The following is a 57,671-nucleotide window of genomic DNA, read 5'->3' as shown; positions in this document are numbered from 1 at the left end:
GGGATATGGCGTTCCCACATCACCGAAATCGTCTTCGCGTGTCATGATTGGACAGATAGCGACAACCTTCCGATGGAAAGTGGAAGTCCCTTGATCATAATACGCACTTTCCTTCAGATAATAGCCCTTCACCTCTCGCGATGGTATGTCGCTGTTGTCGATACGTATTCCCCGTCCATTCACACGCTCATAATAAATATGATAGTTGTCGAGGAAATTCAGCGGTTTAATGCGCGCAGAGTCCGTAAAGACTTCATTCCCGTCCATGCGATACTCATAGGCATCGATACCTCCATTGCGGCTACCTCTCATCACTTGCTTGAAGATGTAGGTGAAAAGGTTCATCTGTGAACCTAACGGCTCAACCGGATAATACAAGCCGGCATTGGCATCATCCTCAAGATTGAGATGACGATAGATATCGCGCCTCCACACAACATCTTCAGACATGGGAGCTGCTGTCGGGAAGTCTATCCGTGCACGGGTTGTCATGTTGTCCGCATTCGATCTGGGTTGCTGCTGTTGAGCATTCCTGCGGACTGCCGGCTGAGCTGAAACGCTCTGTGCCAGACATGCTACAAATAATATATACAATATTCGTTTCATCTTCATAGAATTGTTATTTCACTATTATTTCCATTGCTCCCGGAAGCTTGCGAGTGATGCCGTCGGGACCTATTGCCGTTATATTCGTGAGATAGAATCTTCGGTTTCGAGAAAGTTTCCTGTAGGCTTCTTTCTGCTGTTGCGAGAATGATGCTCCTGCCGACGCCATCGGAACGGCATTACCCATATTATCGTAGAACACGGTATGGAAGCTGACCACCTTGAACGGAATGTCCAGCAAGCCGTCGTCGATTGCCGCGCTCAGCGTGTTCACATTCATCAGCGATGCCTTTGCCAAGCCGCCACCTTTGAAGCGGTCATTGCCTATCGCTATGTAGGGAGTCGGATCTGGCAGCTTGCGCACTTTGAAGGTGAACGTTCCCATCGTGCGAACCTTACCCTTATCGTTTGCCGTCACGGTAAAGACAGCGTCTTTTCCTACGGCTGTGGGAACTGCCACATAGCGTCCGCTACCCTTTGAAGTCAAGGTACCGCCGCTCATCGTCATCGACACTGCATTCTGAGGAATGCCCGACACACTAACGGTCATCGGATTGGAATAGCCCGCATAGAGCACATTCATTAGGTCGGCAGCGACAGCAGCGCCTGTAGGAGCTGATATCACTTCATACTTTTGTGTGAAATCGCGACGAAGAATCTCGCCGGAACCATTTCGCATCGTGATATATCCGCTGAATGAGTGCTGCCCGATTCCACCGGCTGTGAACGAATAGGTTCCCGTTGAAGAATTGACTTTCACTCCGTTGACATAGATTTCAGGATGCTGGGTGGTGTCCACCGCTGCCATCACGATATTTGCAGAAAAACGCTCGCCTGGATATAAAGTGGTCTTTTCGGGTATGACGAAAGCATCCACCTGATTGACCCTGATGTCTTTCACATCCACACTCGACACCAATGTGTGGAGCACTTCTCCCTCAGCATAGCGGATATCGCTTTGCAGTTTTGAGAGCAAGGTGACAGCAGCCGCCACAGGCATATCCTCAAAATGATATTCCTGCCAGTTCTTCCCCATCGTCATCGCATTTTTCGGCAATTCCGTGGAAAGGTTGCTTGCTATAATCTGTCGCTGCATGGAGTCGGTTATCATCGAAAGGATTTTCGTTCTGTACGAATTGATTGCATCATACAGCGCCTTTCCTTTTCCCGAGCCTGGTGCCAGCATCACATGGCTTGCGGCTTCCAAATCGTCTTTATTCTTAATATTCTTGATATCTCCCTTTTTGCCATCAGCCTCTTTCACTATCGCTTCTTTCAGCTGCTGTGCGAAGTTGTACAGCGAATCACTCATGTTCTTCACTGCCGTTGCCTTATCGAACCACGCTTTCACTTTCTCCGGATTGTGTTTCATCTGTGTCTCAAGGTCACTGAACACCGCCAGATTTTCCTTTGCAGAGTTCTCCGTCGTCCGGTTAAGGCTTTCTTCCACAATCGAGAAACCGTTGAGCACCTCCGTTGAAATATTCAACGCAAGCATTGCCATCAAGACGACATACATGAGGTTGATCATCTTTTGGCGTGGAGATAACGGTCTTTTCTTAATTGCCATACCTTATATTATATATATGTAGGTGTTATCTGTCTTAATCATTATCGTCGAGCGACTTCGTCACGGGTGCGGCAACTTTCATGTTTACGGTCATCGCCTCAATCATGCGTGCATAAATCTTGTTCAGTTGCTCTATCTGCTGAGCCATCTTCTGCGTCTGCTCGTTTATTTGGTCGATTGTTCCAATCTGCTGACTGGCACCCTTCAACTGCAATTCATATACTTTGCTGATGCCGGTGAGCGTGCGGTTGAGATTTTCCATCTCTTCCGAATCTCTGGTGAGGCGCGCACTCTGCTCATTCACTTTCGTGAGCATTTCCGTGAGTTTCTTGAGTTCCTCCACGTAATTGCCTGTTGCCATTGCCATTTCCGGTGTCATCTGCTGCTGGTCGGCAATCCATGCGCCACCCGATGCCGTCGCACCTGAAGTAACATGTTCCTCGAGCGGCATATCACTGCCGGCTGCAACGTTTTCAGCAAATGCCACCTGCTGTGAGCCGCCACCGATAACGATTGTTCCACCGACAGATGTCTGTTTCATTTCCGGCTTTTCAGTGAGTTCCTCTTCCATCTCTTGCTTGACGCTCGAACTTGTTGCAAGCTCACGCCCGATGGATGTCTTGTCAAACGGACGGTCGAACGCTGAGAGGAAGAACACCACGACTTCCGTGCCCATACCCAGGAACAGCATTAGGTTAGCTCCCGGCAGGTGAGTCAGTTTGAAAAGGGTTCCGAGGATTACGACGGCGGCACCCCAACTGTATGCATAGTTCAAGAATGTCTGTCCAGGAACGCTGTCCATCCATTTCTGCATACGATAGACGAAATTATATTTACTATACTCTGTCATTTTCTACTCCTTTTGCTTTTGATTTTACTTGCCTTTTGTTTTGTGCTGGCTGATGTCGCAAGGCTGCGCACACAGCGGAAGCCTATATACGAACGTGGCTGGTTCTGGTACTCCCATGTACGCCATGCCGAGCGAATATACGACTCCGGGTCTTTCCATGAGCCACCGCGCACGCTCTTTTTCTTCAGGCGGTAAGGGTCTTCCTTTGCCGCATTGTATTTCAGCTGCGGGTTGAGGTCGTTCATTGCATCGACACCAGCCTCCGTATAGATTGTACTGGTCCATTCCGCCACATTGCCAGCCATGTCATACAGTCCGTTTGAGTTGGCGCCATAGATACCCACCTTGCTGGTAATCAGGTTTCCGTCCATCGTGTAGTTTCCACGGTCAGGCTTGAAGTTGGCATAGAAGCAGCCTTCGCCGCTCTTGACCAGTTCATTGTCCCACGGAAACTCGTTGCCTTCCTTACCGCGGGCAGCATACTCCCATTCCGCCTCGGTCGGAAGACGATAACGCTGCACATAGCGTGCCTCCGCTCCCAAGCCTTTCAGCAGATATTCCGTTCGCCATGCACAGAAAGCATTTGCCTGCTCCCACGTCACGCCCACGACAGGATAATTGTTGTAAGCCGGATTGCTGAAATAGTTGCGGAGATACATTTCATTGTCTGAATTGCGGAAATCGTTCACCCAGCAGGTCGTATCGGGATATACATTCACGATATACGTATGCAGGAAGTCCCAGGGACCGCTCAACGGGCGGTTGATGGTCTCGCGCACGATGCGTCCCTCGTCATCCACATACGCCGTATCTTTCGATATCATAACCACTTCCTCGGCATCCACCACGATGTCTGTATTCAGCGTGCGCTCTTCCGGATTCAGGCGGTTGCGCCGCAGTGCTGCTGCCGTATAGTCGTAAATCTCATAGCGGTAGTTCAGTTGGCGCCAATCAAGCAGTTTCTCTCCCGTCACGGGATTCGTCACATACAAACTTTCAAATGCACGCTGCTCGTCCTCGTTGGGCTTGCGGGGCAGTGGCTTCTTCCAGTTCAGATATGGCTTGATAGGGTCACCGTTCTTGTCTTCCGTAATCTTATAGGTTTCGTCACCGCCATAAGCCGGGTCAGCCAAACGCTCGCGGAGGATAGAGTCGCGCACCCAATAGACAAATTGCTTGTACTTCGAATTGGTCACCTCCGTATCATCCATCCAGAATCCATCTACGGAGATTTCTTTCACCGGCGTCTGCTTGCCCCAAAGGGTATCCTGCTTCTCGACACCCATCTTCAAGCTGCCTCTCTTCACCATGATCATACCATAGGGAGAGGGTTCGGAAAAGGCTTTTCCGCCGCCGACACCGACCACCTCGCCGCCACGACCTGACGACGATGCAGCCCTGCCGCCGAAGCAGCCTGTCAACACAATGACTGAAACAAGACTTAGAGCCATTAAAATCGTTCTCTTTTTCATATCTTTATTCTTCAATCTTTAATTTTCAAAGTATTCGTACACTTTTGTGAAGGTTCCTGCCCTTTTTCACCAGGTTGATGTCAACCTTATAGCTGACGACCAGCTCGTGTGAACCGTGTCCGAGACTGATTCCACCCGTGTACATCTCATAGCTGTAACCGAGATTCACTCCATACAGCGAACCGCCAATCATCGCTGTCACCGAATTGGTCGGACTGTAACTCACGCCGGCATACATGAAACGCTTCTCGTGGGTATAGACCAAGCGGGCGGTCACATCTGCCCGGAAATTCGAACCGTCGGTGCGCAACAAAGCGGACGGATGTATTGTAAGAAACGGATTTCTCAGCTTAATATTGTATCCACCCGTCAAATAATATGTCCTGTCCACCTGCAACTCATTCCGCTCACCCAACTGAATCAGCGGGGCTGTGATATGCAATACCGACGCACCGACATACCATCTGCCGCGCATATAATAGAGACCGGCGCCGAGGTCAACTGCATTGCCGTCAAGCTTGCCGGACGTGAACACCGGGTCATCCGTATCTACCACGTCAATCTTACTGCCGTCGAACGTCTCCAACAGGAGCCCTGCCTGAATACCGATGCCCAACGTCCCGCCAAAAAGGCGCTGCTTATTGGCATATTGCACCGTCAGTCGCTGATGCTTGAACGCGCCAATCTGGTCGTTCATGAACTGACCACCCACGCCGTGATACGACTTCATCGCATAGAACGGGATGTCGGCTCCGAAATACATCGTGCGGGGATTGTTCTCAAAACCCGCAAAATTCAACGCATAGGCAGCCGTCACGTTGATTTTCGCCTCCTTGCCTACCGAAGCGGGGTTATACGAAGGCTCCATGTCAAAATAGTGACTGAAGTTCGGGTCGTATTGCGCAAAAGCACTTTGCACAAACAACATCATCAACGACAATATGATAACAAATCTGTATCGTAGCACGCAATAATAACGAACAATCCGCGATATTATTGCATCAACATAGGGAAGAAAAAAAAGAGCAGCCTGACGCCACTCTCCTATTACCTTGTTGCGGAAGGTGAGGGATTCAAACCCCCGATACCCTAAAAGAGTATACCGGATTTCGAGTCCAGCGCGATCGATCACTCTGCCAACCTTCCTTCGTCTGTGCAGCCTTTCTTGTTCTGCGGCTGCAAAGGTAGGAATTTATTCCTGAACAAACAAACTATTTTCCGTTTTTTACAATCGGGCGGTGGTTTTCGCCACCTTTTTTTATTGATTCCATGACCGCTTACTCCAAACCAACAGATTTGTTTGATTACAGATTTGAAAGATTTGCCTTTTCCCATAGGTGGCGATTTACAATTCTCGCCACAGGCGACTAATATTGATTATCTCGCATGCCGACGGAACTAAAATTAATAACCAAATGGAGGCACCTTCGGGATGAAGTGCCTCCATTTTTATATTCGATTTCAAGCGACTGGGTTATTTCACCACGACTCGTTTTCCGTTAACGATGTAGATGCCCGGGATTGTCGGTTTGCCGTTGAGCCGCACGCCGTTGAGTGTGTACCAAACGTCATTATCAATTGTCGATTGTGAATTATCAATTGAAACAATGCCCGTCGGCAAGTCTTCAACGATATTCAGGAAACTCTTCCAAACATCCGCTGCTTGGTATTTCACCTTGCTTCCGATAGGCACATGAAGCGTGCAGGTGTGTGTAGGAACATGATAAAAAGAAGACCAATCTATCCATAACGGTTCTTCTATATGGCAATAAATATCCGTCAGACCGCTGCATTTATAGAATGCAACCTCTCCAATGCTCGTCACGGAGTTGGGGATGGTGACGGAGGTCAGACCTGTGCATTCTTGGAACGCACCAAGACCAATGCTCGTCACGGAGTTGGGAATAGTGACGGAGGTCAGACCGGTGCATTGCCAGAACGCACCAAGACCAATGCTCGTCACGGAGTTGGGAATAGTGACGGAGGTCAGACCGGTGCAACCCGAGAACGCAACCTCTCCAATGCTCGTTACAGAGTTACCAATGATGACGGAGGTCAGACCGCGGCAACCAGAGAACGCACGCCACCCAATGCTCGTCACAGAGTTACCAATGATGACGGAGGTCAGACCGGTGCAATTAGAGAACGCAGAAACTCCAATGCTCGTCACGGAGTTGGGGATGGTGACGGAGGTCAGACTGCTGCAACCAGAGAACGCACCATCTCCAATGCTCGTCACGGAGTTGGGAATGGTATATGTTCCTTGTTTCCTCCTTGGATATAGAATTAGTTCTGTTTGCGATTTATTAAACAAAACGCCATCAATAGAAGAATAGGCTGTATTATTCTCATCTACATTGATTTCTGCCAGGCTGCTGCAACCAGAGAACGCAGACTGTCCAATGCTCGTCACGGAGTTGGGGATGGTGACGGAGGTCAGACTGCTGCAACCAGAGAACGCGGACTGTCCAATGCTCGTCACGGAGTTGGGGATGGTATATGTTCCTTGTTTCCTCCTTGGATATAGAATTAGTTCTGTTTGCGATTTATTAAACAAAACGCCATCAATAGAAGAATAGGCTGTATTATTCTCATCTACATTGATTTCTGCCAGGCTGCTGCAACCAGAGAACGCAGACTGTCCAATGCTCGTCACGGAGTTGGGTATGGTCACGGAGGTCAGACTGCTGCAACCAGAGAACGCGGACTGTCCAATGCTCGTCACGGAGTTGGGGATGGTGATGGAGGTCAGACCGCTGCAATACGAGAACGCTGACTCTTCAATGCTCGTCACGGAGTTGGGGATGGTGATGGAGGTCAGACCGCTGCAACCCGAGAACGCATTCTCTCCAATGCTCGTCACGGAGTTGGGGATGGTGATGGAGGTCAGACCGCTGCAACTAGAGAACGCATAGTTTCCAATGCTTGTCACGGAATTGGGAATAGTGACGGAAGATAGACCTTCGCAAAACCAGAACGCTTGGTTTCCAATGCTCGTCACAGAGTTGGGAATAGTAACGGAAGTCAGACTTTTGCAACTTTGGAACGCAGAACTTCCAATGCTCGTCACAGAATATTGTGTTCCTTCATGTTCCACGCTCTCAGGAATAACCAAATCACCTGTAGGAGTTCCATTTTTACCTACACTTACCGTTGAGTCTGTCGTCGTAGTATATTTTAAATTCCCAATAGTAAATGTTGTTTGAGCTGAAACAGCCAGATTACACAATACCGCAAAAACTAAAAAGATAAAACCTTTTCTTACTTCATGATTTTTTTTGAATTTGATTGTTTTCATTGTTATAAATTTTAATATTAAAGATTATTCGAGTTTGGTTTGTTTTGTTCTTTTTTTTCTTGCTCATCCTCTCCTAGATACTTCTTTCCCTCCCAAACTAACTCGTGTATTTTCATCTGAGTTTGATACCAAAGGTATGGGATGATAAAAACAGTTATCAATATCACTAAATATAACTTATCACAATTAAATTGTATAGATTTATATATACAGAATAATAAAGGTGTCAAAACAATGGATAAGAGAATCGGGATCAGGAACAAAAAAGCTTTAGCGTACTTTAGACATTTCAATAATTTGTTTTTAATTTTATGCCAAAAATGTTTACAACCATTAATTACATTCTCAAAACATTTCCAAAATTTCCGACCTATAGCATTCCTAACTTTTTTGATTATTTTACCCGCAAATCGCATTATCATTATTATTATATAAGTCACAAAAAACATTGCAAAAAACACCATTGTGTCTTTTTTTCCTGATATTAGAGACAATTTATCGTAATGACAACAACAATAATAATAAAAAGGTATCGGCAAAAGGTTTCTCAGAAATGCTGCTTGTGCCTCTAATATGGGAATATTTCCAAGCAGTCCTTTTTTTATGAGGAAATAATATGCTATGTAGTAGTTTTCTTTTGAAGAATCCTTTTCGTTTTCTTTACCATTTACAGATTCATAAGCTTTTAAAATCATACAGTCTTTATTTCTCATGCATATTCCCAAAGTATTCTCCATCAGTTTATGATAGATTAATCCCACAATGAAACACGAAACAAAGAAATGAAATTCATTTGGGGAGGATATTATAGGGAACAATATAATAAATCCCATAACGACCATATTAAGAAAGTCGTAAAGTCCGATTGTTGTTGAAGCATTCATACTTTATATACTAAAAAAGTGAATATTCGCTTTGGTGCAAACGGATAAATACACAAAGAAAGGCGCAGCCACTCTTATGCACTTAACCTGAGGGGCAGACCTAGGAATTGGAACCCCTGACAACATATAAGAATGCGCTACGCCTAAACGTAAGCATTGCTACATTCGTTGTCAAGAAAACCGTTTCCAGTCTTCCCTTGCTTCTTAAATCGAACTATTCCAAATAGATTTCCTAGGTCTTTTCGGTTAAGTGCGAAATAATAAGCAATTGCAATGTGCTACGGCTTTTACTCCGTAACCATGTGCAAATATATAAAACTTTCGCCATTTCTCCAAATCTTTGAGCATAAAATATGCGTACATGTTGGATGGAAGTTCCCTGTTCATGACCCTCCCACGCAACTCCCGTTAACTGAAAATGACACTTTCATTAACCAAACTCGTACGAAATTGCACACCAAACTCGTACGAAATTGCATACCAAACTCGTACGAAGTTGCATACCAAACTCGTACGAGATTGGTTGACGATGGTTCAACTCTCTGATAACTAAACGAGAATTCTGACGTGACGTTCGCTGAACGATGACGTGACGAACGCTTCTTCGTTCGGGTGGATTTGCAATCCGCCCGCATATAAACAGTGGATTTACAATCCACAAAAGATTGCGGACTGCAATTATCTCCATCGTAAATAGCGGATTATAAATCCTGATAATTGACAGTTGAGGATTGCAAATCCCCAACAACAGGGAATTCTGACGTGACGTTCGCTGAACGATGACGTGACGAACGCTTCTTCGTTCGGGTGGATTTGCAATCCGCCCGCATATAAACAGTGGATTTACAATCCACAAAAGATTGCGGACTGCAATTATCTCCATCGTAAATAGCGGATTATAAATCCTGATAATTGACAGTTGAGGATTGCAAATCCCCAACAACAGGGAATTCTGACGTGACGTTCGCTGAACGATGACGTGACGAGGGAGGGCTTCGCTGCGCGCCAGGGGTCAATAGACTCTCAGCAGGTCGCCTTGCCTGATGACGTATGTCGCCGGGGCGAGCCGGTTTTTCTTGTAAAGGCTCTTCAACTGTATGCCATATTTCTGGGCGATGGAATACATGCTCTCTCCTGCTGCCACGCGGTGCGGACGGTTCTTGAAGGCTTTGTCTGCCTTCGTGCGCTTTTTCTTCAGGAAGATGACGTCACCCTCTGCCAATGGCTCTTTGTGGTGGCGCTCGTTGTATCTGGCAAGTTTGCGCGCTGAGATGCCCACTTCTTTTGCGATGGACTTGAAGGTGTCGCCACGCCGCGCTTTCAGGAAATAATTGCGGTTGCAGATGTTGATGGTGTGCAGGGTGCCGCCCGTCTCTGCCGGATGATCCTTGGCGTTGTGGGTCATGACGAACTTGTCGTAAGTTGTCGCATAGTCGTAGTCGTGCAGGCGATAGACCTCTATAATCTCTATCAACTTCTTTGCATAGACGGGATTGGTGGCATAGCCTGCCGCCTTGAGCCCGTGCGCCCAGCCTTTGTAGTCGGTTATCTTGAGTTTGAAAAGCGAACTGTAGCGCGGTTTCGTACAGAGAAACTTGCTATGGTCCTCATAGCTCTCATAGACATTGTCGTATGCCCGGAAGCATTCTTGGTTCAGGTCGTCGTCATGATAGGTGGTGCGCCCCTTCCAGTCGTGACACTTGATGCCGAAATGGTTGTTGCCTTTGCGTGCGAGTTCGCTCCGCCCTGCCCCACTCTCTAGCAGTCCCTGCGCCAGGGTAATGCTGGCAGGGATGCGATGTTTCAGCATCTGCTCGATGGCAAGGTCTTTATATTGGTCGATATAGTTCTGAAAAGTCTGGTTCCACTTCACCTGCGCACTTGTTGCCACGGCGATGGCGAACAGGAAAAGCACTGACACGTATTTTTTGACTGACTGTATGCTCATTGGTCTCTGGATTCTTTGATGATGTTGCAAATATAAACAAAATTCTCGAATCCGACATAAGGTTGGGAGAAAGAAACGAAATTTCTTTGCGCAAATATCCACTTCAAACAGCGAAAGACGAAAGCACAGGCGCCTTTCGCTGTATTATTATAAAACCCGAATCGGTCATTAGAACGCCATTAAATATTTTTGTAGTGATGTTCTGCTCTTCGTGTCATAGCATCATTTGCTTCGGCATCTGCCTCCAATCTTCCTCTCGCCGTAGCCCGCTACGCCGTCGAGAAAGGTTGAAGACATCTGCACAAAGCAAACAACACTCTGAACACAAAGTCTAACGACTGATTTGGGTTAAAAAAAGTGAAATATTAGCATATAAAGAAAATTATTACTATTTTTGCAAGTCGAAAGAATAGAACAAGGTATATATAATAAGGAATATTGAAATGAACAAGACGCATGAATTAATTATCTCGATCGGAACAAACGTTGACCACGATCTGAACATGACCCTTGCAAAAAGAGCATTGTTGACGCTACTGCCTGACATGACCTTTACGACAGAGAAATGGACCAACCCCGTGGATGCCGAATCAGACAAATTCCTGAACTGCCTGGCATTGGCAACGACGAGACACGGTGCCAAGCAAATCGTCAGGGCTTTCAAGCAGATTGAGCGCAAATGTGGCGACACGAAAGGCAAGCGCTCAAAGGGTACCATCACGGTTGATATTGACATTCTCAAATACGACGACGAGATTTTCCACAAGGAAGACTGGCAGCGCGGATACATCAGGGCACTGATGAGGGAAATCAACGAAATGAAGCGACAGGAAAAAGAACTGTAAGGTTCATGATTTTTAAGTAAAAAACACACACCACCACCGATGATGAGACAGGTAAGAAAGTTGGTTGGCTGCATGATGTTACTATGCTGGGTAACCACCATCCATGCGCAAGAGTTTGAGCAGTATTTCACCAACCAGACGTTGCGCATAGACTATATTTTCTCCGGTAACGCAGAGCGTCAGGAGATTTCGGTCGATGAACTGAACAAGATTCCCGGCTGGTATGGCAAGCGGCAACGACTTGCTGAAGTCCCCGTAGAGGGAAACGGACAGATTATCGTCCGCTCACATCGCACGAAAGACGTCATCTACCGACAGTCGTTCTCTACCCTCTTCCAGGAATGGCTGTCCTATGACGAAGCGAAAACCATCAGAAAAGCCTTCCAAAATGTCTTCCTGGTGCCCATGCCCATCGATACTGCCGACGTGACCGTCGTACTGAAAAACAACCGGCGCGAAACGATTGCAGAAATGACACACACCGTCGTGCCCGACGATATCCTCATTCACAGCATCGGAGAACAAAACGTCACACCGTATGACGTCATCCAGGAAGCCAAGGACACGACGCGCTGCATACACATAGCCTATATCGCTGAGGGATATACGGAGGCGGAGATGCCCGTGTTTCTTAAAGACGTGAAGACTGCCAACGATGCGCTTTTCGAGCACGAGCCCTTCAAGTCGATGAAAGAACGCTTCCATGTCATTGCCGTAAAAGCCGCTTCGGAAGAAAGCGGAACGAGCATTCCCCGCAGGAATATATGGAAAAACACCGCCCTCAGCTCGCATTTTGACACGTTCTACAGCAGCCGCTATCTGACGACGCTGCACCTGAAAGACCTTCACAACCTGCTGGCTGGCACGCCATACGAGCACATCATCGTGCTGGTCAACACGGAACAGTACGGCGGAGGAGGCATCCTCAATTCATACAACCTCTCCATGACACACCACCCGATGTTCAAACAAGTGGTGGTTCACGAGTTCGGACACAGTTTCGGCGGACTGGGCGATGAGTATGCCTACGAAGAAGAACAGATTCCCATGTATCCCGCCGACATTGAACCGTGGGAGCCCAACCTGACGACACTGAAAGATTTCAACGGGAAATGGGAACATCTCATCGAAAAAGGGACACCCGTTCCCACCCCACTCTCAAAGAATCCAAAGACCATCGTGCAGCGTGTGGGGCTCTTCGAAGGAGCGGGCTACAGCCTGAAAGGGGTCTATCGGGCATGTCAGGACTGCAGAATGAGGTCGAACGAGGTGGAAGACTTCTGCCCGGCATGTCAATTAGGACTCACACGACTGATAGACTTCTATACCCGATAGAGAACGCTGCAAGCACGTTGTAAACACCTGCAATGAAACGTAGTTTCTACATACTGATTATCGTTGCGCTCTGCGTGCTGCCCTTCCATGCGCAAAAGCCTCGTGACAGCGAGAAACTGGGGATGGCGCTTGAATATTTCACCGCTGCCAAATACCATGAGGCACTCCTGCTTTTCGAACAATTAGACAAACAATACGAACTCAATCCGCGCTTCCATGCCTACATGGGGGTATGCTATTATCATGAGTGGCAATACGAAAAGGCGTGCCAATATCTCGAATCAGCCATCCCGCAACTGCACCTTTTCAATCCTCACGAACGCTCTGTATATTATTACACGGCGGGCGAAAGCCATTTCCAGCTCCACCAATACGAGAAAGCCATCCCCTATTATGAACAGGCGCTGGCGCTCTGCTACGACCGCGAAAAGGGAGACATCTTCTACAGGATGGGCTTCTGCCACATGTTCCGGGAAAACTGGGAGGACGCACTTGAGAATTTCCGCAATGCGCTTTCTTCCTACAAAGCCCACCGCGACACGTCAGAACTGCAACCGCGCGTTGCACAGATACAAAACATGATTAAGGGATGCGAAGGCTATATCATGCCGGACAGCACTGACCTGCCCGGCGATTCCATTCAAATGCCTGGCGATTCTATCTTGCATTTGACCGATTCGCTCCAGCAACCGCAAGCAACACCGCACCTTATTGATTCTATTCTGCTGCCAACCGACACGCAGAAATAGAACTTCCTCCAAGCAAATTCAGTGAAATTGAAGACCAAATTCAGTGAATTTGATTAGCAAATCCACTGAATTTGGTTTTTGAAAGGATTACTTTCTTCTTTCAAAAAAACTGCTCTGGATAGAAAGAACGCAACTATCTGACGGCAATCATCTCGATTTCGACCAAAGCGCCTTTGGGTAAATCTTTCACCGCAAATGCCGAACGGCCGGGATAAGGTGCAGAGAAAAACTCGGCATACACCTCGTTCATCGCTGCAAAATTGCTGATGTCGGAAAGGAGAACCGTTGTCTTCACGACATTGCTCAAATCAAGTTCTGCCGAGCGAAGGATGGCTTGAGCGTTGAGGAGTGACTGGCGAGTCTGCTCTTTGATTCCGCCTTCGGGGAATGAACCTGTTGCCGGATCAATGGGCAACTGACCTGAAAGGAATATTGTTCCATTGGCTTCAATCGCCTGACTGTAAGGTCCGATCGCTGCCGGAGCCTTTTCTGTATTCAATTGTTTTTTCATAAGTTGTTAGATTGATTTGTTCGTGTTGCAAATATAAACAAAAAAGCCGGAAGACGCAACATCTTCCGGCTTTTTATATTGATTGAACAGATGTTTAGTACTTATAACGTTGCAGCATAAATCCACTGATAGATGCAGCTGAAGATACCAAACGCTGCGATGCCCAATGTACAAACGGCAAGCGCCAGTTTTGTGTTGCAATCGCTCTTGAATGTCGGCAGCGGATTGTCAGAGCCCTTGATGAACATCGCTTTCACGATGAGCAGATAGTAATAAAGGCTGACTACCGTGTTGAGCAAAGCGATGAAGACCACAACGTATGCGAATGTGGACATCGTCTCGGCTGCTGCCATGAACACAAAGAACTTGCTGAACATGCCGGCAAACGGAGGAATACCTGCCAGGGAGAAGAGTGCAACGGTCATGAGGAATGCCAATTTCGGATTCGTGCGATAGAAACCGTTGTAATCATCCATGTCGGTTGTCCCGTTATTGTTTTGCTCAACTGCACTGATTACGGAGAATACGCTCAGGTTGGCAACCACATAGACAAGTACGTAGAACGACAAAGCCGTCACACCCGTCTGGCTGTTTCCAACCACAGCCAGCATGATGTAGCCGGCTTGTGAGATGGAGCTGAACGCCATGAAGCGCTTCAAGTCTTTCTGGCGCATCGCAAAGAGGTTAGCTATCGTGATGGAAAGGACAATGACAACGTAGAGCATCATCTGCCATTCTGCCACCATATTCACAAAGACCTTCATGAGGATGGTCATCAGTGTGAAGGCTGCAGCTCCTTTCGAAACCACGCTCAGGTATCCTGTCACGATAGTCGGAGCACCTTGATAGGTGTCTGCCGTCCAGAAATGGAATGGTACCAGAGAGATTTTGAAGCCAAGTCCGCTGAAGAAGAACACGAGTCCCATCAAAGCCAACGGGCTAAGTACCAGTTTTCCTGTCATATCAGCAAAATAGAGCGTGCCGCAAATGCCATAAAGGAATGATATACCGAACAGCATCACTCCACTCGAGAAGGTGGCTGTCAGGATGAACTTCGCTGCTCCCTCTGCTGAATTATTGCGGTATTTGTCGAGTGCCACGAGGCATGCCATCGGCACGGATGCCATTTCCAATCCGAGGAAGAACAGCAAGAAGTGTCCTGACGACATCATTACGAACATACCCAGCAAGGTGGATATGACAAGCATGTAGAACTCTCCTTCGCGAGCGCGGCTGTCTGGACGTGAAATCCACTGGCGACTCATGATGAGAACAATTAAGGTTCCTGCTGAGAGGATGGTCTTCATCACGTTGACGGCAGCTGATGTGACGTACATGCCGCCGAATGCCGTAACGGGTTCTTGAGGTATGAAGCTCACCGCAAGCTGTGCTAACATCAACAGACAAACCAACGGATTGAACCATTTACGCTCTTCTTTCTTGGAAGATGCAAAGTCTGCTATGAAGACTATTATCAGAATAGCCACGAGAATGGCTTCTGGAATCATATTAAAAAATTGATTGTAATTCATATTCCTGCCTCCTTTTTAGATATTAGCAAACGCTGGATTAACCAAACTCAATATCGGTCCGACGGCATCGCTGATGACGTTACTTGCCCACAGCGGAGCTACGCCAAGACCTGCTACACAGAAAATCAGACATCCTACGGCGAAACGCTCGTCCCACGTCGCATCGGTCAGTGTCTCATAATGCGGATCTGCCACCTTCTGGAAGAGGATTTTTCCTACGACACGCAAGATGTAAACAGCTGTTACCACAATCGAACCGCAAGCGATGATCGTGGCTACGCGGTGGAACGTATCGGCATTGGCAAATGAACCCACAAAGATGGTCATCTCGGCAATGAAGCCCGAGAAGCCCGGAAGTCCTAAGTTTGCCAAACCGGCAATGACATATCCCACTGAAAGGAATGGCATGATTTTCATCAATCCGCCAAGTTTGCGGACGTCACGGGTATGCGTCCTGCCGTAAATCATACCGATAAGTGCAAAGAAGAGGGCTGTCATCAGACCATGTGAGAGCATCTGAAGGATAGCTCCCGTGCACGATGTCCGGGTCATCATCAGCAAGGCAAACAACACCAAGCCGCAGTGAGAAACCGATGAATAGGCATTGATATACTTCAAGTCGGTCTGCACACAAGCTGACAGTGCACCATAGACCACAGAGATGGTCGTCAAGATAAGGAATATCCAAGACAATTCCTGCGCTGCCTCAGGCAACAGATACATGGCGATGCGGAAACAGCCGTAACCTCCCAACTTCATCAGCACACCGGCATGGAGCATAGACACTGCTGTCGGCGCTGAAGCATGACCGTCGGGAGACCATGTATGGAATGGGAAAAGTGCACCAAGAACACCGAAACCAATGAAAACGAACGGGAAGAATATCTTCTGGACTTCCATCGGGATATTGTGGAGAGCGGCTATCTCAATCACATTCATCGTCTGTGCACCGCTGAAGAAGTAGATTCCAAGAATACCAAGTATCAGCAACGCCGAACCTCCCATCAGCATCAAGGTGAGCTTCATGGCGGCATATTCCTTGGCACCACTACCCCACACACCTATCAATAAGTACATTGGGATAAGCGCTACCTCATAGAACATAAACATGGTGAACATGTCTGTGCAGATAAAGAATCCGTAAACACCCGTTGAAAGTAAGGTGAACCAAAGGAAATATTCTTTCGTCAACGGCTTCAACTGCCATGAGGCAAAAGTTCCTGTAAAGACAATCACACTTGAAAGCAGCAGCATCACTACCGATATACCGTCAACTCCCACCGAATAGGCAATGTTGAGCGGAGCAAACCACATGTGGCTGGCTGTGAAAAGCATCACATCGTGGTTGCCGGCATTGCGCGCTTGGATAAATGCTATTGTCAAATAGATGGAAAAAGCAAGCAACAGCGTTGAACCTACTACCATCACACCACGCACCTGATTCAGGTTGCGAGCCAACCAAAGACCCAGCAACATCAGGACGGGAATCACTACAAATAATGTCAGTATACTCATTTTCTAATTATTTGTTATTTCATTACACATTATAATCAAACTGCAAACGCTAATAAGATGAGTGTCAGAGCTACCGCACCGGTAAGAATCCATACCGCATAGTGGCGCACATCGCCGCTCTGCCAACCACGAATACTCTCTCCTGCTTCGTTCGTTCCCCATGCCATGAAGTTGAATGTTCCGTCAATGACGCGACGGTCAAACCACGCGATGGGTTTTGAAACGAGATTAAAAATAATCTTGTGAGTAACGAACTGATAAACCTCATCCATATAGAAACGCTTATAAGCCGCGCGATGGAGTTTGGGGAACGCCTTGTAGAGCTTGTCTGCAACAGGCTGCTTCTCGCCTTTATAGATATAAGTGGCAAGCAAAATACTGCAAACAGCAACGACAATGCTCGTTCCTGCAACGGTCCAATCAAGATGTATATCATATGCCTCACCGCTGGCGCTCACGAAATGACCGAAAGGAATGAATCCGGCACCAATTGTCACCAAAGACAGGAATATCAATGGAATGGTCATGGTGAGCGGTGCTTCGTGGGGCGTGTGGTGAGCATGCGCTTCCTTGTTTTCTGTTCCCCAGAAAATGCCGTAATACAGACGGAACATGTAGAACGCTGTCATGGCGGCTACTCCTGTCATAATCCATCCCACAACAGGGCTATACTGCATCGATGCCGTCAGGATTTCATCCTTTGAGAAGAAGCCTGAGAACGGAGGAATGCCCGCAATCGCCAAACAGCTGATGAGGAACGTGATGTGGGTAATAGGCATATACTTGCGCAAGCCACCCATCATTGCCATCTCATTAGAATGAACGGCATGAATGATACAACCAGCTCCGAGGAACAGACATGCTTTGAACATAGCATGTGTAAACAGATGGAACATGGAAGCCATGTAACCCAACTGAGCGTGATTGTCAAGCACCGCACCATGATGACCGGGCAGGCAGACGCCAAGTGCCACCATCATAAATGCAATCTGAGAAATCGTTGAGAAAGCAAGCACGCGCTTAATATCACTCTGCGCGCAAGCAACAGCCGCTGCATAGAATGCCGTAAACACACCTACCCAGACAACAATGCTCATTGCCTGTGGAGCGTATTCAATCCACAGCGGGAACATACGGGCAATCTGGAATACACCGGCAACGACCATCGTGGCTGCGTGAATCAAAGCACTGACAGGTGTCGGACCTTCCATTGCATCGGGCAACCAGATATGAAGCGGGAACATTGCACTCTTACCGGCACCACCGATGAACATGAGCACCAAAGCTGTCGGAAGAATCATGGCTCCTGCCGCCATCGCCTTTGCCGCATTTGCCTCAATGAACGGAGCAGCGCCCTCGCCCATCACCACATCGCCGGCAAAAGAGAAGCTGAACGACTCGGTATAGTATCCGAAGATAAGGATACCTATCAAGAAGAACATATCTGCGAAACGGGTCACGATAAACGCCTTCTTGGAAGCAGCAACAGCTTCATGGGTCTTGTAATAGAAGCCAATCAGCAGATAGGAAGAAACACCTACCAACTCCCAGAAGAGATACATCTGGAAAATATTGGTTGCGACAACCAATCCGAGCATTGACATGGTGAACAGCGAAAGGAATGCGTAATAGCGCTGGAATCCCTTCTCTCCATGCATATATCCAAACGAATAGATATGCACCATGAGTGATACCGTTGAGATGACAATGAGCATCATGACTGAAATAGGATCCAACAGGATTCCTATGTCAAAATGCAACTTCCCTAACGGCAACCAGGTAAAGTTGTAAGGAACCAGTGTCTGGAAAACACCATCCACTCTGTCCGCAGTAAAATAGCTGAATGCTGTCATATAAGAGAGTGCAGTCACTATTCCCAACGAGGTTGTCCCGATAAGTCCTGCGGTCTTATGTGACATCTTCATGCCTGCCAGTCCTAACACAAGAAAGGACAGAAGTGGCAGCAGAAGTATCAAAAATACATAACTATATTCCATCATTCTTAAAGTTTCATGTTTTCAATACTTGTCACCTGATCACTATGGAATCGACGGTAAACATTAATAATAATTGCAACGGCAACAGCTGTCTCTGCTGCTGCTACTCCGATGGCAAACAGCGTGAAGAAGAATCCTTCAAGCTGACCAGGGAAAAGAATACGATTGAATACCGCAAAGTTGATATCTACCGCATTCAGGATAAGTTCCACTGAAATCAGCATTGCTATCAGATTGCGACGGGTTACGAAACCGAAAACGCCAATGAAAAACAAAAGCGTACTAAGCGCTAAATAACATACTACTGGTACCATATTACTTATCCTTTCTTGAAATTACGATTCCACCAATGATACATGCCAGAAGGAAAATGGAGATGAACTCAAAAGGAAGCACGTACTGGTACTTCTCCGAACCCATCAATGCTGTTCCGATAGTTTCCATCGAAACGCCATCGTCCTGGAGTTTTCCAACAACCTGATTGGCTGACTGGTCAGCCGTGAGGCACATATCGAATATCTTGTTCTTTAATAGTATGAATGCAACAGTGGCAAAGCCTGCCAAAGCCGCAAGAATACCTACAATGACCTGCTTGCCTCTCAGTTTCTCATGAAGACCTTGCAGCGCATGCTTTGAAACAAGCTGGATTGCAAAGATATAGATCATTGTCACACCACCTGCATATACGGCAATCTGAGCGGCACCCAAGAAGGTGTAGTCAAGCAGGAAATAGATGCCTGCCACACCAAAAAGGACAAATAGCAGGAAGGTTGCTGCCCGCATGATTCGCTTGGTCATCACGCACATTACCGCAGAACCAAGAATGACAACAGCCAAAATGATAAATACTACTATATTAGCCATAATTCCTTATTTCGTTTTGGTATTAAACTTACCGATTTCAAGAGGTGCACCGCCATCTATGAGTTGCGGCAACGAACCGCCCTCGTATTTTTCTTTGTCCAGATGCAGCACAAGCTGACTGCGGTCAAATACCGCATTCTCAAAATCATTCGTAAACTCTATCGCGTCAAAATTGCAGGAATTTGTGCACAGCTGACAGAACATACAGTCACCGAGGTTATACTGATAATCAACCAGTTGCTTTTTCTTTTTCCCTGTCTCGGGCTCTTCAACCATCTGAGACACAATTTTGATACTTCCATTCGGACAAGCCTTCTCGCACAGTGTACAAGCCGTACATCTATAATCACCGTTCTCGTCGCGCTTGAAAACCAGACGACCGCGGTGACGCTTCGCTACGTGGAGGGTTGTTTTACGGTTTTCCGGATATTGCTCGGTTGACTTCGGTATGAAATATTCCTTCAACGTGGTCTTCAAACCGACACAGAGTGTCTTTATTCCGTGAAAAACCTCACTAAAATATGATTTATTCTCTTCCATAGCCTTATACCTTATTTAATATATAATCCTAATGCCACAACAATCGTCATCAAGACAAGATTGATCAATGACAACGGCATCAGATATTTCCACTCCAACTTCAGAATCTGGTCGATGCGCAGACGCGGGAATGTCCAACGCACCCACATCAGCAGCCAGACAATGAGGAATGTCTTTCCAAAGAACCAAACAGCTCCGGGAATATAGTCCATTACCTGATTGAAGCCGTCCCAACTTCCAATATGCAAGGGCATCCATCCTCCGAGGAAGACGGTTGCTGCAATACCGGAAATGATGAAGAGGTTAAGGAACTCCGCCAAATAGAAGAAGCCGAATCCCATACCTGAATATTCGGTGTGGTGTCCAGCCGTCAACTCACTTTCAGCCTCTGCCATATCGAACGGACCGCGGTTGGCTTCCGCATTACCGGCAACGAGGAAAATCAAGAATGCGATAATTGCAGGAATCGCTGCTACGCCATTGAATATCAGCCACGCCTTGCTTTGTGCTTCCACGATTCCGCTGATCTGCATCGTACCTGTCAGAATGACTGCCGTAATCAGGCACAGACAAAGCGACATCTCATAGGAAATCATCTGAACGGCACCACGCATCGCGGAAACTACAGAATACTTGTTGTTAGAACCCCAACCGGCAAGGAATATTCCGACAACGCCGATTGATGAGATTGCCGTCAACAAGAAAATACCCACGTTGAAGTCGAGTATCACCGCTCCTTTATTCCATGGAAGGAAAGCAAATGCGCCTACAGAACCTATCAGCACCAAGAACGGCGCCAGGATATAGAGAAACTTATCAGCCTTTTCCACAAAGAAAATTTCCTTGATAAGCATCTTCAGCACGTCAGCAAACACCTGCAGCAATCCCCAGGGACCTACACGCATCGGACCTAAACGACATTGGAAGTAGGCGCAGACTTTACGCTCCATAAATATCAACGCTACAGCCATCAGGGCATAGCCTGTCAATATCAGCACACCTACCACAATGCACTCTATCAGAACCGACCAGAAATCGCCTAACCCAAGTGTCTGGCGAAGCAGCTGGTCGAACCATGTTGTTACTATTGAAAAATCAAACATAATACTGTTACTTAATAAATGCGAGAATCAAAGATTGCGTGTCCGACTTTTTTCATCCATTTCACGTGCTCTTCTCATCTCAATTAATTATCGGTCAATATCTGGTATTACGAAGTCTATCGCAGCACCTGTAGCTACAAGGTCGGCAATCTTCTGACCACGCAACATCGGATCAAGTGCACCTGTCAATGAAAGTCCCATCGGACGCATCTTCAGACGATAAGGGCTCTTGTCGCCACGAGAGTCAAGATATACTCCGAACTCGCCACTGGCTCCCTCTACAGAGAAATACCACTGACCTTCTGGAACCTTGATGATGGGTTTCTGCTTCACATAGAAATCGCCTTCGGGGATATTATCTATGAGTTGCTCGATGATATGCAGACTCTGATACATCTCATTGACATGAATCAGATAGCGGTCCATCGTGTCGCAGCCTGTCATTGTAACCTGCTCCCACTCCACTTTGTCATACATGTCATAAGGATGGGTCTTGCGAACGTCGTTCTTCCATCCGGATGCCCTGCCGGCAGGACCTGTCACTGCATAGCTGATGCAATCCTCCATATTCATCACACCTACCTTCTCGAAACGCTTATGCGTGATGATGTTATCACCAAACACGTCCATGTATTCCTTAATGATAGGTTTCATGTATTTCACGAGGTCTTTCGTGTTCTTAACGAAGTTCGGGTCGATATCATCCTGGAGTCCGCCGATGCGATAATAGTTCTGAATCAAGCGGCCGCCTGTCGTTTCCTCCATGACGTTGAGCACATGTTCACGGTCACGCATGCAATAGAGGAATGCCGTCAGAGCTCCGAGGTCTTGCGCGCAACAACCGCAATAGAGCAAGTGTGAATCGAGTCGCTGCAGCTCGTCCATAATCGTACGAATGTACTTGATGCGGTCAGTCAGCTCCACGCCCATTCCTTCCTCTATGACTCCTACCAACGCATGACGATGCATCATGGCTGAGAGGTAGTTCAGACGATCGGTCAATGCCAATGTCTGGGGATAGGTCATGGATTCGCACATCTTCTCAATACCGCGGTGGATATATCCAAGATGCGGATAGACGCGCTTCACGGTCTCTCCATCAACGACTGTCTGCAGACGGAGCACGCCGTGTGTTGACGGGTGCTGCGGACCGATGTTCATCACATATTCATCGTCAGCAAACAGACGGTTTTGCTTTGAACAGAGACGACCGTTGTTGTCGAGCCAATATTCCATTCCGAAATCTGGCTCCACATCGTCTTCCAATGTGTATTTGTCGGTGAATTCCCAGTCCTTACGGAAGGGGAAGCCCTTGAAGTCGGAACGCAGGAAGAGGCGGCGCATGTCAGGATGTCCGAGGAAGAGGATTCCATAGAAATCATAAACCTCGCGCTCAAGCAGGTCTGCCACCTTCCAGATGTTGATGACTGAAGGGATGACGCTTTCACCATCTACCACCTTTGCCAGCATCTTCACGCTGCAACGCTCATGGGTCTCTGTGTTTTCCAATATATAAACGCAACCGAGTCCTTCTTCTGCTCCGAAGTCCTCGCCTACTATCGTGACAAGATAATCGAAATGTTTCTTGTCTTTCAAATCTGCCATCTCAGAGGCAAACTTATCGAAATCGAATACTAAATGCTCCAGTTTCATGCGTTTTCCTCCTTTTCTTGATTTTGTGATTGAAGGTTTTCTGTTTGTTCGGCTTTCACTTTTTCTACGAAGTCTTTGGGAACATCAGTCACCACAATCGGTTCACGACGATGATCGCCGAGCTGACGTGCACGGAGCTCCTCGTTAGAGATACCCAACTCACGCTCATCCCGGTTCTGCTTATGGTTAGCACCGCCGAAGAACTTTTCTATTTTCACTTTCCGCTGCAGCTGCATCATACCATACAGGATTGCTTCCGGACGTGGAGGACAACCAGGGATGAATACATCTACGGGAACAATTTCTTCAATACCTTTTACTACGTGGTAGCTCGATTTGAACGGACCGCCACTGATGGCGCAACCGCCCACGGCAATGACGTATTTGGGTTCTGCCATCTCGTCGTACAGACGCTTGAGCGCGGGTGCCATCTTGTGTGTAATGGTACCGGCACACATGATTAAGTCTGCCTGACGAGGTGAGTTTCTCGTCACCTCGAAACCAAAGCGAGCAAAGTCGTAACGGGCACAACCACACGCCATGAACTCAATACCGCAACACGAAGTTGCAAAAGTCAGCGACCACAGAGAGTTGGCACGTCCCCAGTTAATCAACTGGTCGAGAGAGCCTGTCACGACATTGACGCCTCCTTCATGGAGTTCATCAACCAGTTTCTCCAATGAGGAATTGTCTTTCCACTCCTCGTAGGGAACACTCTTAATCTTCGGCTTTCTTACTTCCATTCCAACGCTCCTTTCCGCCAGGCATAAGCCAAGCCAAATACAAGTACCAACAGAAAGAAGCCGACGGTGAATAGTGCCATCGCACCCATCTGTTTAACGACCACTGCCCAAGGATAAAGGAAAACGGTCTCCACGTCAAACATCAGGAAAAGGATTGCAAAGAGGTAATATCCGATGCTCACGGGCAGCCATGAACTGCCGCGAGTCGGAATACCACACTCGTATGGCTCTCCTTTCACCTTGTTGTAGGAACGAGGTCCCAACAGCTTTGCTATGACATAAGCTGCTGCTACCAAGACAATAGCCGTTAAGATAACGGTAACAAACAAAGTAAAATACATATATGTTTAAATTATTAATGTGTGTTTATCAGTTTGTTCTGCCAAAACCTTATCGGGGTGCAAAGGTAGTAATTTTATTGCGAACATTACTTTTTTTTATAAAAAAAATCCTTTTTTGCATAAAATATCTACCCTTCCGCCTGAACTGGCATCCCCAAAAGTGCGTTTTCACTCAAAACTTATCTCCCCGAAATACTCCGGACGGTGGAAGTCGGGATGCTCCGTCTGTATTCTCTGCCAGGAAAGGAAATGGGGTTTCGGCAGCTTATCGCCACACTTGTAGAAATTGCCCCGCAAGCGCATACCCGACAAATCGTTCACCTGATGTCGGAAAAAACTGCTGACGGGTATCACGAGCGACATTTTCCAGACACCCTTCGAAGGCTTTTCAGCGAAAAGTTCATTGCCGTTCGACGACCATCGCTCCACTTGATTGAGCACCGCCTGCGAAGCCCGTTCGCGCTCACCGCGCCCCTTACCTGTCTCAATCAGCAATTTTCCTGCGCAGTTGCATTCGAAGTTATAGTAGGTATCGCTATCCGGAAGCGCCAGAAACATCTCGCAGCAAGAGTCTTCCCAGACGCTCCCGCCGTCATCAGCCACCGCACGGACATACTCTTCTTCCACTTGATATTCCACCAAAATGGCATCTCCCGTATGGGCTATCCGAAACTTTACATCCGGCGCATAAGGATAGGTTTCTTCCCAATTCACATTCCCTATTTGCTGCCACGCTATTCCGTGGGCATCCATCACTGAACCGACAAGTTTCGCTCCTCCTTCAAATCGTTCTATCTTACTGACCGTCAACATGATTTTCGTTTTTGCTTTATTTTTAATTGATGTGTTCAAAATCCCAATTCACGGATGAATTGTTTCATCTCCTCCTCATGTGCCTTCACGCTTCTGAACAAGCGCAACTGGTTTTCAGCACGCACAAGGTTGTGCTCCGGATAATTGATTTTATAATAAGTATCGCCGTTGATATAGTCCGCCAAAAAGCGCACACACTGCATGAACGGAAACAGGGCGGCACCGTAAGGGAGATGCTCCGTTTCCACGGGTTCGAGGAACGTGCCTGCCGAGCGGAGATAACCGCGGGTAAACGATTTGAAGATTTCCATGTTGAATCCTACCTTTTCCAACTCAGGGCAGTCTTCTGCGACGAAGTTGGCACCCGTACGCAGGAAGTCACCATAGTCGGAAAAGACATACGACGGCATCACCGTGTCGAGGTCTATCACGCATAGCACATCCTCGCCGTCGCCATCATAGAGCATGTTGTTCACCTTCGTGTCGCAGTGGCAGATGCGTTTCTTCAATTTGCCCGCACGTCCCAACTGTTCGGCAAGACACATGTCGTCGGCACTTGCCTCAAGTTCTGCAAGCATGTCGCGAATTCCAGACACGCGCCCTACGGCATCGTTCGCCACAGCCTCGCGCAACTGTGAGAGACGCAGTTCCATATTGTGAAAATCGGGAATGACCTCGCCAAGCTGCTCCGGCAAATCTATCAGCATTGCCTCAAACTCACCGAACTTCTCCCCTGCCTTCTCGGCATGGGCTGGCGTCACCGCCTCGTAGGTCTTCGTGCGAGGAATGAACACCGACAAGCGCCAATATTCGTCGCCCACGTGAGCATACGTCTTCCCTTCAGAAGTCGGGATGAAGCGCAACACGCGACGGTCCAAGTCCGCCACGCCTCTGGCAGAGAGTTTTTCACGGATATGACGTGTGACTGCCTCAATGTTGTGCTGCAACAATTCCACATCCTGAAAAATCTGATGATTGATGCGCTGCAAGACATAGTCGGGAGCATCCGGCTCCGACGTACACACTTTATAGGTATCGTTAATCAGTCCGTTACCCAAAGGCGCTATCGTGTCAAGCGTTCCTTTGACATCGAACATGCCCACAATTTTCTTCAAATCATTATTTTCCATACGCTAAACAATCTTTTCGCCCACAAAGTTAGGCAAAATATCCGAATTATAAGTCCGCCTGACAAAGAAATTAACCCGATGAAGTAACATCCTGTTTGTTTTGTAAAGAAATGAGAATAATTGCCCTATTAAGCAACATGCACTTTTGTATTTTTATGCAGTGCATCACGTTTCATATTCGCTTTCGTAAACAACTGATAATCAAAATATTGGAAAGTCGTTTCCAAAAGTTGAACTTTTGGAAAACGAAAGTTTAACCTGTATTTTTATACAGTTCTACGCATAAATATTACTCCGGAAATTTCAGCATTCCAGACCCTGATTTTTGTAAAAAGAAAATGACATTTTGCACTCCGTCTTGCGACCTTTTTGCAGTCCTGTTTTCCATTTTTGCCACCACTGCAAACAGTGTTTTTTCTGCCAATATCACGAAAAAACCTGCACCGCTCCATAAAAAAGCGATGCAGGTCGTTTCAGTGTAACGATGTTATATCGTTTATTTTCCGCTCAGCTGACGGTCCATATTGAGTGCCGCCCGTCGTCCGTCACCCATGGCGAGGATGACCGTTGCACCGCCGCGCACGATATCGCCGCCGGCATAGATGGTCGGAATCGAGCTCCGCATCTCGTCGTTCACGGCAATCGTGTTCTTCCTGCCGAGTTCAAGTCCTTCGATTGACTTCGGAACCAACGGGTTCGGCGACACGCCTACGGCAACTACCACCTGGTCAACATCCAGCGTGACCGTCTTCCCTTCCACAGGAACGGGGCTCCGGCGACCGCTCTCGTCAGGCTCTCCCAACTCCATCACCTGCAGCACGGCAGCTTTTACGGCTCCGTTCTCGTCGGCAATGTATTCGATGGGATTATGCAACGTGAGGAAGTCGATGCCCTCTTCTTTCGCATGTTTCACCTCCTCGAGGCGTGCGGGCATCTCTTCTTCAGAGCGCCGGTAAACGAGTGTCACGTCAGCACCGAGCCGTTTCGCCGTGCGACAGGAGTCCATCGCCGTGTTTCCGCCACCCACCACGAGCACGTGCTTGGCTTTGTTGATGGGCGTATCGGTGGTCTCGCTTGCTGCATCCATCAGGTTGACACGCGTGAGATACTCATTTGACGACATGATGTTGATGGCGTTCTCGCCGGGAATGTTCATGAAATTGGGCAGTCCGGCGCCCGAACCCACGAAGATTCCTTTGAATCCTTCAGCCTCGAGTTCGCTGACGCTGATGGTCTTTCCGACAATCACGTCGGTCTGGAAATGCACACCCATCTTCTTGAGGTTTTCTATTTCCACGTCAACGATAGCGTTCGGCAGACGGAATTCGGGAATTCCGTATTTCAAGACACCGCCGATTTCGTGCAATGCTTCAAACACATACACGTCATATCCCTTCTTAATCATATCGCCGGCGAATGAAAGTCCTGCTGGTCCTGAACCCACGACAGCAATCTTCATGCCGTTTGCCGGGGCAATCTCGGGAACAGACATCTGTCCGCTTTCGCGCTCATAGTCGGCAGCGAAACGCTCCAGATACCCGATAGCGACAGCTGGTTCGTTCATCTTCAGATGAATACACTTGCTCTCGCACTGCTTCTCCTGCGGGCAAACGCGACCGCAGACTGCTGGAAGTGCGGATGTGTTTTTGAGCACCTTGGCTGCCGAGAGGAAGTCTCCGCGCTCTATATTCTTAATGAACGATGGGATGTTGATATTGACAGGACAGCCTTCCACGCACGTCGGCTTTGCACAGTCGAGACAGCGCTTGGCTTCGGTCATCGCCATCTCTTTGGTCAGACCGGTGTTCACCTCTTCCAGACGTGTCTTCGAACGATATTCCGGGTCAAGTTCGGGCATGATGACACGCGCAATCTGCGTGCGCTCTTTCGGTTTCATCGATGCGCGCAATTCCTTTCGCCATGCGGCGTCGCGGTCGGTCAGCTCCTCAATAGTGCATTGACCGCCACAGGCTGCCGTGCTCTCCTCCACTCCATGGGAAGTCTTTTCGGCAGCGGCTTGCGGTTGGACGCTGTCAATATGCGCCTGAAGGTTTTTCATGTCTTCGGCTTCCACCCGCTTGAAGGTGCCCATGCGCTTGAACATCTCGTCCCAATCAACCTGGAATCCATCAAACTCAGGTCCGTCGATGCAGACAAACTTTGTCTTTCCGCCGATAGTCAGTCGGCACGCGCCGCACATTCCCGTTCCGTCAACCATGATGGTATTGAGCGAAACGTCGGTGGGGATGTTGTATTTCTGCGTAAGCAGACAGCAGAACTTCATCATGATGGCCGGTCCAATGGCGAACGCCTTATCGACATGCTCTTCATTAATGAGCTTTTCCATTCCTACTGTCACGACACCTTTCTCGCCATACGAGCCGTCGTCGGTCATGATGACCACCTTGTCGCTATACTTACGTACTTCGTTTTCGAGGATAATGAGGTCTTTACTTCTTCCTGCCAAGACGGAAAGCACGCGGTTGCCCGCCTCTTTCAGCGCCTTGATAATCGGCAGCATCGGGGCTACACCTACTCCACCGCCTGCACAAAGCACGGTTCCGAACTTCTCGATATGTGTCGGATTACCCAACGGTCCTACGACATCATCAATCAAGTCGCCCTCGTTCAGTGCACAGAGTTTGGTGGTAGAAAGCCCGACCGCCTGCACTACCAACGTGATGGTGCCTTTGTTGATGTCGGCATCGGCTATGGTCAGCGGCACCCGCTCACCCTTTTTACCAACGCGCACGATGACAAAATTACCGGCTTTCCTACTTTTCGCAATCAGCGGAGCCTCCACTTCAAGCAAAAAAACTTTCTCAGAGAATTGCTCCTTTCGTACAATCTTATTCATAATGCCATGTTACTTATTTACTAAACGACGTGCAAAGGTAGCACTTTTTTAGTAATGAGCGTAAACAAAACAAGAAAAACTGCCAAGGACTTGCACCCTTTGGCAGTCTTTCCAGTCATTACTTTAGTTTGCCAGACGCTTCTCAAGACGCTCGCGGATAGCACCGATGAAGCCAGCAGAGTTGACTGCTGTCGGAGTAATTCCTTCCATCAGGTTCACAAGGTCTTTGGTCACGATTCCCTCGTTGAGTGTGTCGAAACATGCGCCTTCCAACTGATTGGCGAAGTTCACGAGCTCGTTGATGCCATCCAGTTCACCACGCTTGCGCAAGGCACCTGTCCATGCGAAGATGGTAGCCATCGGGTTGGTCGATGTCTCTTCACCCTTGAGATATTTGTAGTAGTGGCGCGTAACGGTTCCGTGCGCAGCCTCATACTCGTATTTTCCGTCCGGGCTTACGAGGACGCTCGTCATCATGGCGAGTGAACCGAATGCGGTAGAAACCATATCGCTCATCACGTCACCGTCATAGTTCTTACATGCCCAGATGTAACCACCCTTAGAACGGATAACACGTGCCACAGCATCGTCGATAAGCGTATAGAAATACTCGAGTCCTTTCTTCTCAAATTCAGCTTTATATTCCTCAAACACTTCCTCAAAGATAATCTTGAACTGTGCATCGTATTTCTTTGATATCGTGTCTTTTGTTGAGAACCAAACGTCTTGGTTTGTGTCGAGCGCGAACTTGAAGCAGCTATGTGCAAACGAGCGGATAGACTTGTCGGTGTTGTGCATGCCCTGAAGCACACCTTCGCCCTTGAAATTGTGGATAACCACTTCTTCTTTCTTGCCACTCTCACCTTCGAAAACCATCTTGGCAGTACCCGGTTCTGTCACGCGAATTTCTACGCTCTTGTAAACGTCACCGTAAGCATGACGGGCAATGGTAATCGGCTTTTCCCAGTTTTTCACTGCCGGTTTGATGGAAGGAATGGTGATTGGTGTACGGAAAACAGTACCGTCGAGAATCGAACGAATCGTTCCGTTAGGGCTCTTCCACATTTCATGGAGCTTGTATTCGTCCATACGCTGATGGTTCGGCGTAATGGTCGCACACTTCACAGCCACACCATACTTCTTCGTTGCCTCAGCCGAGTCAACAGTAATCTGGTCGCGTGTCTCGTCACGCTTAGGAAGACCGAGGTCGTAGTATTCTGTTTTCAGATCCACGAACGGGAGAATCAGCTCGTCCTTAATCATTTTCCAGAGGATTCTGGTCATCTCGTCACCATCCATCTCTACCAATGGAGTGGTCATTTGAATTTTCTTTGTATCCATTTTCTTTAATTGTTATTTGTTGATAATTGATTGTTTCTTTTATTTGCGCTGTGCAGCATAGTAGTTCATCAGACAGCCGTCGGCAAGAATCTGACGCTCGTCGGCAGTCAGGTTCTGGAAGAAGAGGTGGATGTCTTTCACGCCATTGGCTGTGATAACCTTCGCATCAATTTCCTCTTTGCCTCCGAGAATTGCCTCGCGAATACCGGGAATAAACACGAAATCACCAGCGGTATAGTCGAACGGTGTCTCCTGTGCAATGGTGAACGGCACGATACCCCAGTTGATACAGTTGCTGCGATAGCGTTTTGTCGCATATTCATAGCAGATGTTGGCATCACCGCCAAGCACTTTCTGGCAAGATGCTGCCTGCTCGCGTGCAGAACCGTCACCAGGACGATTGGCGAAGACGCAAGAACCGAATGAAGTATTCTTCGCATCAGCACCAACTTTCGCCAGCGCATCACAGACATTCTGAGGCACATTACCTGCACGACGCTCCAGGTCTTCCGACTGTATGCGCTTGCTGATGCCAACATACTCCGGTACACGGCGCGACAGTGCAAACTCGGAAAGTTTCAGCGGATTAGAGCGGTAGCTTGACGTCTCACCGGAAGGAATCAACTCGTCGGTCGTCGTCACCGGATCGTGGATGACTGCTGCCAACTCGAGCAACATGTTCTCCTCCATCGGATACATCTTAGGCCAGTCTTTGATGTTCGGACCGTATTTGAGTTCCTGGCTGTCATCTGCTTTCGCATAGCCATTATAAACACGGCGCTCATAAATCTTCGCATCGAAGTCGTAGGGCTTGTGTGTATCCTCGAAATCAATATCAGTAGCTGCTGTGATAATGCCACCGTTAGCTGCTGTTGCAGCAATTGAACGTGCGTCCATCAATGCCACGAGCGAAATCTGTCCCTGACCAGGTTTTGAACCTTCACGGTTGGGGAAGTTACGTGTGGTGTGACGGATACTCAGACCGTTATTCGACGGCACATCACCTGCACCGAAGCAAGGTCCGCAGAATGCCGGCTTAATCACGACACCAGCCTCAAGCAGTTCTTCGGCAATCTTATTTCGAGTTGTAGCCATATATACTGGCACTGACTGCGGATAAGCAGAAATGGTGAAATAATCATTGCCGACAGACTTGCCGTTCAATATCGCAGCTGCAGCACTGAGGTTGTCGTAGGTTCCTCCTGAACAGCCGGCGATGATTCCCTGATCTGCCATCACCTTACCATTCTGAACCTTGCTGACCAAATCAACAGAAATCTTATCACCGAAGCGCTTCTTAGCATCCTCTTCCACTTCACGGAGAATGCGCTCAGGATCTGCCTGCAACTCGTGAATGGTATAGGCATTTGACGGATGGAACGGCAATGCAATCATTGACTCCTGCTTAGAGAGGTCGATGCGAATCATTCCGTCATAGTAAGCCACCGCACCCGGCTGCAACTCTTTGTAGTCTTCGGGACGGCAGTGAATATCGTAATGATGCTTCACCTCCTCATCGGTCACCCAGATAGAGCTCAAGCAGGTTGTTTCCGTCGTCATGATATCGATACCGTTACGGAAGTCAATCGGAAGATTTTTCACGCCGGGACCGGCAAACTCCAACACTTTGTTCTTCACGAAACCATTGTCGAAGACTGCCTTCACGAGCGAGATAGCTACGTCGTGAGGACCGACACCCTTGCGAGGCGCACCCTCGAGCCAAACGAGAACCACTTCAGGCGCATTGATGTCCCAAGTGTTCTCCAACAGCTGCTTAACGAGCTCGCCACCACCTTCTCCGACACCCATGTTTCCGAGTGAACCATAACGCGTATGGCTGTCGGAACCGAGAATCATGTTACCACACTTCACCATTGCCTCACGGGCATACTGATGGATGACTGCCTGATTGGCTGGCACATAGATACCGCCATATTTCTTTGCTGCGGAGAGACCGAACACGTGGTCATCCTCGTTGATGGTACCACCAACGGCGCAGAGAGAGTTATGACAGTTGGTCATTGCGTAAGGAATGGGGAATTTCTTCAAGCCGCTTGCGCGAGCCGTCTGGATAATGCCCACATAAGTGATGTCGTGTGACATCATCGCATCGAATTTGATACGCATTTTCTTACCCTTACCGCCTTCCACGTCGTGTGCGCGGAGAATCTGATAAGTGATGGTGTTCTCCCGAGCGTCGTCTGGAGAAGGAACATTCGCAGCATTCGTTGCGATTTCTGAACCGTTGAGTAGATAAACTCCTTGTTTGATTAGTTCAACCATGATTTTAAGATTAAAAAGTTAATATTTTGTATTAAGATAATATTGAATTTACGAAAATAGTCAATGCAAGCATGTCTGCCGAACCTCCAGGTGAGATGTTTTCATGAATAAACCCTTCATTCAGTTCTCCAAGTTTTTCGATTGAGAAATCCTCCAGCAGTTGTCCTGCCGCTGTCCTCATCATCTTGACGGCTGCTGCTCCTTTGCGATAATATACATTAGTATCATCGAGGGTCATCATCACTCGCAAAAGTGTTTTGTGCAGACCATCCGGAGCGTCTTTCAACGCCTGCAGACATGGCAGCCAATCATCAAACAACTGCCGGTAGCCATCGCGAGCTGCCGCAAGTGCTCCGCCTATTTGATAACGCTCAACGACAGCAGCTCCATGCGTCTCCTTGGCTGATGGTATCTGCTCGGCGATTTCCGATATGTGTTTCTGCAGCAGCTTGGAATCCAACTCACCTCTCTGGAATGCAAGATGGGCAGCTGCCACAATCGTCAGTCCCAATGCAAACAGCGCTCCCTTATGGGTGTTCACTCCCGACGTTGCTTTCAGCATCGCCTGTTCAGCAGCCAGTCCGACACTTATCACTTCTTCCACCTCTGGCATCTTTTCGTTATAACCCATCAACGCCAGTTGATTGAAATAAGGACGGAGTGCAGCAATACTGCGCATCATGAGCTCGTAGTCCATATCTTGATGAGCACCACTGTCTTTTCTGTCAACAAGTCCGGGTTTGGGAGTCAGGGAGAGTTCTGCTTCCAGCGCATCCAAAGCCAGCCGTGAAATCAGGTAAGGAACAGTCGAGGGAGGAACCAACTCCTTTGCTTTCGAGAAAGAACCGCTGTCCAGATGCTGTCTAAGGGCCGAAGCGCTGACGATATCGCCACCGTCTTGGCACATGCGGTCAATCTCTATCACCTCTATTTCATAGTTCGGAAGAATTTCGCGCATCAGTTCGTTGTATCTGCCCGTCAATCGGTCGGTCGGTTCAGTTCCCACGAAACGAACCTTTGCATCCAAAGCGTGTGCAATATGGTGAGCGAAAATATTCAGGTCCAAACTCATCTGAGTGTCGGATGCGTCTGACAATTCTTTCAAAAAGTAGGTCGGAAACGTCTGTGCTGAGATAATGTAGTCACTCCCGTCACAAACGACCACATTGCCGAGGTCCTTACAACCTGCCTCCACCATCGCTTTTCGCTCCATATAAGAAAAGAGCGAAAGGTCTTCTTTTACAACGATGACATACAGGTTGTCAACCTCTTTCGATGCCTTCTCTATGAGGAAACGGTGTCCTTTGGTGAAAGGATTGGCATTCATTACAATTACACCATTCCGTCCCTCGCGTTTGAGAACGGAAAGATATTTGCAATAGGCGCTGATACCGTTCTGACCGATTTCCATGAAAATCGCCTTTGGTGCTGTTCCTACAAGAGAAAAGCCAATACTTTCAAAGATGTATTTGTTCTCTGGTTTCGTGAAAACACGCACCGTTTCATATCCGCTATTGACTGCTACATTAATCAGATGCGAAATCAACTTAAGTCCCATCTGGTGTTCACGCAGCGTCTCATTGACGGCAATACATTTGATAACATTGCGCTGCAAGCCGCCACCACCAAGCAACTGCTCCTCTCGGAACGGAAAGATGCCAGCATAATAGTCGAGCTCGTCCAATCTCAGATTATTCTCAGACAAGAATCGCTCTACTTTTTGCCGACTGGTTTTCAGCGAAAGTGGCACTTGGCGTATTTCAAACTCGTCGTACATACTGCTCTACCATTTGATGGATGCACTCATGCAATTCACTTTGTGTATGCGTGTTATTCCTCATGCAAACGCGCGCTTCGTTGTCACACATCAGGCATTTTCTTGCCGGACGCTGCGCATCGCTGCGAGATATAGGGACACCCGTCGCGTCAATGACATCCATATCAAAAAGCCTGCCCAACGGGTGACGGTCTTCTATCTCACATAGCGTCTGCTTCGCTTCTATCTTTGGAACGGAGAGCAGGAGATATGCCTCAAAGCCCGTTTCAAGGTCACGCTCGATACACTGGAAGATGTCTCCGCCAAACCGCTCTCGCAGGGCTTCCATTCCTGCCTCCGCGATAACGGCAGACAAACGGTTACGCTTGACCTGTCCTGGCATTACCACCGTGAAACACACCAACGTCTGCTCAGGATTCTTTGACATCAAATCCTTTTGCATGGCAGATCGGTTGTCTCGGCTTTCCAACAACTGGTCAAGCGTAATCTCCATATATTAAATAATGTGTGCTTAGTCGATGATATTCTTAATCACATCCTGTACGGAACCATCGCGATTCATCACGATACCCACCACCTTGTCGCCGAACGGCAACGGTGCCGGTGTTCCGATGATTTTCTCAGCCCGCTCTTTCAGCGAATGGATGTCCACCACCTTCAGTCCGGCTTTCGTCAGTCGCTCAGCGATTTCCGGACGACGTGGGTTCACGGCAATACCATATTCGGTCACCACCACATCAACCGTCGAACCCGGAGTGATGAGTGTCGTCACTTCTTCCACCACACAAGGGATGCGGCCACGCAAGAGCGGGCAGACAATAATTGAAAGCGCTGAATCGGCTGATGTATCCGGGTGACCACCAACAGCACCACGAATGATGCCGTCGCTGCCGACAAGTACGTTGACGTTGAAGTTGACATCCACTTCCAATGCCGAGAGTATCACCATATCCAGATAGTGCGTAGCCGAACCGGGCTCATCAGCACTGGCATATTCGTTGGACGAAACTTCCTTGTGCATCGGGTCGCTCTTCAGCGATTCGGCTGCAACCTTGTCAAACGACTGCACGTCTATCAGGCGCTCGATGAGTCCTTCCTCGCGCATCTTCACCATGTGGGCAGTGATTCCTCCCAAAGCAAAGCTGGCTTTGATGCCCTTTTCTATCATGCTCTCACGGATGAATTTCACGGCAGCCAGCGAAGCTCCTCCAGAACCTGTCTGGATAGAAAATCCCTCTTTGAAGTAGCCGCTGTTGATAATCACTTTGGCAGCCTGCTGTGCGAGCAGGATGTCGCGTGGATTCTTCGTGTCACGAATAGCTCCTGACGAAATCTTCGAAGAGTCGCCGACGGAATCTACCACAACAACATAATCCACATTGCGTTCTGAGATGGAATTCGGCGTGTTCGGGTACGACACGAGGTCGTCGGTCAGAATCACCACTTTGTCTGCATACTGCGCATCGGGCAGTGCATATCCCAGCGAACCGCAGATAGACTTGGCGTTTTCTGAACGCGAATAGCCGCAGGAATTTCCGAGCGGGTCGCTCGATGATGTGCCTAAGAAAGCGACATCAATATGCAGGTCGCCATTGGCAATCGCACTACCACGACCACCATGCGAGCGGAACACCACAGGCTCTTTCATCAGTCCGTGCGAAATTTCCTTCGCGAGTTTGCCGCGCAGTCCTGATGTGGAAATGCGGGTAATCACGCCATTGCGCACATGTTCGATAAGCGGTTCGTGCACGTCAATCAGACTGGACGAAGCGATATGCAAATCCTTGAATCCCATCTCCGCCAGTTTATCCACAACCATATTGATGACTTTATCGCCACTGCGGAAATGGTGGTGGAACGAAATCGTCATTCCGTCCTTGAGACCGGTCTTGCGGATGGCTTCCTCCAGCGTCACCACTTTCGAACTCTCTTTCTGATACTCACTTCGCGGCGTTGCCACTTTCACGTGTACACCGTCCTGATAGGTTTGTTTTCCCATCTTTGCAGCTGCTGCCTCAATAAGCGCTGCCCTGTCTTTTATGCTATTCATTCTACGTCCTCCTTTGATAAAATACCCGATGCAATGGCAAGGTCTATCGTGCGTTGTGCCCTGAGCACCACAGGCCGATCGACCATCTTTCCGTTCACGGCAATCACGCCCGAACCGCGCTTCTCTGCCTCCTTGATGGCAGCGAGTATAGTTTGTGCTTTCTCAATATCCTTCTCTTTCGGTGCAAACACTTCGTTTACGATTTCTATCTGACGTGGATTGATGATCGACTTACCGTCAAAGCCCAACGTCTTAATCAGTTCCACCTCCTTACGGAAGGTTTCCATATCGTTGAGATTCGAATAGACGGTATCCAGTGCGTCGATTCCGGCAGCCCTTGCCGCCACAACGATGGTCTCGCGTGCCAGCAGCAGCTCCGCACCGCCCGGTGTGCGCTGCGTCTTCAGGTTGGCGCAGTAGTCTTCCGCACCGAGCGCAATACCCATCATACGCTTTGAAGCGATGGCGATATCGTAGGCATTGACGATACCCAGAGCGCTCTCAATGGCAGCCATAATCTTTGTTCTGCCCACACATCCCAGTTCGGTTTCGATTTTTTCAATCTCCTGTTCCACCTCGCGCACCTCGTCTGCCGTTTCGGTTTTCGGCATACGGATGACGTGAACACCGGCTTTCACCATCGCCTCAACGTCTTTCTTTCCGTACGGAGTGTTCAGTGGATTGATACGCACCACCATCTCCGTGTCTCCGTAGTCGATGGTTTTCAGCGCATTGTACACCAGCAGACGGGCAGCATCTTTCTCTGCCATGGTCACTGAGTCTTCCAGGTCGAGCATGATGGAGTCGGGTGCATAGATAAAGGCATCCTGCATCATGGCGGGGTTGTTACCTGGAACAAACATCATTGTTCTTCTTAACCTTTGCATAATCTTATTTTGTTTTTTATTTTTAATCTTTCCAAACATCCTTACCCGTCGCACGAACGGCAGCCGCAGTCACACGGGCACGTATCGTGCAGTCGAGTGCACCCTTGTCCGTCGCATTGACCATGGCGTTTTCTATGCCTAAATCCTTGAGGGTATCGGCAATGACTTTCTTAATTTGGTCGCCAAACTGATAGGCAACCGTACTGTCAAGATTGATTTTCAACCCAGCCTCTTCGGTGGGCACAATCTGAATCAGAACATCACCGGATTCAAGTGTACCGGCAAAAGCTGTCTTCATTTCCATAATACTATAATATAAATAATGTGTTAATAAATTCCGAAAGATTTTCATCTTATACCATAGACAACCGTCAAACAGCATACACCGTTCTTCTACCGTTTTCCAAGCCAAGACTACTGAACTCTTTCATCCATCCCAAGCCCCGGGGATTTCCAAAACAAATGAACCGGCAGGTCTTCTGACTTACTCAATCACCGGCACCTTCCCGTCAGTTGGACAGTGGCTTTTCAGTCGATGACACAATGAGCTTACAGCAGCGGGCACTGTTCAGGTTTCACACCTGATTCCCTTTTCATCACGTCTGTTTCCATCCGTGAACCAAATTCACGCTACAAAGATATGGATTATTTCAATACCCTCCAAATATTTTTCACAAAAAATCGAGACGCACATTCTCTTTTTGACATGATTTTTTACAAATAACCCATCAAAAAGCCAACAAAAAGCCGCGTTTCTTTTGCAAAACGAAAGAAAACCACTACCTTTGCAAAGTCATAAAAGACCCTAAGGACCTTAAAGTCCTTAAAGACCCTAAAAAGAAAAAAGCAAATGAGAAAAAACATCCTCCTCACATTATTGGTTTTCCCGTTTCTCCTCGCCGCAGAAGAAATCACTTCTCCCGACGGGAATATGCTGCTAAAGTTCCACGTTGACAATGGCGTACTCAAATACGAACTGCTCTACAAAAACCGGCAGGTCGTCCTCCCCTCCTCGCTCGGTCTGGAACTCATCAACTGGCCCAGCCTGATGGAAGGATTCCGGATGGAACGTGTGCAGAAGAGCTCGTTCGACGAGACATGGCAACCCGTATGGGGCGAGAACAAAGACATCCGCAACCACTACAACGAGATGGCTGTCACCGTCAGCCAGCCGGCACTCAAACGACACATCATCATCCGCTTCCGTGTCTATGACGAAGGCATCGGCTTCCGCTACGAACTGCCGCGACACGACAACCTCGACAACGTCATCATCAAGGAGGAACACACCGAGTTTGCCATGACAGCCGACCATACCGCCTACTGGATTCCCGGCGACTACGACACCGACGAGTATGAATACACCATCTCGCGACTGTCGGAAATACGGTCGCTCGAAGACAAGGCACGTACGGAAAACGCATCACAGTCAGCCATTCCCGCACCCAGCACACAGACCTCCCTGCTGATGAAGACCGACGACGGACTCTACATCAATATCCACGAGGCAGCACTCATCGACTACTCCGCCATGCACCTCACACTCGACGACCGACGGATGGTGCTCAAATCCATCCTCACACCTGACTCCAAAGGCAGGAAAGGATTCATACGCTGCCCCTATACCACGCCATGGAGAACCGTCATGGTGGTGGATGATGCGCGGAAGATGCTCGCATCCAACCTGATACTCAACCTCAACGAACCATGCAAACTGGAAGACACATCGTGGATTCATCCCGTCAAATACATGGGCGTATGGTGGGAAATGATGACCGGAGCAGCCACATGGAACTATGCCGACTACCAGGCGATAAGACTCGGAGAGACCGACTACACGAAACTCAAGCCCACAGGCAGACATGCCGCCAACAACGACAACGTCAGACGCTACATCGACTTTGCAGCCCGGCACGGGTTCGACCAGCTCCTCGTAGAAGGATGGAACCAAGGATGGGAAGACCTGTGGCAGAAATACCACAACTTCAGTTTCACACAATCCTATCCCGACTTCGATGTCAAAGCGTTGCAGGCATACGCCAACGAGAAAGGCATCAAACTGATGATGCACCACGAGACATCATCGTCGATTATCAACTACGAGCGACAGCTGCAGGAAGCCTACAAGTTCGCACACGACAACGGCTACGACGTCATCAAGAGCGGATACGTCGGAAACATATTCCCCTACGGCGGACACCACTACGACCAGTGGATGAACAACCACTACCTGTATTGCGTGACCGAAGCAGCCAAATACCGCCTCATGATTAATGCACACGAAGCCGTGCGCCCCACCGGGCTCTGCCGCACCTACCCCAACCTCATCGGCAACGAAAGCGCGCGGGGAACGGAGTTCCAAGCCATGAGCGGATGCGAACCCAAACACGTCTGCATACTCCCCTTCACACGTCTGCAAGGCGGACCGATGGACTATACACCCGGCATCCTCGAGGCAGACATCTCGAAAGTCAACCCCAACAACCCGGCACACATGAAAGCCACCATCTGCAACCAACTCGCCCTCTACGTCACGATGTACAGTCCGCTACAGATGGCAGCCGACGTGCCGGAGAGCTATGAGCGCTATGCCGATGCCTTCCAGTTCATCAAAGACGTAGCCGTCGATTGGGACAAATCCATCTACCTCGAAGCTGAGCCGGCAGCATATATCACCGTAGCCCGACAGGCGAAAGGCAGCGACGACTGGTTCATCGGATGCGTGGCAGGCGAACAGCCCCACCACTCCGACATCACCCTCTCGTTCCTCGACAAGAACAGGCGATACACCGCCACCATCTACAGCGACGGGAAAGACGCCAACTGCCTCACCAACAACGCCTCCTACGACATACGCACCACCACCGTCACCAGCAAGACCCGACTCAAGCTCAAAGCCGTTGCCGGCGGCGGATACGCCATTCGCATCACACCAAAGAACTAAGCGCTTTTCACAGATTCCCTCCCCCGTCAGGCATTCCCTCCCCATTTGGGGGAGGGTCAGGGAGGGGCTCCCAGTGCTCCCAGAACTCCCAGAATTCCCAGAATTCCCAGAATTCCCAGTGCTCCCATTACATATTTATACGCTCTTTCCGTATGAATATACACATCGAAAATGCCGTTATAACGCTCCTGCTTGCAATATTTTCGACCAAAGTTTCGGTCGGTCGCAAATATCGCAAGCACGCGCATCGGCGTAACCCTCTGAAAACCAAGGGCAACAAGAAAACAGCTGAGGAAAAGTTAACCAAAATAGCAGAAAAATGGGCCAAAAACGGGCAAAATCGGCTTGCAAAAGTGCAACTTTTACACCCTAAAAGTACAACTTTTGGCTCCTGAAAGTTCAACTTTTAGAATTCAAGAGTGCAACTTTTGCGATTTCAGACCTCAAAATACGTTTATTTATACAAACAATATGAATTTACGTTTCTATTTTCAAAATTTTCGTTGTCATAATATTTCTCAAAATCGAACCTCAATTTCTGTATAAATATAACCTTTTCGCAGTTTCGCCTTTCAATTTCAAATAAATTCCACGAAATCACTTTCAAATCAGCAAACCCACCCTTTAAAGCTCTTTTTACACTTATAAAAAAAACTTTTTAAAAAATTTGGAGGGTAATAGAAAAAGCGCTAATTTTGGGTCGAATTTTAACGAAAAGACAAAAACTATATGGGAAAATTTCAACCTATTAACATATTAAATTATTAACTTTTATGAATCCTTAATTTAGAAGCAAATGAAAAAGAAAGAAAACAATTTTCATCGCTCTCTGAGAGCGTGCTTGACAGGATTATTTATGCTCTGCGCTACATTGATGTACGCGCAAGACATCACTGTCAGGGGTTCTGTAACTGACGAAAAGGGAGAACCGGTAATCGGAGCTTCTGTAAAAGTTGCAGGAACCACACTAGGAGCTGCAACCAATGTAGATGGTTTTTACACCATCAACTGTGCTCCAAATGCAAATTTGGAAGTATCTTACATTGGTTTCGAGACTCAAACGGTGCCCGTCAATGGTCGTACAACCGTTGATGTGGTAATGTATGAAACGACAACCAGCCTTGGTGAAGTCGTTGTAACTGCACTTGGTATTAAGAAGGATTCCCGTAAGTTGGGATATGCCGTATCTACCGTCGGTGCCGAAGAAATAACCCGCGTAGGAGCACCTACTTTCGCAACAGCCATGTATGGTAAGGCTGCGGGTGTACGTATCCAAGCAGCTCCTGGTGGTGGAACATCTTCTGTTTCTATCAACGTCCGTGGCTTGTCATCAATTACAGGTACAACCCAGCCTCTCATCGTGATGGACGGTGTGCCCATTCGTAACGGTGATGCAAACACAGAAGTTGATTACTGGCAGAACACCCGAATCAACTCAAACGGTTTGGTTGACATCAACCCTGAGGACATTGAAAGCATTTCTATTTTGAAGGGTGCTGCTGCATCTGCATTGTATGGTTCTGAAGCCGCCAACGGTGTTGTGGTTATCACAACTAAGAGCGGTCGCGGACAACAAGGTGTAGGTGTTGAATTTGGTGCAAACCTCAGTATTGAAAACGCTGCATACCTTCCTGAAATTCAGGAGGAATTTGGTCCTGGTACCTTTGGAACACGTGGAGAAGTTTCTCCTTATGCATTGCGAACTGGCGGTTTCGTTGAGAGAGAGTACAATGGTCAAACTTATAGATCTGTTCAGGCAACCAATAGCTATTGGGGACCTCGCTACGACGGTAGTGATGTACTCTATTGGGACGGAAAAACCCGTAAATTCAGCAGTATGGGTAACCCTTGGAAGAACATCTTCCGTACAGGATTTAACCAGCAATACAACGCTGCCATCACAAAAGCTGGCGACTGGGGTAACGTACGTTTCGCTTATACATATAATAATGTAAAAGCAATGCAGTACAACTCAAATAACAATAAGCACAACTTCTCACTGAATGGTACGATTAATATTCTTAAGAACTTGAAACTTGATTTCACGGCACAATATCTGCGCCAAAACATCAAGAACCGTGCTTATCGTGTTAGCCGTATTACACTCAACTTCGGCGGTATGGTTGGTTCATTCGACGATATTGATTTGATGGTTAACAAAACTACCACATCACAAGGCTTCATCTTCAGTACTAGCGATGGTCTTTCTGAAACTCCTGAGGAGAACCTTGCGTATGAGCCAGGAACTTCTGCTTTGATGACTGAATACATGTGGAACATCATTGGTAACATGCAGGAAGAAAAGCACAACCGCTTCATCGCAGGTATCACTCCTTCTTGGGAAATCATTCCTGGACTTACCCTTCGTGGACGTGTTGCTACAGACTTGACAGCTGAGGATATTGAAGGTCGTAGCCGTGCTAAACGCGCTATCGGTTACACTTCTAACGCAGGCGACCTGGGAGGTTATTCTCTGATGAATCGTAAATTTGAGACATATTATGGTGACATTATGTTGATGTTCGACCGCACCTTTGCTGAGAAGCACAATGTGACTGCTAACTTCGGTGTTTCTGGTCGTCGCGAAAAGACATTCTCTACAAATGTTTGGACAAACGGTGGTCTCTCTATTACCAACTGGTTTAACCTTGCAGCATCTAACTTAACGCCCGGTGCAGGTATGGAAGACATCAATACGCTGCGTACCGCAATCTTTGGAACCGTAAGTTATGGTTATGACAACTGGGGTTACTTGGAGGCAACTCTGCGTAATGAGAAAATCTCTACCCTCGCTCCTGACTACAACAGTTTCACATATCCTTCAATCAATGCCAGTGTTATCATCACTGAATTGCTGAAAGATAAAAAACCAACTTGGTGGAATTATGGAAAGATTCGTGCATCTTATGGTATCGTAGGTAATGCTCCTGAAGTGTATAGAGCAAACGTTCTTTACAACCAATCTATTGTTGGTTCATACCTTTACAACACTATCGGTGGCAATCTTGGAAACCTATCTCTGAAACCTGAGAAGAAACATGAATTTGAGCTCGGTATCGAATCGAAGTTCTTGAACAACCGCCTCGGTTTCGAGTTGTCATACTATAACAACACCGTTAAAGACCAGATTCTTCCTATTTCACTCGCTAAGACAGCTGGTGGTAGCTCTATCCTCCTGAACATTGGTGAGTTGAAGAACAGCGGTCTTGAATTTGCTGTTTATGGAACTCCTATCCTGACAAAAGATTGGCAATTGGACTTGCGCGCAAATATTGCGTTCAACAAGAACAAGGTAACCAAACTGATGGATGGTCTTGACAACATTCTGCACAAATCATTTGACAACAACGCAGCCAATCTGTATTCATACGTAGATCAGCCAATGGGTGACTGGTATGTATATAAATGGCAACGCGATGACAATGGCAAGCTGATTGTTGACGAACAGGGTCTGCCTCTCCGTGAGAATACTTTGAGCAAAGCTGGTAACGCTATGCCGAAGGGCGTAGGTGGTGTTTCTGCAAGCCTTCGCTACAAGCAAGTATTCTTAGATGCTACTTTCGACTTCCGTTTTGGTGGCAAAGTATTGAACCAGTACTGGCAGTATGCGATGAACACCGGTATTCTTGAAAAGACTCTCGATGGACGTGAAGGACATGGTGGTTTGGCATACTACTACAAGGACAACAATGTATCTTCTGATGGAACGATAATTGCAGGAACAGCTCCTGCTGGATATCTGCAATTCAATGATGGTATCTTAGTTGACGGCGTTCGTGCAGACGGAACACCTAACGATGTGATTGTTCCTGCAGGACAGTATTATAGTGCTCTTTATGGTTGGGGAACTGGTAATATTCACCGCTCATATGAGGATGCTATACAAGATAACTCTTACATGAAACTCCGTGAGCTGTCAATTGGCTATCAATTCCCGACAAGTATCACAAAGACTTTCGGATGCGAAAGCTTGACACTTTCATTCTACGGACGTAACCTGTTCTACATCTTCAAAAATCTCAAAGATATGGATGCTGAATCTGGTGACGGTACGAACTGGATTGGCCAGGCAGTTGCTGGTAACTCTTCAGCAGCAAGCCGTACGTTTGGTTTCTCACTGCGTGCTAAATTTTAATTATAATCATTAATTAATATAATTGATACAACTATGAAAAAAATATTATTTTTCGTAATAGGTGTTGTAGTAGCCATGTCTATCACATCATGCGCTGATGATGACTATACATCAAAATACAACAATCCTTCAAAGACGACATCTGTATCTTGCGATAAGTTGTTTACTGGAGTTGTATGGACAGGTCGTACTTACGGCATGCACACCTATTGGGGATTGTGTACATTCGAACTCCCACAAATTGGTGTATATGCACAAGTATCTAGTCACTTTACAAATGATGCTGACTACGAAGGTACTGGCAGTTACATTAGCTACGGAAACGACCGTTGGTCAAACTTCTATGAAGACCTTGCCCAGTACAAACTGATGCGCCACACATTCAACAACCTCTCTGCAGACGAAAAAGCGGACAACCAGCTTTACATGGACTGTGCTACGGTATGGATTTATGATCAGGTACAAAAGGCTATCGACCTTTGGGGCGACATTCCTTTCATCAATGCATGTAACATCCAAGTATCAGCAAATATCGCCGATAGTAAAGCATCTTACGACGATGCAAAAACGCTTTATGAGTTGATGCTAAACGGTGCAACCATCACAGACGTGAACGGAGTTGATCAGACATACGAAGGTCTGGGTACTATTTACAGTCGCATTAAGAATGCTACTGCTCCTTCAACATTCGCTGGTCAGGATATGCTTTTTGCCGGTGATGTTTCTAAGTGGGCTTCTTATGCTATCGGTCTCCGTGCCCGCATGGCTCTCCGCGTATCAACACAAGGCTCTCTGACATCTACAGGACAGTCTGTACTGAAAGAGATTGCCAGCAATGTTGCTGCTGATGCTCAGGACTGCGTAACTGGTTTTGCTGATCCGTCTATCGTAGCATTCTGCTACAACGATGGTAATGGTATGAACTGGGGCGGTGGCTGGAACGAGTGGACTCGCCAGTTTTCACGTCTGTCATATAAGATGGCAGAAATCCTGAACCTTCCAGAAGGTGCAACCATGAACCATAATAGCAACATACATGTTGACGGTGCAGACCCACGCGCAGCTGTAATGTTTGACGCATCTGACAATGGTACGGTTCACATCTTTGACTATCACCAGACATTCAACGATCAGTATTACAACGGATGGCTCAAAGAAGCTACCTATCGCTATTACGCAACTGTTGACTCTGCAACATTCATCAACAATGCTTACTTCATGCATCCTATCATGACCAAGGCAGAAATGTTGCTGACACTTGCAGAAGCTGCTCAGCGTGGCATCATCAGCGGATCTGCAGAGAACTATTTCAAGCAGGGCGTACAGGCATCTGTTGACCTCTACTATGCAGAAAACGCCAAGTCGGTGTTCCGTACTGCCGTAGATCAGCCCGATGCAACTTCTTACATCGAAAACCTGTGGACCAATGCAAATGACAAGCTTGAGACTATTTGCGAACAGCGCTGGCTGCACTTCTCAATGCTGCATCAGGAGCAGGCGTATGCTGATGTCCGCCGTACAGGTTTCCCGAAACTTGAGTTCCGTGACTTCTCTGGCGACGCCAACTTTGTTATTCCACTTCCGATGGATCGCATCGTCTATCCTTCAAGTGAGACAACAAACAATCTTGAAAACATGAATGAGGCTATCAGCCGCCTTTCTAACCAATCGAGAGAGTGGAACAATGCTTTGTTCTGGGCTAAGCCTGCTGGTAAATGGTACACTGTGGTAAACCTTCCTTATTAATTATATTAGTAAGTTGGGCAAAATCCAATAAATGATTAAATGTAACGTGGCTGTAACCTTTGTGTTGCAGCCACGTTTTAACAATACAGTCATGAAAAACTCTAAATATATTTTGTTTTTATTACTGATGACACAAATGTCTGTCTTTGCACAATCGAATGTCATCAAAAGTCCATATCTCATTGGTAAAGAAATATGGAGCATAGCCACAGTAAAAGACGGTTTGCCTCTGCGTGAACGTTTTGATTATAACTGTGAGAAACAAAGAATGGAGTTCTTAGATCAATTTAATTTAAACTTGGAACTGGTAGATATTGCTACCATTGATACTATTTTTCTTGGAAACCACAAAATGATTCCATACCAGAATCGTTTTCTGGAAGTATATTATAAAAGCCCATCATACGAACTGAAAGTTGACTATAAACTTTCAGCAGCCAATCGTGGGAAAATGAATCGAGGAATGGGCATCAAAACTCAAGCCAATGGCATTGAGACCATTGACTTACAAAGCATGGGACATGTTCCTCAAGAAGGGCGCTATAGCAACATCGAAGCATGGGAATATATCCCACGCCACACTTACCATTTAACTATTGGAAAAAAAACAAAACTTTTCAAAGACAAAAAGTCATTGCTTAAACTCTTTCCAGACAAGAGAGAAAGAATTGAAAAGAGCATCAACGACTTAAAAGTTGATTTTAGTAATCCTGCAGAAGTCAATGAACTATTACAATCGATTATCAACTAACAGAAAAATGCTTATCTTAATAAAACTCTCCTACAAATATGAAAAGCGGAATATGCCGAATGGGTATATCCCGCTTTTCGATACCTGTACATTATAAACTCATTCTTACTTTTCAATTTCCTTTTTGTGTGTTCGCTAAGGTAATTTTCACTTTACAAAGTTAATTTAAATACCCATTTTTCACTTTATAAAGTTAATTTAAATACCCATTTTTCACTTTACAAAGTTAATTTTCGAGTTATTCTTTGCTTTTTCAAAGTAAAATTTCTAACTTTGCGACAGTTTTAATTATTTCAGCAAATGGACAGATTATATAAAACCTATGGCCGATTATTGGCAGAGACAAATTTGGAATTCACCAGATATCTGTATGAAAAAATAAATTGGGACAACAAGCTGATTGTAATCAAAGGAGCCAAAGGAGTGGGCAAAACAACGATGCTTCTTCAACATATATTACGCACATTCCCTGAAAAGCAAAAAGCATTGTATGCGACACTTGACCATATCTGGTTTGTCAATCACTCTATATTAGACTTGGCTGAGTATCATTATACCCATGGGGGAACTCACCTATTTCTTGATGAGGTTCATAAATACAAGGGATGGCAACAAGAAATAAAAAATATATATGATGCCTATCCACAATTGCATATTGTGCTAACAGGCTCTTCCATGCTGAAACTGGAAGAATCGTTAATGGGTGACTTATCGCGCCGTCACAGACAGTACACAATGGAAGGATTGTCTTTCAGAGAATACCTACAATTGGAGCAGATCACCAATTTGCCAGTACTTCCGTTGGAAACTGTCCTGCATGATCATTTTATACAAGCATCACAAATAACATCGAAAGTGAGAATACTACAACACTTCGAGAAATATCTGGAGTCTGGTTATTATCCTTTCTATCGTGAGGAGGGAGATGGCTTTACAGACCGACTGCAACAAGTGATAGATACGATTATAAGCAGCGAAATTCCTTCTGTCAGCAACATTGAATATGATTCTATCTACAAAACCAAACAGCTACTTGCCATTCTTGCAGAAAGTTCACCCTACACATTGAATATCTCCAATCTTTGCGTAGCACTACAAGCTTCTCGTAACAATGTTTTGAAACTTCTCAATCTGATGGACAAAGCCGCTTTGATACGTCGGCTCTATGCTACAGACAAAGGAATGAATAGTTTGACAAAGCCTGAAAAGATACTATTCTATAACACAAATTTGATGTATTGTCTGACACCTCATACTGAAGCGGGAACTATGCGTGAGACATACTTTGCATCCCAACTTGCAGTCAGCCATCAACTTTCCATGCCAAGTAAAGGAGATTTGATGGTGGATGGTCGTTGGCTTTTTGAAGTTGGAGGAAAAAACAAAGGCTTTACTCAAATAAAAGGCATAGAAAACAGTTATGTTGTCAGTGATAATATAGATATTGGTCATGATAACAAAATTCCATTATGGCTTTTTGGAATGTTGTATTAAGAATGCAATTAAAGATGGTTTCAATTATAGATACATCATAATGTTATAGTATTATTAACACGAAATTTGTCACATAGGGAACTTGGAGAGAATGTCTGCTATCTGTTTCGTTTTTTTATTATTTGAAGAAAGCTGCTTTCTTCTATATTTTTCTAACTTATTTTTATACTTCTAAACTAAATTAACGGCTGTTATACATGAGAAAGTGACAAAAAAAATGTATCTTTGCAGAAGATAAGCGGCATTTCAGCAATTTCAAACAAATTTGATTGTATTCGACTTGCACTATCTTTGCAGAAGATAAGCGTATTCTGAGATACACATTTTAATATATATAGGTAACAACAATTTCATTATATTATGAGAAGAGCTTTTCTTTCCATTTTCGCTGCCATATTCACATTACAAATGACAGCACAACAACCAGTTGACTACGTCAGCACACTGGTCGGCACGCAGTCGAAGTTTGAACTCTCTACGGGTAACACCTACCCTGCCGTCGCCCTGCCATGGGGCATGAACTTCTGGGTACCGCAGACGGGGAAGATGGGCGACGGATGGCAATATACATACAGTGCCGACAAAATCCGAGGACTGAAACAAACACACCAGCCCAGCCCGTGGATTAACGATTATGGACAGTTTGCGGTGATGCCGACCGTCGGAACGGTTTTTGATGAGAACAAACGCGCCAGCTGGTTCTCACACAAAGCCGAGAAAGCTACACCTTATTATTATAGTGTCTATCTTGCCGACTATGACGTGACGGCAGAAATGGCTCCCACCATGCGTGCAGCACACATGCGTTTCACTTATCCCGCTACGGACGAGGCACGACTCGTGGTAGATGCTTTCGACAAAGGCTCATACGTGAAAGTCATCCCTGACGAGAATAAGATTATCGGATATACCACCCGCAACAGCGGTGGCGTTCCAGCCAACTTCAAGAACTATTTCGTGATGGTATTCGAACGCCCGTTTGATTATGTTGCCGTGGTGAAAGACAGCCTGATTCTTGAAGGCAGCAAGGAAATTGACTGCGACCATGCCGGCGCTATCGTGGGATGGAAGACACGGCGAGGCGAGCAAATCAATGTCTGTGTGGCATCATCTTTTATCAGCTATGAACAGGCGGAGCGCAACTTGAAAGAACTTTCAACAAGTGGATTTGAAGGAACGAAGAACGCTGCGCGCGACTGTTGGAACGAAGTGCTCGGAAAGATAGAGATTGAAGATACAGACATCGACAGACTCCGCACGTTCTACAGCTGTCTCTATCGCTCGGTACTCTTCCCGCGCTCTTTCTACGAGATTGACGAGAAGGGAAACCCTGTGCATTACAGTCCCTACAACGGACAGGTGCGTCCCGGCTATATGTTCACCGACACGGGCTTCTGGGACACGTTCCGTTGCCTGTTCCCACTTCTCAACCTTATGTATCCATCAATGAACGAGAAGATGCAAGAGGGACTTGTCAATACCTACCAGGAAAGCGGATTCCTTCCCGAATGGGCAAGTCCGGGACATCGGAACTGCATGGTGGGCAACAATTCTGCCTCTATCGTGGCTGATGCCTACATGAAAGGACGACGAAACTATGACATTGAAGAACTGTGGAAGGCTGTCGTGCACGGTGCCAATGCGGTGCATCCCGACGTAAAATCCACGGGAAGGGTCGGTTATGAACTCTATAACAAACTGGGCTACGTGCCATGCGACGTAAAAATCAATGAGAGTGCTGCCCGCACATTGGAATATGCTTACGACGACTGGTGTATCTATCAACTGGGAAAGGCGCTCGGCAAACCAAAGAAAGAGATTGATATCTACGCCAAACGTGCGATGAATTACCGACATCTGTTCGATAAAGACCACCGCCTCATGCGTGGAAAGAAGCAAGACGGCACATTTCAATCGCCGTATAATCCCCTGAAATGGGGAGATGCCTTCACGGAAGGAAACGCATGGCACTACACGTGGTCGGTGTTCCACGATGTCGAGGGACTCATCACGCTGATGGGTGGACGCGAGCATTTCAACAACATGCTCGACTCCGTATTCAATCTCCCGCCTATCTATGATGACAGTTATTATGGCTTCCCTATCCATGAAATACGCGAAATGCAGATCATGAATATGGGAAACTATGCACATGGCAACCAACCAATCCAACACATGATTTATCTCTATGGCTTCAGCGGACAGCCATGGAAGACCCAATACTGGATTCGCGAGGTGATGAACCGGATGTATTCTGCTGCTCCCGACGGCTATTGCGGTGATGAGGACAACGGACAGACATCGGCTTGGTATGTGTTCTCGGCACTGGGGTTCTATCCTGTGTGTCCTGCTACCGACCAATATGTACTCGGCACACCGCTGTTCAAAAAGGCAACGCTGCATCTTGAAAACGGAAAAGAAGTAGTCATCCAGACCAGTTCCGCTGAACGATTTATTGACAGAATGACGTTCAACGGCAGTGAATATACCAAGAACTATCTCACGCATAAAGACTTGAACAACGGCGGACGGCTGGAGTTCAAGATGAGTGCGCAACCCAACTACCAGAGAGGAACATCGGCAGAAGATGCTCCCTACTCTTTCAGCAAGGAGATTGGCACGAAAAAGAGAAAATGAAACACCTTATTATAATATGTACAGAAAAAAACGCTTCCACATAAGAACAATGATGCAGACACACAGAATCTGCATCATTGCATTCGGTTTATCACTCTGCTGCAGTTGGCTGAATGCACAGACACCAACCCCTATCCCACCGCTGCCACAGCCGAAGCAGGTAAAGTGGCAACAGATGGAACTCTACGCTTTCATTCACTTTGGCCTGAACACGTTCTGCGACCGGGAATGGGGCTATGGAGATACGGAGTTGAGTGTTTTCAATCCATCAAACCTCGACTGCGAACAATGGGCAAAGACCTGCAAAGATGCAGGTATGAAAGGTATCATTCTCACGGCAAAACACCACGACGGATTCTGTCTGTGGCCGACAAAATACACGGACTATTCCATCCGTAACACTCCTTATAAAGATGGGAAGGGCGATATCGTGGGCGAACTGGCTGCTGCCTGTCGGAAATATGGGCTGCGGATGGGTGTTTATCTCTCACCGTGGGACCGTCATCAGGCATTTTACGGGACACCGCTCTATCGTGAATATTTCCACGCTCAACTGGAAGAACTGCTCACGCAATACGGCGAAGTGTTTGAGGTATGGTTCGACGGTGCTAACGGCGGTGACGGATATTATGGCGGAGCAAGGGAGAATCGCATCATCGACCGAAAGACTTTTTATGATTATCCGCGTGCTCACCGCACAATTGAACGACTTCAGCCCGAAGCTGTCATCTTCAGCGACGGAGGTCCCGGCTGTCGTTGGGTAGGCAATGAGAAAGGATATGCCTTTGCAACGAACTGGTCTTTTCTGAGAATCAATGAAGTCTATCCTGGCTATGACCGCTATCCTGAACTGCAACAAGGACATGCTGACGGCGACACATGGGTGGCAGCAGAATGCAATGTGAGCATCAGACCCGGATGGTTTTACCACGAAAAGGAAGATGACAAAGTGAAAACGGTTGACCAACTGACCGATTTGTATTATCGGTCGGTCGGACACAATGGTACGTTCCTCGTGAACTTTCCAGTAGCAAAAGACGGACGGATTCATCCGACAGACTCTGCCAATGCTGTCAACTTCTACCGGCGAGTGCAGAACGAACTGAAAGACAACTTGCTCAAAAAAGCGACTATCAAGGCTTCCGGCTTCCGCGGTAAGGAGTTCACCGTGAAAAACCTTACTGACGACAATTTTGATACTTACTGGGCTACAAAGGACGGTATTACGACTGCTGACCTGACAATCACTTTCAAAAAACCGACGAAGGTCAACAGACTGAAACTTCAAGAATATATACCACTCGGACAACGTGTTAGCGCTTTCGCCATCGAGTATAAAACCGGAACACAATGGCAGCCGGTGCGGGCAAAAGAGGAACTGACAACCATCGGATATAAGCGACTGGTGCGTTTCGAGACCATTGAAGCCAAGCAACTGCGGGTGCGCTTTCTTGAAAGCAGAGGACCGCTATGTATCAATGAAGCTGGTGCCTATTATGCTCCCAATGGCACTTTGTCATACGAACAGGAAAAGCAATCACATGCCTCTCTCCCTGTAAAATCCATTAAACTGACGGCTGAAAATGAATTTACCGTTGAGTTGGAACAGGCGCAGACCGTGCGTTCATTATTCTACCTGCCTGCAAGTCATGGTATCATCTCGCATTACGAAATTCTTGCGGGTACATCTAAAGAAAACATGCGAACTGTTGCAAAGGGCGAATTCTCCAACATTCGTAACAACCCAATCATGCAGGAAGTTTATTTCACGCCCACAGACGCCAAGTTTATCACGCTCCGGGCAACACAAACCATTCAAGCAAACGAACCTATCAGTTATGAGAAAATCATTATACAGTAAAATCTCTGCTGCACTGTTTTTTGCTATCATAACCTTGACTGGCATTCCATGTAAGGCGCAAATAACATTGGTAAAAAATGGGAAGTACATCGCAAATATTGTTGTTTCTCCAACAGAGGAAAACATACAGGCAGCCAACATGTTAAACCGTTTTATTAAAGAAATTTCAAATACAAAAGGACTCCCTGTCCTATTCCCGTTTTTTCACAATGCACAATCCAAAACATTAAAAAAAGAAATTGCAAAAAAGAACAATATCTTCATTGGATTCTCCCCAGAGGAAATGGGATTATCCCCCAATGATTTAGGAGAGAAACTCAGCGAGGATGCATTTGCAATCGTCACTAAAAATGACAGGCTCATGATTTTCTCCGGTGGCGGGAAAGGGAGTATCTATGCTGTTGTCACACTACTTGAACGATATCTCGGTGTCAGATACTACACCTACGAAACTTACGACCTGCCTGAAAAGACAAGTAATCTGGTTTTCCCACAAATCAACCTGACTGAAACACCTGCCTTCCGCTACCGACAAACACAGAGCTATGGGATAGAAGACCCTATATTCAAAGACTGGTTCAGACTCGAAGAGCCTAAAGAAGAATTCGCTGCTAACTATTGGGTTCACACGTTCAACCGAATCCTTCCGTCAGAGGTGTATGGGAAAGCACACCCGGAATGGTACTCGTATATTAAAGGAAAGCGTCAGCCTGGCAATCATAGCCAATGGTGCCTGACCAACGAGGAGGTTTTCGAGGCGGCATGTTCTAAAATCGACTCCATCTTTAAGGCACACCCACAGATGAAGATGATTTCCGTCAGCCAAAACGACGGTAATTTCACCCAATGCCAATGCGAACGCTGCAAGGCTGTTGATGAATATGAGGGATCGCCTTCGGGCAATCTCATACGCTTTATGAATCGTCTGGCGGAACGATTCCCTGACAAGCAGTTCTCTACCCTCGCCTATCTGTTCAGTATGCATCCTCCCAAGCATACGCGACCTTTGCCCAACGTCAATATTATGTTGTGTTCCATTGATGCCAAACGTGAGGTACCACTCACCGACAATGCTTCAGGAAGGGATTTTGTGAAGGCGCTGGAAGGATGGTCGCGCATCAGCAACAATATTTTTGTGTGGGACTACGGCATCAATTTTGACAATGTGGTATCGCCATTCCCCAATTTCCACAACTTGCAAAAGAATCTCCAGCTTTTTCATCAGCACCACGCCACGATGGTATTTGAGCAAATCAACGCATCGAGGGGAACGGATTTCGGTGAGTTGCGCACCTACATGATGGCTCGCCTCATGTGGAATCCTTATCAAGATGCAGACTCGTTGATGCGGACCTTTATGGAAGGATACTACGGAAAAGCAGCTCCCTATCTTGACCAATATCTGAAAATCATGCAGGGAGCGTTGTTGGCAAGTGGTAAGGAGTTGTGGATTTATGATTCGCCCATCACACATAAAGACGGCATGCTGAACGCCCAACTGAGAAAGACGTACAATGAGTTGTTCGACAAGGCTGAAGCTGCGGTACAAGACGATGAGGAGAAACTGAAGCGCGTGCAAATGACCAGGCTCACTTTGCAGTATTCCGAACTTGAAATTGCACGTACAGAACAGAATCAGGACATTGAAAAGACAAAAAAACTACTTGACTTGTTTGAGCGACGGACAAAAGCATTCAACGTACCGACACTCAACGAACGCCGAAACTCGCCAGCCGATTACTGCAAACTCTATCGGGAACGCTTCCTCCCGAGTGGGCAAGTCAACAAGGCTGCTAACGCAACTGTCACATTTATCAACCCACCGGCAGAACGTTACCAGAAGATTGCTGACAAGGCGCTGACCGACGGTCTCTATGGTGGCACGACATACGTGGAAAGCTGGGTTGGATGGGAAGGCGAGAATGCCGATTTCATTCTTGACTTGGGAGAAGAAAAAACTTTTAATCACATATCTACCGACTTTTTACACCAGCTCGGTGCATGGATTCTGTTACCAAAAGGTGGACATTACAGCGTTTCTTCCGACGGGAAATCGTTCACCGACTTTGGCTCTTTCACCTTTGAAGAAGATCGCGATGTCTCTGTCAAGTTTGTAAAGGGAACAGCCAAGAGCGTTTCACCCGTCAAAGGCAGATACATAAAAGTACATGTTGAGACACTCGGCAACTGCCCATCATGGCATTTCGGAGTAGGCTATCCCGCATGGTTCTTCATGGATGAGATAATTGTTCAATAACAGAACATTACAAAGCAAATATTCATAACTTATGAAAAAGATATTCCTCCTGTCATCAATCTTCTTGCTCACATCAGCAATACAGGCGCAGACAGATGTCCCCATATTGGAAGATGTGAACGACTATCACCTGAACGTTAAGACAACACATATCAACAAAGAGATTCCACGAACAGAATTCCTTCATTTCAACGGGAATCCGTTCTATCAATCTCTCAATGGCACTTGGGATTTCTTTTTCGATGGTCAATGGAACAAGATTCAAGTACCAGGCAACTGGGAAGTGCAAGGATTTGGAACTCCCATTTACACCAATATCCCTTATGAATTCTCACCTTGCAATCCACAACCGCCAGAATTACCGGAAAACAATCCCGTAGGCTACTATAAACGTTCGTTTACCATACCTCAGTCATGGGCGGTACGTAAAACATTTCTGAACATTGGGGGCATAAAGTCTGGCTGCTATGTGTTCATCAACGGACGTTTTGTTGGCTACAATGAAGACTCTAAAAATGCAGCGGAATATGACATCACCCCGTATCTGAAAGGAAATGTGAACGAACTCGTCTTAAAAGTGTTTCGATGGTCAACCGGCTCTTATTTAGAGTGTCAGGACTTTTGGCGCATCAGCGGCATTGAACGCGATGTGGCAATCTATTCACAACCGAATGTACACATCAGAGACTTCACCATTGTTTCTACACTTGATGAGGCCTATCGACATGGGATTTTCAAAATGGACGTTGAACTTGCCGGCTTACAAGAAAAAGGCGGAAAGAAACAAAAATATGAAGTAGCCTATACATTGAAAGATGCAAACGGCAACGTTATTGCTGAGAATGCGACTACTGCTCCTGCATTACAACATTCCATCTTCCAGACAAATATTCCGAACGTTCGCGCTTGGTCGGCTGAAACCCCATATCTATACCATCTACAAATAGATTTGAGACAAGGCGGAAAAGTCGTTGAAACAATTCCCTATCACGTGGGATTCCGCAACATTGAGATTGACGGCAGTTTATTGCGCGTCAATGGAAAACCGATAAAAGTAAAAGGGGTGAATATCCATGAGCATAACCCGGAAACGGGACATTATGTCACGGAGGAACTCATGCGGAAAGATTTTGAACTAATGAAACAACACAACATCAATGCCGTTCGCCTCTCCCATTATCCACAGCAGAGCCGTTTCTATGAACTCTGCGACGAATATGGCTTATACGTCTATGATGAGGCAAACATAGAAAGTCACGGCATGGGATACAATCTGCGCAAGGGCGGAACGCTGGGAAATAATCCTGAATGGTTTGACAAGCATTTGGACAGAACGCAAAATATGTATTTCCGCAATCGCAACCATCCGTGCGTTCTTTTCTGGTCATTGGGAAATGAGGCGGGAAATGGTGTCAACTTTTATAAGACATACGCATGGCTAAAACAACAAGAGCAGGCAGGTATGAACCGCCCTGTATGCTATGAACGGGCATTATGGGAATGGAATACGGACATGTTTGTCCCGCAATATCCTTCTGCCGACTGGCTTCAGCAGATAGGCGAACAAGGAAGTGACCGCCCGGTCATGCCATCGGAATATGCTCATGCGATGGGAAATTCCACTGGCAACCTCTTCGGACAGTGGCAAGCCATTTATTCGCACGATAATCTCGCAGGAGGATTCATCTGGGACTGGGTAGATCAAGGGCTCCTGGACAAGAATGCAGACAACCATCAGCCAACAAGATTTCTGTATGGCGGTGATTTCGGACAAGACATGCCCAGCGACGGCAATTTCCTCATCAACGGAATTGTTGCTCCCGATCGTACTCCACACCCCGCAATGGCTGAAGTAAAATACTGCATGCAAGATGTCCGGTTCGAATCTACCGACTTACAAAAAGGAGATTTCAGAATTACCAACCGCTTTTATTTCACCGATTTATCCGATTACGACATCCAATATGAGATAAGTGATGGCAAACAGATTGTCCTGAAAAACACGTTCCAATTGAACGTCAAGCCGCAGGATGATGCCATATTTAGCATTCCACATTGGGAAGAACACCAAAAGCTTACGGGAAAACATTGGGTCAACTTTACGGTTAAGACAAGAAAAGCCGCATTGGGTATTCCGAAAGGACACGTTGTGGCAACCGAACAGTTTATAATCGATGAAGGGGAAACTGACAGACCTTCCAGTGACTCACAAGAAAGAATCACACTCAAGGAAAGTAAAAACGAGATTGTAATCAAGTCTTCTTCACTTGATTTCGTCTTCGATAAACAGCAAGGGATGGTTAGTTCATATCACATGGATGGAAAAGAAATTTTCCACGACGGATTCGGACT

At 47.1% G+C, this 57,671-nt stretch carries 42 protein-coding genes, 1 tRNA gene and 1 riboswitch (2 of these 44 only partly in view); of the genes, 13 read left to right on the top strand and 30 right to left on the bottom strand.

Annotated features, from left to right (window positions below; translation table 11 throughout):
- The 9 genes from gldN to GRF55_RS05305 all read right to left on the bottom strand — a co-directional run.
- A protein-coding gene (gene gldN / locus GRF55_RS05345; RefSeq protein ID WP_220369481.1) for a gliding motility protein GldN crosses the window boundary here: on the bottom strand, positions 1 to 606 show its 5' portion. It extends 429 nt beyond the left edge of the window; only the first 606 of its 1,035 coding nucleotides appear in the window; its start codon is at positions 604 to 606; its stop codon lies off the left edge, out of view.
- A 13-nt stretch (positions 607 to 619) separates the two neighbouring features.
- Positions 620 to 2,176, bottom strand: a complete 1,557-nt coding sequence (gldM, locus tag GRF55_RS05340) for a gliding motility protein GldM (protein ID WP_220369480.1) — start codon at positions 2,174 to 2,176, stop codon at positions 620 to 622.
- Positions 2,177 to 2,210: 34 nt separating this feature from the next.
- Positions 2,211 to 3,026, bottom strand: coding sequence for a gliding motility protein GldL (gldL, locus tag GRF55_RS05335; protein WP_220369479.1), 816 nt, complete (start codon positions 3,024 to 3,026; stop codon positions 2,211 to 2,213).
- Positions 3,023 to 4,498 carry an SUMF1/EgtB/PvdO family nonheme iron enzyme gene (locus GRF55_RS05330; RefSeq protein ID WP_220369478.1) on the bottom strand — a complete coding sequence of 492 codons (1,476 nt, stop codon included), beginning with the start codon at positions 4,496 to 4,498 and terminating at the stop codon, positions 3,023 to 3,025. Before GRF55_RS05330 ends, gldL begins: the two co-directional genes overlap by 4 nt.
- Before the next feature lie 25 nt (positions 4,499 to 4,523).
- Positions 4,524 to 5,483, bottom strand: coding sequence for a type IX secretion system membrane protein PorP/SprF (locus tag GRF55_RS05325; protein WP_220369634.1), 960 nt, complete (start codon positions 5,481 to 5,483; stop codon positions 4,524 to 4,526).
- Positions 5,484 to 5,556: 73 nt separating this feature from the next.
- A tRNA-Ser gene (locus GRF55_RS05320) sits at positions 5,557 to 5,644 on the bottom strand.
- Positions 5,645 to 5,972: 328 nt separating this feature from the next.
- Entirely contained in the window at positions 5,973 to 7,796 is a 1,824-nt protein-coding gene (locus GRF55_RS05315) for a leucine-rich repeat domain-containing protein (RefSeq protein ID WP_220369477.1), read from the bottom strand.
- Positions 7,797 to 7,813: 17 nt separating this feature from the next.
- Positions 7,814 to 8,533 (bottom strand): hypothetical protein, encoded by a 720-nt coding sequence (locus GRF55_RS05310; RefSeq protein WP_220369476.1) that lies wholly within the window; start codon positions 8,531 to 8,533, stop codon positions 7,814 to 7,816.
- A 1,159-nt stretch (positions 8,534 to 9,692) separates the two neighbouring features.
- Complete coding sequence (locus GRF55_RS05305) at positions 9,693 to 10,628, bottom strand: glucosaminidase domain-containing protein (protein ID WP_220369475.1); 936 nt, start codon at positions 10,626 to 10,628, stop codon at positions 9,693 to 9,695.
- 443 nt (positions 10,629 to 11,071) lie between these two features.
- Between GRF55_RS05305 and GRF55_RS05300 the strand changes: the two genes are divergently transcribed.
- The 3 genes from GRF55_RS05300 (at position 11,072) to GRF55_RS05290 (ending at position 13,557) form a co-directional block, all read left to right on the top strand.
- Positions 11,072 to 11,473, top strand: coding sequence for a 2-amino-4-hydroxy-6-hydroxymethyldihydropteridine diphosphokinase (locus tag GRF55_RS05300; protein ID WP_220369474.1), 402 nt, complete (start codon positions 11,072 to 11,074; stop codon positions 11,471 to 11,473).
- A gap of 72 nt (positions 11,474 to 11,545) precedes the next feature.
- Positions 11,546 to 12,808, top strand: a complete 1,263-nt coding sequence (locus GRF55_RS05295) for a M64 family metallopeptidase (RefSeq protein WP_255563860.1) — start codon at positions 11,546 to 11,548, stop codon at positions 12,806 to 12,808.
- Positions 12,809 to 12,840: 32 nt separating this feature from the next.
- Positions 12,841 to 13,557 (top strand): M48 family metallopeptidase, encoded by a 717-nt coding sequence (locus GRF55_RS05290; RefSeq protein WP_220369473.1) that lies wholly within the window; start codon positions 12,841 to 12,843, stop codon positions 13,555 to 13,557.
- 133 nt (positions 13,558 to 13,690) lie between these two features.
- Here the strand turns inward: GRF55_RS05290 and GRF55_RS05285 are convergent, their stop codons facing one another.
- The 21 genes from GRF55_RS05285 to citD all read right to left on the bottom strand — a co-directional run bounded on the left by GRF55_RS05285 (position 13,691) and on the right by citD (position 37,798).
- Complete coding sequence (locus GRF55_RS05285) at positions 13,691 to 14,068, bottom strand: RidA family protein (RefSeq protein WP_220369472.1); 378 nt, start codon at positions 14,066 to 14,068, stop codon at positions 13,691 to 13,693.
- Between the two features lie 101 nt (positions 14,069 to 14,169).
- Positions 14,170 to 15,600: an NADH-quinone oxidoreductase subunit N gene (locus GRF55_RS05280; RefSeq protein ID WP_220369471.1), complete on the bottom strand. Its 1,431-nt coding sequence runs from the start codon at positions 15,598 to 15,600 to the stop codon at positions 14,170 to 14,172.
- Positions 15,601 to 15,615: 15 nt separating this feature from the next.
- Positions 15,616 to 17,115, bottom strand: a complete 1,500-nt coding sequence (locus GRF55_RS05275; RefSeq protein WP_220369470.1) for a NuoM family protein — start codon at positions 17,113 to 17,115, stop codon at positions 15,616 to 15,618.
- Between the two features lie 35 nt (positions 17,116 to 17,150).
- Positions 17,151 to 19,115, bottom strand: coding sequence for an NADH-quinone oxidoreductase subunit L (gene nuoL, locus GRF55_RS05270; RefSeq protein WP_220369469.1), 1,965 nt, complete (start codon positions 19,113 to 19,115; stop codon positions 17,151 to 17,153).
- A 2-nt stretch (positions 19,116 to 19,117) separates the two neighbouring features.
- Positions 19,118 to 19,426: an NADH-quinone oxidoreductase subunit NuoK gene (nuoK, locus tag GRF55_RS05265; RefSeq protein WP_220369468.1), complete on the bottom strand. Its 309-nt coding sequence runs from the start codon at positions 19,424 to 19,426 to the stop codon at positions 19,118 to 19,120.
- 1 nt (position 19,427) lies between these two features.
- On the bottom strand, positions 19,428 to 19,976 hold the full coding sequence (locus GRF55_RS05260) for an NADH-quinone oxidoreductase subunit J (protein WP_220369467.1): 549 nt from the start codon (positions 19,974 to 19,976) through the stop codon (positions 19,428 to 19,430).
- A 6-nt stretch (positions 19,977 to 19,982) separates the two neighbouring features.
- Positions 19,983 to 20,516 carry an NADH-quinone oxidoreductase subunit I gene (locus tag GRF55_RS05255; protein ID WP_220369466.1) on the bottom strand — a complete coding sequence of 178 codons (534 nt, stop codon included), beginning with the start codon at positions 20,514 to 20,516 and terminating at the stop codon, positions 19,983 to 19,985.
- An 11-nt stretch (positions 20,517 to 20,527) separates the two neighbouring features.
- On the bottom strand, positions 20,528 to 21,619 hold the full coding sequence (gene nuoH / locus GRF55_RS05250) for an NADH-quinone oxidoreductase subunit NuoH (protein ID WP_220369465.1): 1,092 nt from the start codon (positions 21,617 to 21,619) through the stop codon (positions 20,528 to 20,530).
- 87 nt (positions 21,620 to 21,706) lie between these two features.
- On the bottom strand, positions 21,707 to 23,272 hold the full coding sequence (locus GRF55_RS05245; protein ID WP_220369464.1) for an NADH-quinone oxidoreductase subunit C: 1,566 nt from the start codon (positions 23,270 to 23,272) through the stop codon (positions 21,707 to 21,709).
- Positions 23,269 to 24,015 (bottom strand): NADH-quinone oxidoreductase subunit B, encoded by a 747-nt coding sequence (locus GRF55_RS05240; RefSeq protein WP_255563843.1) that lies wholly within the window; start codon positions 24,013 to 24,015, stop codon positions 23,269 to 23,271. The genes GRF55_RS05245 and GRF55_RS05240 overlap by 4 nt, the downstream gene beginning before the upstream one ends.
- Positions 24,006 to 24,356: an NADH-quinone oxidoreductase subunit A gene (locus GRF55_RS05235; RefSeq protein ID WP_220369463.1), complete on the bottom strand. Its 351-nt coding sequence runs from the start codon at positions 24,354 to 24,356 to the stop codon at positions 24,006 to 24,008. The genes GRF55_RS05240 and GRF55_RS05235 overlap by 10 nt, the downstream gene beginning before the upstream one ends.
- A gap of 168 nt (positions 24,357 to 24,524) precedes the next feature.
- Entirely contained in the window at positions 24,525 to 25,169 is a 645-nt protein-coding gene (locus GRF55_RS05230) for a carbohydrate-binding family 9-like protein (RefSeq protein WP_220369462.1), read from the bottom strand.
- Between the two features lie 35 nt (positions 25,170 to 25,204).
- Positions 25,205 to 26,299 carry a phosphotransferase enzyme family protein gene (locus tag GRF55_RS05225; RefSeq protein ID WP_220369461.1) on the bottom strand — a complete coding sequence of 365 codons (1,095 nt, stop codon included), beginning with the start codon at positions 26,297 to 26,299 and terminating at the stop codon, positions 25,205 to 25,207.
- 496 nt (positions 26,300 to 26,795) lie between these two features.
- Positions 26,796 to 29,156: a bifunctional dihydroorotate dehydrogenase B NAD binding subunit/NADPH-dependent glutamate synthase gene (locus GRF55_RS05220; RefSeq protein ID WP_220369460.1), complete on the bottom strand. Its 2,361-nt coding sequence runs from the start codon at positions 29,154 to 29,156 to the stop codon at positions 26,796 to 26,798.
- Between the two features lie 123 nt (positions 29,157 to 29,279).
- Positions 29,280 to 30,497 (bottom strand): NADP-dependent isocitrate dehydrogenase, encoded by a 1,218-nt coding sequence (locus GRF55_RS05215; RefSeq protein WP_255563842.1) that lies wholly within the window; start codon positions 30,495 to 30,497, stop codon positions 29,280 to 29,282.
- A gap of 39 nt (positions 30,498 to 30,536) precedes the next feature.
- Positions 30,537 to 32,780, bottom strand: a complete 2,244-nt coding sequence (locus GRF55_RS05210; protein WP_220369459.1) for a hydratase — start codon at positions 32,778 to 32,780, stop codon at positions 30,537 to 30,539.
- A gap of 31 nt (positions 32,781 to 32,811) precedes the next feature.
- Positions 32,812 to 34,557, bottom strand: coding sequence for a [citrate (pro-3S)-lyase] ligase (gene citC / locus GRF55_RS05205; protein ID WP_220369458.1), 1,746 nt, complete (start codon positions 34,555 to 34,557; stop codon positions 32,812 to 32,814).
- Positions 34,541 to 35,050: a citrate lyase holo-[acyl-carrier protein] synthase gene (gene citX, locus GRF55_RS05200; RefSeq protein WP_220369457.1), complete on the bottom strand. Its 510-nt coding sequence runs from the start codon at positions 35,048 to 35,050 to the stop codon at positions 34,541 to 34,543. Before citX ends, citC begins: the two co-directional genes overlap by 17 nt.
- Positions 35,051 to 35,068: 18 nt before the next feature.
- The gene (gene citF, locus GRF55_RS05195) at positions 35,069 to 36,607 is read right to left on the bottom strand and encodes a citrate lyase subunit alpha (RefSeq protein ID WP_220369456.1); all 1,539 of its coding nucleotides are present in this window, start codon (positions 36,605 to 36,607) and stop codon (positions 35,069 to 35,071) included.
- Positions 36,604 to 37,494: a citrate (pro-3S)-lyase subunit beta gene (gene citE / locus GRF55_RS05190; protein WP_220369455.1), complete on the bottom strand. Its 891-nt coding sequence runs from the start codon at positions 37,492 to 37,494 to the stop codon at positions 36,604 to 36,606. The genes citF and citE overlap by 4 nt, the downstream gene beginning before the upstream one ends.
- Before the next feature lie 22 nt (positions 37,495 to 37,516).
- Positions 37,517 to 37,798, bottom strand: coding sequence for a citrate lyase acyl carrier protein (gene citD / locus GRF55_RS05185; RefSeq protein ID WP_220369454.1), 282 nt, complete (start codon positions 37,796 to 37,798; stop codon positions 37,517 to 37,519).
- Positions 37,799 to 37,945: 147 nt separating this feature from the next.
- Positions 37,946 to 38,133: riboswitch (cobalamin riboswitch) on the bottom strand.
- A 211-nt stretch (positions 38,134 to 38,344) separates the two neighbouring features.
- Here citD and GRF55_RS05180 point away from each other — a divergent pair.
- From GRF55_RS05180 to GRF55_RS05135, 10 genes are all read left to right on the top strand, one after another.
- On the top strand, positions 38,345 to 40,438 hold the full coding sequence (locus GRF55_RS05180) for a glycoside hydrolase family 97 protein (RefSeq protein ID WP_220369453.1): 2,094 nt from the start codon (positions 38,345 to 38,347) through the stop codon (positions 40,436 to 40,438).
- 152 nt (positions 40,439 to 40,590) lie between these two features.
- Positions 40,591 to 40,833 carry a hypothetical protein gene (locus GRF55_RS05175; protein WP_220369452.1) on the top strand — a complete coding sequence of 81 codons (243 nt, stop codon included), beginning with the start codon at positions 40,591 to 40,593 and terminating at the stop codon, positions 40,831 to 40,833.
- A 401-nt stretch (positions 40,834 to 41,234) separates the two neighbouring features.
- Complete coding sequence (locus tag GRF55_RS05170) at positions 41,235 to 44,573, top strand: SusC/RagA family TonB-linked outer membrane protein (protein WP_220369451.1); 3,339 nt, start codon at positions 41,235 to 41,237, stop codon at positions 44,571 to 44,573.
- Between the two features lie 33 nt (positions 44,574 to 44,606).
- Positions 44,607 to 46,319 (top strand): SusD/RagB family nutrient-binding outer membrane lipoprotein, encoded by a 1,713-nt coding sequence (locus GRF55_RS05165; protein WP_220369450.1) that lies wholly within the window; start codon positions 44,607 to 44,609, stop codon positions 46,317 to 46,319.
- A gap of 91 nt (positions 46,320 to 46,410) precedes the next feature.
- Positions 46,411 to 47,070 carry a hypothetical protein gene (locus GRF55_RS05160; RefSeq protein ID WP_220369449.1) on the top strand — a complete coding sequence of 220 codons (660 nt, stop codon included), beginning with the start codon at positions 46,411 to 46,413 and terminating at the stop codon, positions 47,068 to 47,070.
- Between the two features lie 300 nt (positions 47,071 to 47,370).
- Positions 47,371 to 48,564, top strand: a complete 1,194-nt coding sequence (locus GRF55_RS05155) for an ATP-binding protein (RefSeq protein ID WP_220369448.1) — start codon at positions 47,371 to 47,373, stop codon at positions 48,562 to 48,564.
- A 360-nt stretch (positions 48,565 to 48,924) separates the two neighbouring features.
- Positions 48,925 to 51,201 carry a GH92 family glycosyl hydrolase gene (locus GRF55_RS05150; RefSeq protein ID WP_220369447.1) on the top strand — a complete coding sequence of 759 codons (2,277 nt, stop codon included), beginning with the start codon at positions 48,925 to 48,927 and terminating at the stop codon, positions 51,199 to 51,201.
- A 52-nt stretch (positions 51,202 to 51,253) separates the two neighbouring features.
- Positions 51,254 to 53,062, top strand: a complete 1,809-nt coding sequence (locus tag GRF55_RS05145; protein WP_220369630.1) for an alpha-L-fucosidase — start codon at positions 51,254 to 51,256, stop codon at positions 53,060 to 53,062.
- Positions 53,040 to 55,319: a DUF4838 domain-containing protein gene (locus GRF55_RS05140; RefSeq protein ID WP_220369446.1), complete on the top strand. Its 2,280-nt coding sequence runs from the start codon at positions 53,040 to 53,042 to the stop codon at positions 55,317 to 55,319. Before GRF55_RS05145 ends, GRF55_RS05140 begins: the two co-directional genes overlap by 23 nt.
- A gap of 31 nt (positions 55,320 to 55,350) precedes the next feature.
- Positions 55,351 to 57,671, top strand: partial view of a glycoside hydrolase family 2 TIM barrel-domain containing protein gene (locus tag GRF55_RS05135; RefSeq protein ID WP_220369445.1) — the 5' portion only. The gene runs 817 nt beyond the window's last position; 2,321 of the gene's 3,138 nt are visible here — the first part of the coding sequence; it begins with the start codon at positions 55,351 to 55,353; its stop codon lies off the right edge, out of view.

This window comes from Prevotella sp. Rep29 (assembly GCF_019551475.1).
GTDB lineage: Bacteria > Bacteroidota > Bacteroidia > Bacteroidales > Bacteroidaceae > Prevotella.
The sequence above is the reverse complement of the archived record's forward strand: the minus strand, read 5'-3'. Positions and strand labels throughout refer to the sequence as shown.

Coding starts and splice junctions, on each gene's coding strand:
- GRF55_RS05175 (WP_220369452.1), top strand. CDS start 40,591: ATGAATATACACATCGAAAATGCCGTTATAACGCTCCTGCTTGCAATA.
- GRF55_RS05255 (WP_220369466.1), bottom strand. CDS start 20,516: ATGGAAGAGAATAAATCATATTTTAGTGAGGTTTTTCACGGAATAAAG.
- GRF55_RS05235 (WP_220369463.1), bottom strand. CDS start 24,356: ATGTATTTTACTTTGTTTGTTACCGTTATCTTAACGGCTATTGTCTTG.
- GRF55_RS05330 (WP_220369478.1), bottom strand. CDS start 4,498: ATGAAAAAGAGAACGATTTTAATGGCTCTAAGTCTTGTTTCAGTCATT.
- GRF55_RS05225 (WP_220369461.1), bottom strand. CDS start 26,299: ATGGAAAATAATGATTTGAAGAAAATTGTGGGCATGTTCGATGTCAAA.
- nuoK (WP_220369468.1), bottom strand. CDS start 19,426: ATGGTACCAGTAGTATGTTATTTAGCGCTTAGTACGCTTTTGTTTTTC.
- nuoH (WP_220369465.1), bottom strand. CDS start 21,619: ATGTTTGATTTTTCAATAGTAACAACATGGTTCGACCAGCTGCTTCGC.
- citE (WP_220369455.1), bottom strand. CDS start 37,494: ATGCAAAGGTTAAGAAGAACAATGATGTTTGTTCCAGGTAACAACCCC.
- nuoL (WP_220369469.1), bottom strand. CDS start 19,115: ATGATGGAATATAGTTATGTATTTTTGATACTTCTGCTGCCACTTCTG.
- GRF55_RS05315 (WP_220369477.1), bottom strand. CDS start 7,796: ATGAAAACAATCAAATTCAAAAAAAATCATGAAGTAAGAAAAGGTTTT.
- citD (WP_220369454.1), bottom strand. CDS start 37,798: ATGGAAATGAAGACAGCTTTTGCCGGTACACTTGAATCCGGTGATGTT.
- citF (WP_220369456.1), bottom strand. CDS start 36,607: ATGAATAGCATAAAAGACAGGGCAGCGCTTATTGAGGCAGCAGCTGCA.
- GRF55_RS05275 (WP_220369470.1), bottom strand. CDS start 17,115: ATGAGTATACTGACATTATTTGTAGTGATTCCCGTCCTGATGTTGCTG.
- GRF55_RS05155 (WP_220369448.1), top strand. CDS start 47,371: ATGGACAGATTATATAAAACCTATGGCCGATTATTGGCAGAGACAAAT.
- GRF55_RS05310 (WP_220369476.1), bottom strand. CDS start 8,533: ATGGAGAATACTTTGGGAATATGCATGAGAAATAAAGACTGTATGATT.
- citX (WP_220369457.1), bottom strand. CDS start 35,050: ATGGAGATTACGCTTGACCAGTTGTTGGAAAGCCGAGACAACCGATCT.
- GRF55_RS05220 (WP_220369460.1), bottom strand. CDS start 29,156: ATGAATAAGATTGTACGAAAGGAGCAATTCTCTGAGAAAGTTTTTTTG.
- GRF55_RS05280 (WP_220369471.1), bottom strand. CDS start 15,600: ATGAATTACAATCAATTTTTTAATATGATTCCAGAAGCCATTCTCGTG.
- GRF55_RS05240 (WP_255563843.1), bottom strand. CDS start 24,015: ATGGAAGTAAGAAAGCCGAAGATTAAGAGTGTTCCCTACGAGGAGTGG.
- GRF55_RS05230 (WP_220369462.1), bottom strand. CDS start 25,169: ATGTTGACGGTCAGTAAGATAGAACGATTTGAAGGAGGAGCGAAACTT.
- gldM (WP_220369480.1), bottom strand. CDS start 2,176: ATGGCAATTAAGAAAAGACCGTTATCTCCACGCCAAAAGATGATCAAC.
- GRF55_RS05285 (WP_220369472.1), bottom strand. CDS start 14,068: ATGAAAAAACAATTGAATACAGAAAAGGCTCCGGCAGCGATCGGACCT.
- GRF55_RS05290 (WP_220369473.1), top strand. CDS start 12,841: ATGAAACGTAGTTTCTACATACTGATTATCGTTGCGCTCTGCGTGCTG.
- GRF55_RS05170 (WP_220369451.1), top strand. CDS start 41,235: ATGAAAAAGAAAGAAAACAATTTTCATCGCTCTCTGAGAGCGTGCTTG.
- GRF55_RS05160 (WP_220369449.1), top strand. CDS start 46,411: ATGAAAAACTCTAAATATATTTTGTTTTTATTACTGATGACACAAATG.
- GRF55_RS05295 (WP_255563860.1), top strand. CDS start 11,546: ATGATGTTACTATGCTGGGTAACCACCATCCATGCGCAAGAGTTTGAG.
- GRF55_RS05215 (WP_255563842.1), bottom strand. CDS start 30,497: ATGGATACAAAGAAAATTCAAATGACCACTCCATTGGTAGAGATGGAT.
- GRF55_RS05300 (WP_220369474.1), top strand. CDS start 11,072: ATGAACAAGACGCATGAATTAATTATCTCGATCGGAACAAACGTTGAC.
- gldL (WP_220369479.1), bottom strand. CDS start 3,026: ATGACAGAGTATAGTAAATATAATTTCGTCTATCGTATGCAGAAATGG.
- GRF55_RS05180 (WP_220369453.1), top strand. CDS start 38,345: ATGAGAAAAAACATCCTCCTCACATTATTGGTTTTCCCGTTTCTCCTC.
- GRF55_RS05145 (WP_220369630.1), top strand. CDS start 51,254: ATGCAGACACACAGAATCTGCATCATTGCATTCGGTTTATCACTCTGC.
- GRF55_RS05260 (WP_220369467.1), bottom strand. CDS start 19,976: ATGGCTAATATAGTAGTATTTATCATTTTGGCTGTTGTCATTCTTGGT.
- GRF55_RS05305 (WP_220369475.1), bottom strand. CDS start 10,628: ATGAGCATACAGTCAGTCAAAAAATACGTGTCAGTGCTTTTCCTGTTC.
- GRF55_RS05150 (WP_220369447.1), top strand. CDS start 48,925: ATGAGAAGAGCTTTTCTTTCCATTTTCGCTGCCATATTCACATTACAA.
- GRF55_RS05140 (WP_220369446.1), top strand. CDS start 53,040: ATGAGAAAATCATTATACAGTAAAATCTCTGCTGCACTGTTTTTTGCT.
- GRF55_RS05165 (WP_220369450.1), top strand. CDS start 44,607: ATGAAAAAAATATTATTTTTCGTAATAGGTGTTGTAGTAGCCATGTCT.
- GRF55_RS05245 (WP_220369464.1), bottom strand. CDS start 23,272: ATGAAACTGGAGCATTTAGTATTCGATTTCGATAAGTTTGCCTCTGAG.
- citC (WP_220369458.1), bottom strand. CDS start 34,557: ATGTACGACGAGTTTGAAATACGCCAAGTGCCACTTTCGCTGAAAACC.
- GRF55_RS05210 (WP_220369459.1), bottom strand. CDS start 32,780: ATGGTTGAACTAATCAAACAAGGAGTTTATCTACTCAACGGTTCAGAA.